65 protein-coding genes and 1 pseudogene (2 of these 66 only partly in view) are annotated in these 53,266 nt (G+C 71.5%); 30 read left to right on the top strand and 36 right to left on the bottom strand.

Going from position 1 to position 53,266, the window contains the following annotated elements; genetic code table 11:
- From AB0N17_RS03805 to AB0N17_RS03795, 3 genes are all read right to left on the bottom strand, one after another.
- A protein-coding gene (locus AB0N17_RS03805; RefSeq protein ID WP_366009468.1) for a GNAT family N-acetyltransferase crosses the window boundary here: on the bottom strand, window positions 1-1,238 show its 5' portion. It extends 193 nt beyond the left edge of the window; 1,238 of the gene's 1,431 nt are visible here — the first part of the coding sequence; it begins with the start codon at window positions 1,236-1,238; its stop codon lies off the left edge, out of view.
- Between the two features lie 234 nt (window positions 1,239-1,472).
- Window positions 1,473-3,056, bottom strand: coding sequence for an alkaline phosphatase D family protein (locus tag AB0N17_RS03800; protein ID WP_366009467.1), 1,584 nt, complete (start codon window positions 3,054-3,056; stop codon window positions 1,473-1,475).
- A 99-nt stretch (window positions 3,057-3,155) separates the two neighbouring features.
- Window positions 3,156-3,713, bottom strand: a complete 558-nt coding sequence (locus AB0N17_RS03795) for a TlpA disulfide reductase family protein (RefSeq protein WP_366009466.1) — start codon at window positions 3,711-3,713, stop codon at window positions 3,156-3,158.
- 565 nt (window positions 3,714-4,278) lie between these two features.
- On the opposite strand from AB0N17_RS03795, the gene AB0N17_RS03790 reads away from it, so the two are divergent.
- Entirely contained in the window at window positions 4,279-4,761 is a 483-nt protein-coding gene (locus tag AB0N17_RS03790) for a DUF3515 domain-containing protein (RefSeq protein WP_366009465.1), read from the top strand.
- Window positions 4,762-5,187: 426 nt separating this feature from the next.
- Here AB0N17_RS03790 and AB0N17_RS03785 read toward each other — a convergent pair whose 3' ends face one another.
- Complete coding sequence (locus AB0N17_RS03785; RefSeq protein ID WP_366009464.1) at window positions 5,188-5,928, bottom strand: hypothetical protein; 741 nt, start codon at window positions 5,926-5,928, stop codon at window positions 5,188-5,190.
- Between the two features lie 251 nt (window positions 5,929-6,179).
- On the opposite strand from AB0N17_RS03785, the gene AB0N17_RS03780 reads away from it, so the two are divergent.
- Complete coding sequence (locus tag AB0N17_RS03780) at window positions 6,180-6,527, top strand: helix-turn-helix transcriptional regulator (RefSeq protein ID WP_366009463.1); 348 nt, start codon at window positions 6,180-6,182, stop codon at window positions 6,525-6,527.
- Window positions 6,528-6,815: 288 nt separating this feature from the next.
- Window positions 6,816-7,214, top strand: coding sequence for a hypothetical protein (locus AB0N17_RS03775; RefSeq protein ID WP_366009462.1), 399 nt, complete (start codon window positions 6,816-6,818; stop codon window positions 7,212-7,214).
- 63 nt (window positions 7,215-7,277) lie between these two features.
- Here AB0N17_RS03775 and AB0N17_RS03770 read toward each other — a convergent pair whose 3' ends face one another.
- Together AB0N17_RS03770 and AB0N17_RS03765 are read right to left on the bottom strand one after the other, a co-directional pair.
- A complete protein-coding gene (locus AB0N17_RS03770; protein WP_366009461.1) occupies window positions 7,278-8,108 on the bottom strand; it encodes an alpha/beta fold hydrolase in 831 nt (276 codons plus the stop codon).
- Window positions 8,109-8,209: 101 nt separating this feature from the next.
- Window positions 8,210-8,863 (bottom strand): NAD(P)-binding domain-containing protein, encoded by a 654-nt coding sequence (locus AB0N17_RS03765; RefSeq protein ID WP_366009460.1) that lies wholly within the window; start codon window positions 8,861-8,863, stop codon window positions 8,210-8,212.
- 121 nt (window positions 8,864-8,984) lie between these two features.
- Here AB0N17_RS03765 and AB0N17_RS03760 point away from each other — a divergent pair, with 121 nt between their 5' ends.
- Entirely contained in the window at window positions 8,985-9,869 is an 885-nt protein-coding gene (locus tag AB0N17_RS03760; RefSeq protein ID WP_366009459.1) for an RNA polymerase sigma-70 factor, read from the top strand.
- Between the two features lie 249 nt (window positions 9,870-10,118).
- Entirely contained in the window at window positions 10,119-10,880 is a 762-nt protein-coding gene (locus AB0N17_RS03755) for a GntR family transcriptional regulator (protein ID WP_366009458.1), read from the top strand.
- A 220-nt stretch (window positions 10,881-11,100) separates the two neighbouring features.
- On the opposite strand, the gene AB0N17_RS03750 is transcribed toward AB0N17_RS03755, so the two are convergent.
- A complete protein-coding gene (locus tag AB0N17_RS03750) occupies window positions 11,101-12,243 on the bottom strand; it encodes an ROK family transcriptional regulator (protein WP_366009457.1) in 1,143 nt (380 codons plus the stop codon).
- 98 nt (window positions 12,244-12,341) lie between these two features.
- Here AB0N17_RS03750 and AB0N17_RS03745 point away from each other — a divergent pair.
- Window positions 12,342-12,993 (top strand): annotated as a pseudogene (locus AB0N17_RS03745) (ABC transporter permease).
- Between the two features lie 41 nt (window positions 12,994-13,034).
- Window positions 13,035-13,478, top strand: coding sequence for a hypothetical protein (locus AB0N17_RS03740; RefSeq protein WP_366009456.1), 444 nt, complete (start codon window positions 13,035-13,037; stop codon window positions 13,476-13,478).
- A gap of 203 nt (window positions 13,479-13,681) precedes the next feature.
- On the opposite strand, the gene AB0N17_RS03735 is transcribed toward AB0N17_RS03740, so the two are convergent.
- From AB0N17_RS03735 to AB0N17_RS03725, 3 genes are all read right to left on the bottom strand, one after another.
- Window positions 13,682-14,935, bottom strand: coding sequence for an MFS transporter (locus AB0N17_RS03735; RefSeq protein WP_366009455.1), 1,254 nt, complete (start codon window positions 14,933-14,935; stop codon window positions 13,682-13,684).
- Window positions 14,936-15,148: 213 nt separating this feature from the next.
- Complete coding sequence (locus AB0N17_RS03730) at window positions 15,149-16,330, bottom strand: twin-arginine translocation signal domain-containing protein (RefSeq protein WP_366009454.1); 1,182 nt, start codon at window positions 16,328-16,330, stop codon at window positions 15,149-15,151.
- 296 nt (window positions 16,331-16,626) lie between these two features.
- Window positions 16,627-17,217, bottom strand: a complete 591-nt coding sequence (locus AB0N17_RS03725) for a cysteine hydrolase family protein (RefSeq protein WP_366009453.1) — start codon at window positions 17,215-17,217, stop codon at window positions 16,627-16,629.
- Window positions 17,218-17,404: 187 nt separating this feature from the next.
- On the opposite strand from AB0N17_RS03725, the gene AB0N17_RS03720 reads away from it, so the two are divergent.
- Window positions 17,405-18,364 (top strand): helix-turn-helix domain-containing protein, encoded by a 960-nt coding sequence (locus tag AB0N17_RS03720; protein WP_366009577.1) that lies wholly within the window; start codon window positions 17,405-17,407, stop codon window positions 18,362-18,364.
- 63 nt (window positions 18,365-18,427) lie between these two features.
- Here AB0N17_RS03720 and mug read toward each other — a convergent pair whose 3' ends face one another.
- The 3 genes from mug to AB0N17_RS03705 form a co-directional block, all read right to left on the bottom strand.
- Window positions 18,428-18,916 carry a G/U mismatch-specific DNA glycosylase gene (mug, locus tag AB0N17_RS03715; RefSeq protein WP_366009452.1) on the bottom strand — a complete coding sequence of 163 codons (489 nt, stop codon included), beginning with the start codon at window positions 18,914-18,916 and terminating at the stop codon, window positions 18,428-18,430.
- Window positions 18,917-18,969: 53 nt separating this feature from the next.
- Window positions 18,970-20,412: an adenylosuccinate lyase gene (purB, locus tag AB0N17_RS03710; protein WP_366009451.1), complete on the bottom strand. Its 1,443-nt coding sequence runs from the start codon at window positions 20,410-20,412 to the stop codon at window positions 18,970-18,972.
- 134 nt (window positions 20,413-20,546) lie between these two features.
- Complete coding sequence (locus AB0N17_RS03705; protein ID WP_366009450.1) at window positions 20,547-20,759, bottom strand: helix-turn-helix domain-containing protein; 213 nt, start codon at window positions 20,757-20,759, stop codon at window positions 20,547-20,549.
- A gap of 228 nt (window positions 20,760-20,987) precedes the next feature.
- Between AB0N17_RS03705 and AB0N17_RS03700 the strand changes: the two genes are divergently transcribed.
- From AB0N17_RS03700 to AB0N17_RS03620, 17 genes are all read left to right on the top strand, one after another.
- Window positions 20,988-21,383, top strand: a complete 396-nt coding sequence (locus AB0N17_RS03700) for a hypothetical protein (RefSeq protein WP_366009449.1) — start codon at window positions 20,988-20,990, stop codon at window positions 21,381-21,383.
- On the top strand, window positions 21,380-21,733 hold the full coding sequence (locus AB0N17_RS03695) for a hypothetical protein (RefSeq protein ID WP_366009448.1): 354 nt from the start codon (window positions 21,380-21,382) through the stop codon (window positions 21,731-21,733). Before AB0N17_RS03700 ends, AB0N17_RS03695 begins: the two co-directional genes overlap by 4 nt.
- Window positions 21,730-22,107, top strand: a complete 378-nt coding sequence (locus tag AB0N17_RS03690) for a hypothetical protein (RefSeq protein ID WP_366009447.1) — start codon at window positions 21,730-21,732, stop codon at window positions 22,105-22,107. Before AB0N17_RS03695 ends, AB0N17_RS03690 begins: the two co-directional genes overlap by 4 nt.
- Window positions 22,104-22,301 (top strand): hypothetical protein, encoded by a 198-nt coding sequence (locus AB0N17_RS03685; protein ID WP_366009446.1) that lies wholly within the window; start codon window positions 22,104-22,106, stop codon window positions 22,299-22,301. Before AB0N17_RS03690 ends, AB0N17_RS03685 begins: the two co-directional genes overlap by 4 nt.
- Window positions 22,298-23,425 (top strand): conjugal transfer protein, encoded by a 1,128-nt coding sequence (locus AB0N17_RS03680; protein ID WP_366009445.1) that lies wholly within the window; start codon window positions 22,298-22,300, stop codon window positions 23,423-23,425. The genes AB0N17_RS03685 and AB0N17_RS03680 overlap by 4 nt, the downstream gene beginning before the upstream one ends.
- On the top strand, window positions 23,425-23,598 hold the full coding sequence (locus AB0N17_RS03675) for a hypothetical protein (protein WP_366009444.1): 174 nt from the start codon (window positions 23,425-23,427) through the stop codon (window positions 23,596-23,598). Before AB0N17_RS03680 ends, AB0N17_RS03675 begins: the two co-directional genes overlap by 1 nt.
- A complete protein-coding gene (locus AB0N17_RS03670) occupies window positions 23,595-24,080 on the top strand; it encodes a hypothetical protein (protein ID WP_366009443.1) in 486 nt (161 codons plus the stop codon). Before AB0N17_RS03675 ends, AB0N17_RS03670 begins: the two co-directional genes overlap by 4 nt.
- A complete protein-coding gene (locus AB0N17_RS03665; RefSeq protein WP_366009442.1) occupies window positions 24,077-24,412 on the top strand; it encodes a hypothetical protein in 336 nt (111 codons plus the stop codon). Before AB0N17_RS03670 ends, AB0N17_RS03665 begins: the two co-directional genes overlap by 4 nt.
- Window positions 24,413-24,495: 83 nt before the next feature.
- Window positions 24,496-24,714, top strand: coding sequence for a hypothetical protein (locus AB0N17_RS03660; protein WP_366009441.1), 219 nt, complete (start codon window positions 24,496-24,498; stop codon window positions 24,712-24,714).
- 81 nt (window positions 24,715-24,795) lie between these two features.
- Window positions 24,796-24,975, top strand: coding sequence for a hypothetical protein (locus AB0N17_RS03655; RefSeq protein ID WP_366009440.1), 180 nt, complete (start codon window positions 24,796-24,798; stop codon window positions 24,973-24,975).
- On the top strand, window positions 24,975-25,157 hold the full coding sequence (locus AB0N17_RS03650) for a hypothetical protein (RefSeq protein ID WP_366009439.1): 183 nt from the start codon (window positions 24,975-24,977) through the stop codon (window positions 25,155-25,157). Before AB0N17_RS03655 ends, AB0N17_RS03650 begins: the two co-directional genes overlap by 1 nt.
- A gap of 84 nt (window positions 25,158-25,241) precedes the next feature.
- Window positions 25,242-27,323, top strand: coding sequence for a cell division protein FtsK (locus tag AB0N17_RS03645; protein ID WP_366009438.1), 2,082 nt, complete (start codon window positions 25,242-25,244; stop codon window positions 27,321-27,323).
- 162 nt (window positions 27,324-27,485) lie between these two features.
- Window positions 27,486-27,698 carry a hypothetical protein gene (locus tag AB0N17_RS03640; protein ID WP_366009437.1) on the top strand — a complete coding sequence of 71 codons (213 nt, stop codon included), beginning with the start codon at window positions 27,486-27,488 and terminating at the stop codon, window positions 27,696-27,698.
- A gap of 87 nt (window positions 27,699-27,785) precedes the next feature.
- Complete coding sequence (locus AB0N17_RS03635; protein ID WP_366009436.1) at window positions 27,786-28,517, top strand: DUF6879 family protein; 732 nt, start codon at window positions 27,786-27,788, stop codon at window positions 28,515-28,517.
- A 10-nt stretch (window positions 28,518-28,527) separates the two neighbouring features.
- On the top strand, window positions 28,528-29,367 hold the full coding sequence (locus AB0N17_RS03630; protein ID WP_366009435.1) for a helix-turn-helix transcriptional regulator: 840 nt from the start codon (window positions 28,528-28,530) through the stop codon (window positions 29,365-29,367).
- Window positions 29,368-29,454: 87 nt separating this feature from the next.
- Window positions 29,455-29,919 carry a hypothetical protein gene (locus tag AB0N17_RS03625; protein ID WP_366009434.1) on the top strand — a complete coding sequence of 155 codons (465 nt, stop codon included), beginning with the start codon at window positions 29,455-29,457 and terminating at the stop codon, window positions 29,917-29,919.
- Window positions 29,916-30,254, top strand: a complete 339-nt coding sequence (locus AB0N17_RS03620; RefSeq protein WP_366009433.1) for a hypothetical protein — start codon at window positions 29,916-29,918, stop codon at window positions 30,252-30,254. The genes AB0N17_RS03625 and AB0N17_RS03620 overlap by 4 nt, the downstream gene beginning before the upstream one ends.
- 329 nt (window positions 30,255-30,583) lie before the next feature.
- On the opposite strand, the gene AB0N17_RS03615 is transcribed toward AB0N17_RS03620, so the two are convergent.
- From AB0N17_RS03615 to AB0N17_RS03605, 3 genes are read right to left on the bottom strand one after another with little or no spacing between them, the layout of a single operon-like run.
- Window positions 30,584-30,868, bottom strand: a complete 285-nt coding sequence (locus tag AB0N17_RS03615) for a hypothetical protein (protein WP_366009432.1) — start codon at window positions 30,866-30,868, stop codon at window positions 30,584-30,586.
- Window positions 30,865-35,205, bottom strand: coding sequence for a hypothetical protein (locus tag AB0N17_RS03610; protein WP_366009430.1), 4,341 nt, complete (start codon window positions 35,203-35,205; stop codon window positions 30,865-30,867). The genes AB0N17_RS03615 and AB0N17_RS03610 overlap by 4 nt, the downstream gene beginning before the upstream one ends.
- The gene (locus tag AB0N17_RS03605; protein WP_366009429.1) at window positions 35,205-35,432 is read right to left on the bottom strand and encodes a helix-turn-helix transcriptional regulator; all 228 of its coding nucleotides are present in this window, start codon (window positions 35,430-35,432) and stop codon (window positions 35,205-35,207) included. The genes AB0N17_RS03610 and AB0N17_RS03605 overlap by 1 nt, the downstream gene beginning before the upstream one ends.
- Before the next feature lie 216 nt (window positions 35,433-35,648).
- Between AB0N17_RS03605 and AB0N17_RS03600 the strand changes: the two genes are divergently transcribed.
- Entirely contained in the window at window positions 35,649-36,158 is a 510-nt protein-coding gene (locus AB0N17_RS03600) for a helix-turn-helix transcriptional regulator (protein ID WP_366009428.1), read from the top strand.
- On the opposite strand, the gene AB0N17_RS03595 is transcribed toward AB0N17_RS03600, so the two are convergent.
- The 13 genes from AB0N17_RS03595 to AB0N17_RS03535 form a co-directional block, all read right to left on the bottom strand.
- A complete protein-coding gene (locus AB0N17_RS03595; protein ID WP_366009427.1) occupies window positions 36,101-37,165 on the bottom strand; it encodes a site-specific integrase in 1,065 nt (354 codons plus the stop codon). The genes AB0N17_RS03600 and AB0N17_RS03595 overlap by 58 nt on opposite strands.
- Before the next feature lie 114 nt (window positions 37,166-37,279).
- A complete protein-coding gene (locus tag AB0N17_RS03590) occupies window positions 37,280-37,654 on the bottom strand; it encodes a hypothetical protein (protein ID WP_366009426.1) in 375 nt (124 codons plus the stop codon).
- Between the two features lie 11 nt (window positions 37,655-37,665).
- Window positions 37,666-37,983, bottom strand: coding sequence for a hypothetical protein (locus AB0N17_RS03585; protein WP_366009425.1), 318 nt, complete (start codon window positions 37,981-37,983; stop codon window positions 37,666-37,668).
- Window positions 37,980-38,357 carry a hypothetical protein gene (locus AB0N17_RS03580; protein WP_366009424.1) on the bottom strand — a complete coding sequence of 126 codons (378 nt, stop codon included), beginning with the start codon at window positions 38,355-38,357 and terminating at the stop codon, window positions 37,980-37,982. The genes AB0N17_RS03585 and AB0N17_RS03580 overlap by 4 nt, the downstream gene beginning before the upstream one ends.
- Before the next feature lie 13 nt (window positions 38,358-38,370).
- The gene (locus AB0N17_RS03575) at window positions 38,371-38,589 is read right to left on the bottom strand and encodes a hypothetical protein (protein WP_366009423.1); all 219 of its coding nucleotides are present in this window, start codon (window positions 38,587-38,589) and stop codon (window positions 38,371-38,373) included.
- Entirely contained in the window at window positions 38,586-38,828 is a 243-nt protein-coding gene (locus tag AB0N17_RS03570) for a hypothetical protein (RefSeq protein WP_366009422.1), read from the bottom strand. Before AB0N17_RS03570 ends, AB0N17_RS03575 begins: the two co-directional genes overlap by 4 nt.
- Window positions 38,829-38,837: 9 nt before the next feature.
- The gene (locus AB0N17_RS03565) at window positions 38,838-39,080 is read right to left on the bottom strand and encodes a hypothetical protein (protein ID WP_366009421.1); all 243 of its coding nucleotides are present in this window, start codon (window positions 39,078-39,080) and stop codon (window positions 38,838-38,840) included.
- Window positions 39,064-39,414, bottom strand: coding sequence for a hypothetical protein (locus tag AB0N17_RS03560; RefSeq protein WP_366009420.1), 351 nt, complete (start codon window positions 39,412-39,414; stop codon window positions 39,064-39,066). Before AB0N17_RS03560 ends, AB0N17_RS03565 begins: the two co-directional genes overlap by 17 nt.
- A gap of 6 nt (window positions 39,415-39,420) precedes the next feature.
- The gene (locus tag AB0N17_RS03555; RefSeq protein WP_366009419.1) at window positions 39,421-41,484 is read right to left on the bottom strand and encodes an AAA family ATPase; all 2,064 of its coding nucleotides are present in this window, start codon (window positions 41,482-41,484) and stop codon (window positions 39,421-39,423) included.
- Complete coding sequence (locus AB0N17_RS03550; protein ID WP_366009418.1) at window positions 41,481-41,672, bottom strand: hypothetical protein; 192 nt, start codon at window positions 41,670-41,672, stop codon at window positions 41,481-41,483. The genes AB0N17_RS03555 and AB0N17_RS03550 overlap by 4 nt, the downstream gene beginning before the upstream one ends.
- A gap of 170 nt (window positions 41,673-41,842) precedes the next feature.
- Window positions 41,843-42,238, bottom strand: coding sequence for a hypothetical protein (locus tag AB0N17_RS03545; RefSeq protein ID WP_366009417.1), 396 nt, complete (start codon window positions 42,236-42,238; stop codon window positions 41,843-41,845).
- Between the two features lie 123 nt (window positions 42,239-42,361).
- Window positions 42,362-42,586 carry a DNA-binding protein gene (locus tag AB0N17_RS03540; protein WP_366009416.1) on the bottom strand — a complete coding sequence of 75 codons (225 nt, stop codon included), beginning with the start codon at window positions 42,584-42,586 and terminating at the stop codon, window positions 42,362-42,364.
- Entirely contained in the window at window positions 42,583-42,786 is a 204-nt protein-coding gene (locus AB0N17_RS03535; protein ID WP_366009415.1) for an excisionase family DNA-binding protein, read from the bottom strand. The genes AB0N17_RS03540 and AB0N17_RS03535 overlap by 4 nt, the downstream gene beginning before the upstream one ends.
- A gap of 148 nt (window positions 42,787-42,934) precedes the next feature.
- Here AB0N17_RS03535 and AB0N17_RS03530 point away from each other — a divergent pair, with 148 nt between their 5' ends.
- Window positions 42,935-43,510: a hypothetical protein gene (locus tag AB0N17_RS03530; RefSeq protein WP_366009414.1), complete on the top strand. Its 576-nt coding sequence runs from the start codon at window positions 42,935-42,937 to the stop codon at window positions 43,508-43,510.
- 33 nt (window positions 43,511-43,543) lie between these two features.
- Window positions 43,544-44,731: a tyrosine-type recombinase/integrase gene (locus tag AB0N17_RS03525; protein ID WP_366009413.1), complete on the top strand. Its 1,188-nt coding sequence runs from the start codon at window positions 43,544-43,546 to the stop codon at window positions 44,729-44,731.
- Between the two features lie 313 nt (window positions 44,732-45,044).
- On the opposite strand, the gene AB0N17_RS03520 is transcribed toward AB0N17_RS03525, so the two are convergent.
- From AB0N17_RS03520 to AB0N17_RS03495, 6 genes are all read right to left on the bottom strand, one after another.
- The gene (locus tag AB0N17_RS03520; RefSeq protein WP_366009412.1) at window positions 45,045-45,833 is read right to left on the bottom strand and encodes an SGNH/GDSL hydrolase family protein; all 789 of its coding nucleotides are present in this window, start codon (window positions 45,831-45,833) and stop codon (window positions 45,045-45,047) included.
- 62 nt (window positions 45,834-45,895) lie between these two features.
- Window positions 45,896-46,915, bottom strand: a complete 1,020-nt coding sequence (locus tag AB0N17_RS03515) for a hemolysin family protein (protein ID WP_366009411.1) — start codon at window positions 46,913-46,915, stop codon at window positions 45,896-45,898.
- Window positions 46,912-48,255, bottom strand: a complete 1,344-nt coding sequence (locus AB0N17_RS03510; RefSeq protein WP_366009410.1) for a hemolysin family protein — start codon at window positions 48,253-48,255, stop codon at window positions 46,912-46,914. The genes AB0N17_RS03515 and AB0N17_RS03510 overlap by 4 nt, the downstream gene beginning before the upstream one ends.
- 155 nt (window positions 48,256-48,410) lie before the next feature.
- On the bottom strand, window positions 48,411-48,836 hold the full coding sequence (locus tag AB0N17_RS03505; RefSeq protein ID WP_366009576.1) for a GNAT family N-acetyltransferase: 426 nt from the start codon (window positions 48,834-48,836) through the stop codon (window positions 48,411-48,413).
- Window positions 48,837-48,959: 123 nt separating this feature from the next.
- Complete coding sequence (locus AB0N17_RS03500; RefSeq protein ID WP_366009409.1) at window positions 48,960-51,530, bottom strand: ABC transporter permease; 2,571 nt, start codon at window positions 51,528-51,530, stop codon at window positions 48,960-48,962.
- A 4-nt stretch (window positions 51,531-51,534) separates the two neighbouring features.
- Window positions 51,535-52,398, bottom strand: coding sequence for an ABC transporter ATP-binding protein (locus AB0N17_RS03495; RefSeq protein WP_366009408.1), 864 nt, complete (start codon window positions 52,396-52,398; stop codon window positions 51,535-51,537).
- A gap of 117 nt (window positions 52,399-52,515) precedes the next feature.
- On the opposite strand from AB0N17_RS03495, the gene AB0N17_RS03490 reads away from it, so the two are divergent.
- Window positions 52,516-52,767, top strand: a complete 252-nt coding sequence (locus AB0N17_RS03490; RefSeq protein WP_366009407.1) for a toxin-antitoxin system HicB family antitoxin — start codon at window positions 52,516-52,518, stop codon at window positions 52,765-52,767.
- Window positions 52,768-52,771: 4 nt separating this feature from the next.
- On the top strand, window positions 52,772-53,146 hold the full coding sequence (locus AB0N17_RS03485) for a fic family toxin-antitoxin system, toxin component (protein ID WP_366009406.1): 375 nt from the start codon (window positions 52,772-52,774) through the stop codon (window positions 53,144-53,146).
- Window positions 53,147-53,251: 105 nt separating this feature from the next.
- Here AB0N17_RS03485 and AB0N17_RS03480 read toward each other — a convergent pair whose 3' ends face one another.
- A protein-coding gene (locus tag AB0N17_RS03480) for a class I SAM-dependent methyltransferase (RefSeq protein ID WP_366009405.1) crosses the window boundary here: on the bottom strand, window positions 53,252-53,266 show its 3' end. It continues 678 nt past the right edge of the window; 15 of the gene's 693 nt are visible here — the last part of the coding sequence; its start codon lies beyond the right edge, outside the window; it ends in the stop codon at window positions 53,252-53,254.

The raw sequence follows: 53,266 nt of genomic DNA, 5'->3' as shown, positions 1-53,266 counted from the left end.
CTGTCGCAGCGGGCGTCCACCGCCATCGCCACCAGCCGGCCGAGCAGCTCGGCGCCGATGCCCCGCCGCTGCCAGTCGTCCTCGACCAGCAGCGCCACCTCCGTCTCGTCGCCGTCCCACAGCAGATGGCCGAGCCCGACGATGCGGCCGGAGGTGGTCTGGACGGCCAGGGTGCGGCCGAAGCGCGGGCTGAGCAGGTGGGTCAGATAGCGGTCCGCGTCGCCGACCGGACCGTGGTAGCGCATGCCGAGGGTGCGCGGCGAGCAGCGCTCGTGCATCTCCTTCGCCGCCGCGAGATCGCCGGTGTCGGCCCGGCGCACGGTGATGTCGTTGCCCTCGGGCAGCGTCAGCACGTCGCTGCCGTGCGGGATCCGCGGGCCCAGCCGGCTGTCCAGCTCCACCAGGGCCCGGGCCCGGGCGAACTCGGTCGGGGTGAACGGCAGATACGGCCGCTCCACGGTGAGCACACCGCCCTCCGGGGCGGGCAGCCGCATCACGGTGTCCTCCAGCACGCCCTCGACCGGCACCGGCTTCGGTCCCGGGCCCCCGCCGACCGGCGTGCCGGGCAGCGAGCGGATCGTGCAGCGGCCCAGCAACTGGCGCAGGGCCAGCGGGAGTTCGGCGGCGTCCAGCGCGGTGCGCGCCGCCAGGCCGAGCACCCGGGTGGGGGCGTCGACCAGGTCGTGCGCGTCCGCCCGCTCGATCCAGGTGGACGCGCCCCCGGCCAGGGAGACCGCCCGGACGAGGTCGGCGGCGGGCAGCGCGGCCGGCGCCCGCAGCAGGAACTCGTCCACGGTGCCGTCGGCCAGCGGGTGCGCCTGGAGGCTGAGGATGTCGACCTGCCGTGCGGCCAGCGCCGAGCACAGCGCGGCCAGCGAGCCGGGCTCGTCCTTCACCGTGGTCCGCATCCGCCACAACGTGCCGGTGCCGGCCACCTCGCCGGCGCCGGGTTCCTCGGCGGGCCCGGCCGGCCGCGTCCCGGCGGCCGGCCGGGCGCCGGTATCGTCGGCCGGCGGTGCGTGACCGTGGCGCCGTGCCCACCAGGTGTGGAAGCCGGCCGTCGCGGCGAGCGCGATCGCCGAGATCACGAGCAGGGCGGGGCCGCCCGGCCCGTGCCCGATCAGGTTCGCCACACCGTCCGCCACGGCGACGGCGGTGAAGACGGCGGCGAGTTCGACGACGTCCCGCCGCCAGTGGTGCACGGGCCGTCCGTGCCGGGTCCGGGTCACGTCAGACATGTCTGGAGTCATGCAGCCACTGTGAAGGAAGGGTGTTGCGTGATCACGAACGCTTTGTGACCGATGGGTAAAGCATGCTCCGTCCTATTTGCTGCACTTTCTATGGCCGGGTGGGGACGGAGGGGCGGCGGCGCCGGAACGGCGACCGGGCGGCGGCCGGAGCCGCGCGTCGGGGGATGACGCCGACGCGCGGCAGGGTTCCGAGGGTACGGCAGCGGGCGCTCCTGTCGACGGCTACTGGCCGACGCGGCCCGGCTGGAGCGTCCGGGTGAACAGCACCGTGCCGTCGTACTCCCGCAGCCGGACCGTCAGTTCGCCGCTGTCGCCGTCGATGTCGACCTCGCCGAAGAACTGGTAGCCCTCGGCCGGCGAGACGTTGGAGGTGACCGGCGCCTTCACGAACACCCGGTCCGGGCCGAACGTGCCGTCCAGTGCGCTAGCCGGGAAGGCACCGGCGTTGAGCGGTCCGGAGACGAACTCCCAGAACGGCTCGAAGTCCTTGAACGCGGCCCGCGAGGGGTCGTAGTGCTGGGCGGAGGTGTGGTGCACGTCGGCCGTCAGCCACACCGTGCCGGTGATCCGCCGGTGCTTGATGAAGCGGAGCAGCTCGGCGATCTGCAGCTCACGTCCGAGCGGGGCACCGGGATCGCCCTGGGCGACCGCCTCGAAGTTCGCCTTTCCCTCGACGGGGTCGGGCACGACGAGGCCGAGCGGCATGTCGTTGGCGATGACCTTCCACACCGCGCGGGACTTCGCCAGCTCCCGCTTGAGCCATTCGAGCTGCTCGCGGCCGAGGATGCCCTGCGGGTCCACGGTCTGGTCGTCGGGGGAGTTCGGGTTGCGGTACGTGCGCATGTCGAGCACGAACACGTCCAGCAGCGGGCCGTGGTGGACGGTGCGGTAGATCCGGCCGTCCGGACGGCCGCTGACGGTGGAGACCGGGAAGTACTCGGAGAACGCCTGCCGGGAGCGCAGCGCCAGGTCGTCGAGTCTCGTGCCGGCCGGGTACGGGGTGCCGGTGCCGATGACCTCGCCCGGGTACCAGTTGTTGCGGACCTCGTGGTCGTCCCACTGGATGATGTTCGGCACCTGGGCGTTGAAGCGGCGCAGCGCCGAATCCATCAGGTTGTAGCGGAAGTTGCCCCGGTAGTCGGCCAGTGTGGTCGCGACGTGCGACTTCTCCTCGGTGGTGACGTTCCGGTAGATGCCGCCGCCGGGCAGCGCGGCGGTGGCCGCGATCGGACCGTCGGCGTAGATGTTGTCGCCGCTGCAGAGGAAGAAGTCCGGGTCGGTCTTGGCCATCGCGTCGAAGATGCGGTAGCCGCCGATGGACTCGTTGATGCCCCAGCCCTGTCCGGCCAGGTCGCCCGACCACACGAACCGCACGCCCTGGCGCCTGCGGGCGGGCGCCGTACGGAAGGTGCCGGCCACCGGCTCGCCGGTGCGGCGCGGGTCGTCCGGGTCGGCGAGCAGCACCCGGTAGTGGATCTGCTCGCCGGACGGCAGGCCGTGCAGCCGGGTGGTGCCGGTGAAGTCCGTGCCGGAGCCCAGCAGCGGGCCGTGCCACCTGCGCGGGTTGCGGAACGACTCGGTGGCCGCCGTCTCCACGATCATCCGGGCCGGCCGGTCCGAACGCACCCACACCAGGCCGGAGTCGGCGCTCACGTCGCCGGCCTGCACGCCCCAGCCCGCCTGGGGCCGCCCCGAGCGGGCGAACGCCGGGGCCGCGCCGAGCCCCACGGGCAGGGTCAGGGCCGCCGACGCGACGAGGGAGCCGCGCAGAACGCTGCGGCGGGCGGGGAACGGACGATGTGACATGGCTGCGCCTCCAGGAACGGGATCCCGCCAGTGTGCAGAGCCACACCTACGGGGGTGCCGCGGCGCGCACGGAAACCCGGGGTGAACAACGGGCCTTCGTCAGGCCCTTTCCCGCAGCAGCGGAGTGGTGATCTTCTTCAGATCGGGTTCGCTGGCAGCGCCGATGACGGTGGCGGCGATGTGACCGGTTCGGTCGATGAACACACTGTAAGGAAGGCCGCTCTGGCTGACGGTGCCCCGCGGCATTCTCAGGGCCTGACGGCCCTTGGCGTCCATGAGCGTGGGGTATCCGAGGCGATGGTCCTTGATGAACGCCGCGGCGTCGGCCGTGTTGTCGCCGCCGTTGAGGCCGACGACCTGGAGCCCCCGCGCGGCGAGGGTCTTCTGCGCGTGCGCGAGCGTGGGCGCTTCGGAGCGGCAGGGGCCGCAGTAGGTGGCCCAGGCGTTCAGCACGATCACGTGGCCCTTGTAGTCGGCCAGGTGCAGTCGGCGGCCGTCGGTGGTGGGACCGGTGAGGTCGGGCATCGTGGGCCGCTTACCCCTGGGCCAGGTCTGTGCGCCGTCGGAGGTGGTCGTCGCGTCCGTGACGGCCGCCGGTGCCGTGCAGGCTGTCAGGGCGGCACACAAGACCGCGAGGGCGGCTCTTCTGATCAGCATGAGAGACGAGTATGGCAGCCGGGGGTGGAACGTGTGACGGCCGACCTGGGCGAAGCAGAACACCACCTCAGGTGGCGGCCGTCCCGTTCTCCGCCGGCGGGGACTACTTCTTGAGGCCCCATTCCTGCTTGATCCGCGACGGGTTCGACTCGCCCGACTTCATCAGCGTCAGCTGCTGGCCGGACTTCGAGGTGTTCGTTCTTGATGGTGCCGGCGCCACCTGCCGTGCTGTGCTTCAGCGTCCATGTCTGGTACGAGGAGCGCATGTTGCATCCGGCCAGGACGGCAGCGGCCTTGTCCCTGGATCCCACCGAGATGCACACGTCCTTGCCCGGCTTCGTGCCCCACACCTTGACCAGGTGGGTGTTGGCGTACGGGTCGCTCTTGGCCGGGGCGGCCATCTACGGGGCCACCGCCGTTCCCAGCAGAGCCACCGAAGCGCCCGCCATCACCAGGGCCTTCACCGAACGGTTCATGTCCTTACTCCTTTTCGCATCGGGCGGTCCCACGGTGGGATCACACCCCCGGACCGTGCCGGCCAAGTCCTGCCGTACCGTTCGGTTCTGTGACGAACCGAACCCGACGCACCTGGATCCCTCTCGCCGGCGCACTGGCCGTCTGCGCGCTCGGCGTGGCCTTCGCCGTCGTCCCGTCGGCCGAGCGCCCACGGCCCGCCCCGTTCGCCCACGACCCGGCCTGCGCCCGTGTGGCCGGACAACTGCCCCACAAGATGGGGAAGCTGGGCCTGCACCTGCCGGTCACCGACGGCATCGCGGTGTGGGGCGACAACAGCGTCGTCGTCCGCTGCGGCATCCCCATGCCGGACAAGACCTCCGACCCGTGTGTCACCGTCGACGGTGTCGACTGGGTGTGGCGCTACCGGCAGAACAAAGAAGGCCGCAGCCTGCTGGTCACCTATGGCCGCAGCCCGGCCCTCGAACTGTCCCTGGACCGCGCGGCGCCCTCCGACACCGCTCTGACCACCCTGACCCGGGCCGCTTCCGAACTCCCCAGGCAGCGCAAGTGCCTGGACAGCCAAGGCCGGTAACTTCCGCACATCGGCGAACGTACGCGCGAATACGGGGCGGGCGCGACGTCCGCTGGGGAGCTGTCCCAAGGGGCGTTGCCCCAAGAGGCGTTGCCCCAAGAGGCGTTGCCCCAAAGGGCATTGCCTCAAAGGGCGTTGCTCCAAAGGGAGCGGCCCGTTTCCGTCAGGGGGGCACACGGGGCACTGTGCACCGACCCGATGTGCTCGCGGCGCCCCGGCCGGCTGCCGGGCCGGCCACGCACGCCGTGCCGCCCCGCGCGGTGAACAGCCGCGCGGCGCCGGAACAGCGCCGCGCGGACAAGCCGGTCCGGGGTGGCGCGGTGCGCTCTGCCACGGCCGCTGCGGGCGCCTTGACGCCGCCGGTGGGCGTGGCAGAGCGCAGCCACGCCCACCGGGGTCGCGGTCGGCGGGCAGCCCCGCTCCGGGCTATTCGTTGGACAAGGAAGCCTCGAAGGTCCGGGTGGCCTTGGTGATCGCAGCGGCGGCGTCCTGGTCCTTGACGAGCTTCTTCTTGCCGAACGCCTGCACCTGAGGCTTGGCCGTCCACGTGACCGACCCGCGGGTGATGACGCCCTTCGACGCCGCTCGCGTCGGACCTGCGGTGATGGAGACGGCCGCGTTCACGTTCTGAAGCTTCGCGATGGCGACGGCCTTCTTCGACTTGTCCTGGCCCTTGGTGGCGCCCTTGACCGTGATCGTCTCGGTGGTCACGGGGATACCGAAGACGCGCTCGGAGACGGAGAAGCGCACCGTCAGCGTCCCGGCCTTGTCCTTGGCCACGTGGGCGGTGACATCGGTGACGAACACGACGTCCTTGTTGTATGGGTCCACGACATGCAGGGGAAGCTCGAAGTTGCCCTTGACCTGCTTCAGGAACGCCGCGTAGACCTTCCGGTCCTCCAGGTGGCGCAGGAACTGCGCCTGCCGCGCCGGCGTCAGCTTCGCGAACGCCACGGCGGTCTCACGGCCGCCCTTCTTCCAGTTCTTCTTCAGGTACGCCTTGTAGGAGGCGACGGTGAGGTGGGCGGGCTGCTGAACCGAGGACTGCGTCACGGCGGCCGGTCCGGGGCCCGCGGCCGCGTTCGCGACGGCCGGGGCGAGGACGGCGAGCCCGGCGACGGCGGCGACGCCGGCGGCGGTCATGCGGCTCATAGTGCGGTTGCTCAAGGTGTTCCCCTCGTTGCTCCTGCTCGGTCGTCAACAACCCTAGGGATGCGGATGGTTGTGCGAACTTGTCTCCTGGGGCATTGCCTCGTCGGACACCTCACTTTCGGGCAATGCCCTTATGGGACGCGGAAGTCGCGCCTCCGACTTGGCCTGAACATCGGATGAGTGAGCGGGTAGGTTGGCCGGTGGTCGCCGCAGCAACCAGGCCACGGGGGTCTGCTGGGAAACGCGGCGTCCAGAAAGGGACCGGAATGACCGAACGGTCCGACGTGGCTGATGCCACCTGCTCCTATCGGCGAACCGGACACAACCCCGAACCCGGCGTCTGGCGGCTGGGGGCCCTGACCGACCGAGAAAGGGAGGTTCTCCTCCTGCTGGGAACGGGCGCGGGCAACCGCGAACTGTCCAGGGAACTGGGGATCGCCGAGCGCACGGTGAAGGCACACATCGCGAACATCGTGGCCAAGCTGGGACAGCAGACGCGGACACAGGCCGCGATCATCTCCGCTCTGGCCCACGACGCGCTGTGCACCGACGCTTCGTGCTCCCAGCATCTCGGCCTGGTCCCGGGCCGGCTGCGCGAGCAGACCGTCGCGTAGGAACGCCGGGCCCGCCCGCCCCACGGGCGGGCCCGCGCCGGGTGTGGACCTCCCTCTTGGGTCATGCCCCATCGGACACCTCCCCAACGGACGTGGTGGGCACCTCGGTTCGCGTCTACGTTCGAACCGCGCCAAAGCGATCACACGGGGAGAAACTCATGCGTAGGACAGTCGGATCACTGCTGCTCACCGCCGTCGCGGCGGGAACCGTGACCGGGCTCACCCTGGCGTAGCGCCCTCGCCTGCGCCGCCTGGGTCACTCTGATCTCATGGCTCACCGGCACCGTGGTGCTGACCGCAGCGTCGCTGGCCTTCGGCGACGATCTCGGGCCCACCGGCCCGGAGCCGCTCACGTGGTGCAGGGACCAGGTCGTCTTCCTGGTCGCCTGCACCACGCTGCTCACCCTGGGCCGCCGCCTGCTCTCCCCGCTGCCACGCTGGAGGACCGTCCTCGTCGACGGCACCCTCTACGTGCTGGCCCTCGGCATCGCCGGCGCCGCCCCCTACGGTGGCGTCGGCCCGGGAGAACTCCTGGACGCCGCGGCCCTGTACGCCTTCTTCGGTCTGCTCACACTCCAACTGCCCACCGCCTGGTGCCTGTCGGCCTGGCGCTCGGGCAAGCTAGACGCCGTCCTCAAGAAGCGCTACACACTCGACGCCGAAGATCAGGCGGGGCGGCCCGTCTGAACGCCACCCCTCCGACGGGTCCGGCCTGCGCAAGGCCCCCGCTCCGGCCATGGTGAGGCCGGCTCAGCGGCTGCCGTCCAGGATGACCCGGGCGACCAGGGCCGGGTCGTCGTTCATCGGGCAGTGGCCGCAGCCGGGGAGGCGGACCAGCCGGGCGTGCGGGATCAGCTGCTTGGCGCGGACGCCCTGGCGGCGGACGAGCAGCCGGTCCCGGGAACCCCAGGCCACCGTGACCGGCAGGCCCGGCAGCGTGTCGGTGAACTGCACGGCGGCGCCCGCCCGCAGGGTCGCGTCGAACCCGGTCGCGCCCACCAGCGCCAGTGTCTCGGCGACCACGGCCTCGGGAGCACGGCGTGCGGGACGGGCGTAGATCGTGCTCGTCAGCGCCGTACGGCCGGCCGCGGACCGGGACAGCCGCTCGACCAGCGGCAGCGGCAGGCGCTGGGCTATGCCCCGCATCGCCAGCAGCACCGCGAAGGCGTACCGCCGCTCCGCCTGCGTCCAGAAACCGGCCGGGGAGAGCGCAGTGACGGACCGTACGCGCTTCTCCCGGCCCAGTTCCAGGGCGAGCAGACCGCCGAGCGAGTTTCCCGCCACGTGCGGGCGGTCCAGCTCCAGCGCCTCGAACAGGGCACCCAGTACGGAGTTGGTGGAGGCCAGGTCGTAGGCGAGGCCGTCCGGCAGGCCCGGGGAGGCGCCGAAGCCCGGCAGATCGACGGTGATCACGTCGCGCTCGGTGGCGAGGATGTCCACGACCGGGTCCCAGGCCTGCCGGTGGTGGCCGATGCCGTGCAGCAGGACCAGCGGTTCACCGCGCCCCACGCGCGCATAGGACACGGTCACGTCCTGCGGGCCGTGCGGGGCGGGGACGGTGAAGGAGGCGGTGGCGGACATGGGTGCTCCTCGTGGGGTGCTGACGGACGCCGTAGACAGCTTGTCAGCAATTACTACCCGCGGGTAGCCCCCGGAGCGGTACGTCCCGTGCGCGACGGTGGCTACCTCGCCCGTCGCACCTCGATGTTGAAGTCCGGGCTGCCGAACTTGCGGAACAGGGTGAGCCACAGCGGGAGATACATCTCCACCGTGCGAGCCGCCCGGATGCCGCCCAGGTCCAGCACCCGCTCGGCCGGCCACCCGAGCTCCCCGAGCAGCGCCGTCACCTGCTCCCTGGCCGCCGCGTCGTCGCCGCACACGAACAGGTGGTGCTCACCCGGCACCCGCCCCGGATCGACCATCACCTGGCAGTTGACGGTGTTCAGCGTCTTCACCACACGCGCGCGCGGGAACGCCCGCTGGATCTGCTCGCCCATGCTGTCCGACTCCGCGGGGTCCAGCCGCGGCACCCCGTCCTCGAACGACAGCGGATTGCAGACGTCCACCAGGATCTTGCCGTCGAGATGCTCCGCGCCGGCCGCCCGCAGGGCGTCGAGCGCCACCCGCCCGCCCACCGCGTTGACGACCACCTCACCGGCCTCGGCCGCCTCCGCGAACGTCCCCGCGCGGGCCCGGGCCGCCGCCGCGGTGGCCCACTCCCGTGCCACCGGATTGTCCTTGGTGCGCGACCCCAGGGTCACCTCGTGCCCCAGCTCCACCAGCCTGCCCCCCAGCGAGCGGCCCACCTCGCCCGTGCCCAGCACCCCGTACCGCATCGGTTCCTCCAGGTCACCGGCCGCCGCCCGCCGACGGTCCGGGATCAGTGTGATCCGGACCGGCCGTGGACGGGCTCATTACGGGTGGACACCCGGCAGGCGTGTCGGATGGGATGGGCGGGTGACCGCCGACCTCGCCACCGACGTCTTCGAAGAACACCGTCCCCTGCTCATGGGGGTCGCCTACCGCATGCTCGGCCGCGTCGCCGACGCCGAGGACGTGGTCCAGGACGCCTGGCTGCGCTGGTCCGGCGCCGACCGCGCGGAGGTCCGCGAACCGCGCGCCTACCTCGTGCGCGTCACCACCCGGCTGGCCATCGACCGGCTCCGCCAGGTACAGGCGCGCGCCGAGGCGTACGTCGGGCCGTGGCTGCCGGAGCCGTACCTCACCGAGTTCGGCGAGACGGCCCCGGACACCGCCGACCGCGCCGTGCTCGCCGACACGGTCTCCCTCGCCGTCCTGGTCGTCCTGGAGTCGCTGTCGCCGCTGGAACGGGCGGTGTTCGTGCTCAGGGAGGCGTTCGGCTACCCGTTCGCCGAGATCGCCGCGCTGCTCGACCGCGCGGAGCCCGCGGTACGGCAACTCGCCGGGCGGGCACGGCGGCACGTGGCGGAGCGGCGGCCGCGCTACGAGGTCGACCCCGCCCGGCGACGGGAACTGACCGAACGTTTCCTCGCCGCTGCGGCCCACGGCGACCTGGACGGGCTCATGTCGCTGCTCGCCCCGGACGTCCGCCTGGTCGGCGACAGCGGCGGCAAGGCCAAGGCGCCGGTGCGGATCCTGCACACCGCCGACAAGGTCGCCCGCTTCCTGGCCGGTGTCGGGCCCTCCGCCCTTCCCGTGATGTCCTTCCTCCCCCTGGAGGCCAACGGCGGTCCGGCGGCCCTCGGCCTCGTCGGCGACAAGCCCGACACCCTGCTCCAACTGGACATCGCGGACGGCCGGATCGTGGCCGTGTACCTCGTCCGCAACCCGGACAAGCTGCGCCACCTCGCCGACCGCTGATCCGCACGTCCTCGCGAGCCCCCGCCGTACGACGCCGTGCGACGGGGGCTTCGCCGTGATGTCACCCGCACGGCCGCGTACGAACGCCTCGTGAACGCTCCGGGGCGGGGCGCCCGTGCGCCGCCCATGGGAACGAGGATTGGTCTTGACCAAGGGTGACGGCCGCCCTATGGTCGCAGAGAAGTGCAACAACCTTTAATAAACAAGGGCGCTAAAAACCGCCGGACCACGGCTCTTGCGGAGGACAGGGTGGGGACCACGCAGCTGGAATCGGTGCCGGAACCGAAGTACTGGCATCTCAAGACCGTGCTCAGTGAGGCACTCGACTCCGAGTTCTCCGTGGGCGAGATCCTGCCCAACGAGCGCGACCTCGCCGCCCGCTTCGGCGTGGCCCGCGCCACGCTCCGCCAGGCCCTCGAACAGCTCGAGCTGGAGGGCCGGCTGCAGCGCCGCCGCGGTGTCGGTACGACGGTGGCGCCTCCGCGCGTGGGCGTGGCCGTCGGCACCGCACAGCACGTCTGGCCGGGGGCCGCCGACGACGCCTGGCAGCCCGTCGACTGCGAGCGTGCCGTGCCGCCCGCGGCCGTCGCCGCCGCGCTGGAGACCGGCGCCGACGAGCCCGTGCACACCGTGCGCCGCTCCCGTACCTCCCACGGTCAGCTCGTCGCCACCGAGCTGCTCCACATCCCCGCGGTCTCGGTGCCCGAACTCAGCGCGATCGACGCGCCGTCCGGTCCGGCACGCGCGCGTGCGGTACTGCGCGAGCTGCAGCGGCTGGAGCTGGAGGGCCAGGACCGTGCCGTCGAGCTGGGCTCGGCCCGCGCGGACGACGCACGGGAACTGGACCGGCTCCCGGGCGCACCGGTGCTGGTGGTCACCACCCGCTTCTTCGCCCAGGGCCGTACCGCCGCCCTCTCGGTGGCGACCTACCGGGCCGACACCTGCCGGCTGACCTTCGGCGACTCGGCGGGAGTGGAAATACACCACGACCCGGAACGCCGGGCTTCCTGACGACGCGGCCCCGAGCGGACCGGCCGAGCCGGGACGGCGGGGGCGCCCGCCCGGCCGGGCCTCCTGCATCGCCGGTGCCCCCGTATTCCAGGCGGGGCCTTGCGACCTGGGGGCGCGGGGCTGTGTCGCGGGTGCGGGTGCGCCGCGTGGGCGTGATCAACCACGACGTCGCCGCACCCGCACGACGTCCCGCGCACGGCCCGGCACGGTACGGCACAGCTCAGCGTCGCGTCACCGCGAACAGTTGCTCCTCGACGTGGTCCAGGGCCAGCCGCAGCGCCCCCGTGGCCACGGCCGCCTCGCCCAGCACCGACAGCGTGACCCGCGGCGGGCGCAGACAGTAGCGGGCCAGCTCGCGGCGCAGGGGCTCCAGCACGCCGTCGAGACCGGCCGCCCAGCCGCCGATCACGACCAGCTCCGGATCGAGCGCCAGCACCAGCGCGGCCACGTCGTGGACGAGCCGCTGGATGAACCGCTCGACGGCCGCCCGCGCCCGCTGGTCGCCCTCCCGGGCCAGCGCGAACACCTCGGCGACCGCCTGCTCGTCCAGCGGGTGCAGCGGCTGGTCGGTGGTGGACAGCAGCGTCTCCGGGGTCACCTCCCGGCCCAGCAGATGCAGCGCGCCGATCTCCCCGGCCGCCCCGCCGTAGCCGCGGTGCAGCCGCCCGCCGATCAGCGAACCCGCCCCCGGGCTCAGCCCGGCCAGCACGAACACCACGTCGTCGGTCTCGGCCGCCGCCCCCTTCCAGTGCTCGGCGACGACCGCCGCGTTGGCGTCGTTCTCCACCAGCACCGGGCACTTGAAGGACCGGCTCAGCCGCTCGCCGAGGCTCAGGCCCGTCCACTGCGGCAGCGCCGTGCCCAGCCGCACCGTGCCGTCGGCCTCCACGATCCCCGGGGTGCCCACGCCCACCGCCCGCAGCGAGCCCCGCGCGACCCCCGCCCGCCGCAGCAATTCGGCGACCGCGCCGCGCAGCCGGTCCAGCCGCTCGTCCGCCGGGGCCGTCTCGTCGACCTCCTTGGCCTGCGCGCCCAGCACCCGCCCGTCCAGGTCCGACAGCAGCGCGGCGACCCGGTGCGCGCCGATCTCCAGACCCAGCAGATGCCCGGCCTCGGCCCGGAAGCGGAACCGGCGCGCGGGCCGCCCCTGACGGCGTGCCGTGCCCTCCTCGGCCGCCTTCTCGACCACGAGCCCGGCCTCGATGAGCCCCTCCACGACCCCCTCGACGGTGGGCCGGGACAGCCCGGTGACCCGGGTGATCTCGGTGAGCGTCGCGCAGTCCGTGGCGCGCAGCGCGTGCAGCACCACCGCGGAATTGATCCTTCGCAGCAGCGAGGGATCGCCGCCGGTCAGCTGCCCCACCGTCCGTCCTCCCAGCTCGCGGGCGTGTTGGCCGGATCGTACTCGGCCCGGCGCACCCCGGCGAGTGCCGGGCCCCGCCCGCGCCCACCGCCCGCCAACTGGGCGCCCTCGCCGCGGTCCTCGTGGCCACGACCGCGTTCTCGGCGCTCGCGGCCACCGAGGCCGACGGCTCCGACCCGCTGTTCTCGGTGTTCTTCGGCATCGGCTTCGGGCAGGTGGCCGCTGTCGCCTTCGGTACGGCGGCCATGTCGTCCGAGTTCCGGGGGGGGGGCACTGCGGCTGACGCTGTCGGCGGTGCCCGACCGGCCGCGCTGGTTCGCGGCCAAGGCGACGGCGATCGCCCTGCCGATGCTGGCCGTCGGGCTGCTCACCGGGCTGGTCACCCTGGCGGTCGGAAAGTCGGTCCTCGGCACCGGCGGCCCGGGCTGGAGCGAGGGCCTGCGCGGCGCCGTCGGCTGCGCGCTGCACCTGACGCTGATGGCGCTGTTCGCGGCCGGGCTCGCGGCCGTGCTGCGCAGCGGGGTCGCGACCCTGTCGGTGCTGATCCCGTTCCTGCTGATCGTCTCGTTCGGCATCGGCGACCTCTCGGGCGGCGTCGCCGACTTCCTGCCCGACCGGGCCGGCCAAGTCGCCCTGCACAGCGCCTGGGACGGTGCCCTCGGCCCGTGGAGCGGACTCGCGGTGACCGCGCTGTGGTCGGCGGTGGCCGTACTGGCCGGGGCCTGGCGCCTGCGGCACAGGGACGCCTGACGACCGGCCAGGTGTCAGTGCCGCCCGCTTTACTGGATCACATGGACATCGCGAAGTGCCTGTCGGTCGTCGACCTGCTGTGTGCCCGGGAGTTCCCCACGGCGCACGGCCGGACGGACCACGGCGAGAGCGGGCCCGGCTATCACATGGCCGCCTTACGGACGAGCGGCGACTTCTGGGAGGGCGACGGCACGGAGTGGGAGGAGACGGCGGCACAGTACGAGGCCGACCGGGACGGTCTCACGGAGCGGCTCACCGACCGGTGGGGGCCACCGCAGCGCTTCAGCCTGCGCAGCGTCCTCGTGCGGACGATGGAGGGCGAGGAGATCGAGGAGCCCTGGGCCGGGCTGAGCGAGCACGTGCCGGACGTCCACCTGTGGCGGGCCTGCGCATCGGACCGGTGGGTCGCCCTCGGTGTGTCCCACGGGTACGAGGAACTGCCGTTCCGTCTCCTCGGCATAGTGACCGAGGTCGACCCGCCGTGAGACCGGCAGGGCCGGCGCGGCCTTCCACGGGCGGGGGCGTGCCGGTGCCCCGCCGGGGCCCCGCGTGGACGGGGACACGGCCGGCAGACGAGTGCGCCCGTCCGGCCGAGGCGCCGGCGGCCCGGCCCCGGACAGGGGCGGGGCCGTGGTCGTCGGCGCGGCCGGGCCGCGGCGCGGAGCGGACGGGGGCACCACCGGCGGCCTCAGCCGACCGCGGCCTTCTCGTGGACCGGTTCCGCCGCGGCCGGCGCGGGGGCCGCGACGAAGCCGGGCCGCGAGGAGATCAGTCCGGCCGCCGTCTCCGGAACCACGAGGGCGAGGAGCAGCAGGAGCGGGATCTGCCAGGTGCCGGTCAGGGCGTGGAGAAGGCCGAGCAGCCCCGGGCCGACTCCGGCGAGGAGGTAGCCGACGGTCTGTGCCATGCCCGAAAGGCGCGCCGCCACGGCCGGGTTGGGCGAGCGCAGGGCGAGAACGGTCATGGCGAGCGGGAAGGCGCTGCCGGTGGCCAGGCCGAGCACGCACACCCACAGCCAGCCCGCGGAGGGCGCGGTGAGGATGCCGACCAGTCCGACGACCTTGACGGCGGTGACGGCGAGCATCATCGGCCGCTGGCTCGGCAGCCGCGCGGCGATGACCGGGACCGCGAAGCCCAGCGGGATGCCGATGGTCAGCAGGACGGACACCATGGCCCCCGCGGTGGCCTGCGAAGCGCCGTGGGACCGCATGATCTCGGGCAGCCACGCCACCAGGGCGTAGAACATGAGCGAGACGGCACCGAGGAACACGGCGACGGACCAGGCCAGCGGGGAGCGCAGCAAGGACTCCGGCGTGCCATCGTACCCGCTGGGCGCGGTGTGACGGCCTGCCGGGGCCCGCCCGGAGCGGGTGCGCTGCCGTACGGCCAGCGGCGCCCACAGCACCGCCCCGGCCGCCGCGGGGAGCGACCACACGGCCAGCGCGGCACGCCACCCCGCCGCGTGGTCGAGCGGCACGGCGAGCCCGGCCGCCACGGCTCCGCTGCAGGCCGTCAACGTCATCGCCAGACCGGTGAGCGGGCCCACACGGTCGGCGAAGTGCTGCTTGATCACGGCGGGCAGGAGCACGTTGCCGATGGCGATGCCCGCCCCGGCGAGCACGGTCCCGGTGAACAGGCAGGCGGAGGTGGGGAACAGGCGCAGGGCGACGCCGGTGCTGATGAGCAGCAGGGCGCCGGTGATCGCGGACTCCGTGCCGACCCTGCGGGCGATCACCGGGGCCAGGGCGGCGAAGGCGCCCAGGCACAGCACCGGCAGCGTGGTGAGGACCGAGACGGCGGTGTCGGTGAGGTGGACGGCGTGCTGGAGGTCGTCGAGGACGGGGCTGATCCCGGTGATCGCCGCCCGTAGGTTCACGGTCAGGATGACGAGCCCGGCGAGCGCCCATGTCCGGGCGGTCCGGGATGCGGTGGTCGAAGGCATGGGTGTGGTCCCCCCGTTGATGCGGTGCGCCCCGGATGAGGTGAGGTGGTTGGGGCTGCCCGGCGCGATGGAGACGGCGCCTTCCCGGGGACGTCCGGCCCGGGGCGGGGCGGACAGGGGGAAGGCGCCGTCTCGAGGCCCGTACGCCCAGGCCGTCCCCAGGGCGTACGGGGGTTCACCGCCGATGCGGGTGCGGTCGTCTCCTGGCGCGGGTCAGGCGCGGACGGCCGGGGTCGTGGCGGAGCGGTTGTGGAACGGGCACACCAACTGGTTGACCTGGCCCTTGGTGACCGACGACGCGGTGTTCGCGCCGGTGCCGTCCTCGCCGAGGAGCTTGAGGATCTCGGTGGACAGCAGGTCGGGGCGGCCCTTCAACGCGTCCGCGGTGGACTGGTCGGTGGAGAACACCATCTCGGCGGCGATGTTGTCCATGACGATGCGGGCCAGGTTGTCCAGGCCGACCGCGACCGGGTCGCTCACGATCTGCGCGGTCATCAGGTCGATCAGGTGACTGTCGGTCTTCGACTGGTCCATGAAGTTCTTGAGGATGATCGAGTTCTGGTTCAGCTCGAACGTGGTCCAGAGGCTGAACACCAGCACGTACAGGTTGGACCAGGCGGGGTCTCCGACCCGCTGGCGCCAGCGGGTCATCAGCGCGCTGACGCCGTCGATCTGGTAGCGGCTGCTGTAGTACATGTTGGTGCGGATGCTCGGGTAGACGTCGGCGGAGAACGCCTCGAACGCGTCCATCGAGAACTCGCCGCGCTTGACGGTGTCGGCGATGAACGCCTGGCCGCGGTCGATGATGTAGCCGCAGGAGGTGGTCAGGTCCGCCGGCAGCCTGGCGTCGGTGAGGGTCTTGCGGGCGGTGTCCAGGGTCTTGGAGAAGTCCTGGAGCGGGGTGACCCAGCCGGTGTTCTTCGGCCCGTTGTAGGCGACCATCTCCAGGTCGTGCGGATCCGTGTACGGAACCTGCGCCGGGACGATGTACTTCGGGTCCAGCGACGGGGCGCAGATGCTGTAGATGCCGAGCGGGGTGTGGGCGATGGACTTGGCCATCTCGAATATCTCGTCGACCGGCTTCACGGTCTCGACGACCGTGCCGTTCTGCACCAGGTAGTAGGTGCCGCCGACCATGTCGTTGTTCACGATGATGATCGGGTCGAGGTGCTTGGTCAGGTTGCCGCGCATGGCGTCGTAGTTGGTGCGCATGCCGGTGTCGACCGCGCGGATGTTGTCCCGGGCCAGCTTCTTGCGGGCGGCCTGCGTGGTGGAGGCGTCCGGCGCGGTGGGAGCGGTGTCGGCCGCGAAGGAGGCCGGGACGGTGGTGCCGGTGAGGATGGCGCCGGCGCCGACCGCGCCGGCGGTGCCGATGAAGTTGCGTCGCGTGGTCATTTCCCCTGTGCTTCCTGGGTCCTGTGGTGGTGAGGGACGGGTGCACGCCGGGCTGCCTGGCTGGTTGGGGCCGGGCGGGGCAGGGGACGCGTGCGGCGTGGGGGGAAGTCGGGGGTGGGCGGCCGCCGGGGCGGCCGACTGTCCGCCGTGGGGTGGCGGGCAGGGCGGTGCGGACCGCTGCCGGGCGGGGGTGCGTCGGGGTGACGCACCCCTTGGGGTGGGAGCGCCCGGGCAGCGGCGTGCCGAAGGTGGTGCTGGTGCTTGTACTGCCGGTGGTGCCGGTGGTGCCGGGACGGTCAGCCGAGGTCGGAGGCCGTCGCGACGACGACCCCGTAGAGGTCGTCGATCGTGGCGAGCGCACCGTGGTGCAGCTGCTCGGCCGGCACTTCGGCGACGGCGGTCTTCAGGGTACGGGTGGCGGAGGCGTCGGCCACGACGGTGGGGCGGTTGCCGCGCAGGAACGCGCCCTGCGCCGTGAACGCCACGCACATGTGCGTCATGAACCCGGCCAGGACCAGGTCCTTGTGCCCGGCGGCGTCGACCAGATCACCGAGGTCGGTGCCGTGGAACGCGTTCGGGACACTCTTGACCACGGTGGCCTCGCCCTCGATCGGGGCGACGGCGGAGTGGATCCGGCCGATCTCGGCGCGGATGTCGTAGGGGGTCCCCTCACCTCCGTCGTTGACGACGTGGATGACCGTGGCGCCGGCCGCGCGCGCCTTGGCGATAAGGGTGGCGCCGGCGTCGAGCGCGGCCTGCCAGCCCTCCAGCTCCATCACGCCCTGCGTGTAGGTGTTCTGGTAGTCGATCAGGACCACCGTGGAGTCGGCGAGGGAGGCCGGGGTGTTGTCGAACTCGTTCAGCTCACGGAGCGTGATGGACGGCATGGCTGTGCTCTCTCCCCTGGGAAGGCGACGAAGTAGGAGGTTTAAATCGCCGTCGTGTGCGGCGAGTTACCTGTCTCACCGTAGGGTCTGGCTGATTCCCGGCTGGGTCGGATAGTTTGCAGATTCCGACATCATCCGGACCGGAGGGGGGAATTCCGGCGTGCTGGGATCAAGGCTTGTCGTGATCATGCTGTTCGACGGGGTGGATCTGCTCGACGTCACCGGACCTCCCGAAGTCTTCGCGCTTCTGGGGCGTGACCTGCGACGGGACCCCGGATACCGGGTGCTGCTGGCGGCCGAGACCGCCGACCCCGTCACCACGGGGGCCGGGGTCAAGGTGGTGCCCGACGTGACGTTCTCCGACATCGCCGACCGGCGCACCGACACCCTGATCGTGCCCGGAAGCGTCACCATCGACAGGGACCACCGCGTACACCCTGTGATCGACCCGGCCGTGGTCGCCTGGGTGCGGAAGTTGGCCTACCGTTCACGCCGCGTTACATCCGTGTGTGTGGGCGCGCATCTGCTGGCCGAGGCGGGACTCCTCGACGGCAAGCGCGCCACGACGCACTGGTCGACCGCCCGGCAACTGGCCGCCCGCTACCCGGCCGTGGACGTCGACCCCGACCCGATCTTCATCCGCGAAGGCAACGTGTGGACCGGAGCCGGCATCACCGCCTGCCTCGACCTCGCCCTGGCCCTGGTCGCCGAGGACTTCGGCGAGGCGGCCGCCATGGGAGTCGCCCGCCAGCTCGTGATGTACCTCAAGAGACCGAGCGGGCAGAGCCAGTTCAGCGTGCCGGTCGAACCCGCCTACACCACGCGTCGCATGGACGACCTGCGGCACTACGTCACCGCCAACCTGCGCCGGAGGATCACCGTCGCCGAACTCGCCGCGTACGCCCACATCAGCGACCGCCAGCTCACCCGGATCTTCCAGGAGGAGACCGGTATGACCCCGGCGGTGTACATCGACCACGCCCGCGTCGAGCGGGCCCGCAACCGCTTGGAGGAGAGCGAGGAGACCCTGGACCGGATCGCCGACGCCTGCGGATTCGGCAGCGTGGCCACCCTGATCCGCGCCTTCCGGCGCCGGCTGGGTATCACTCCCAGCGAGTACCGGCGCCGCTTCCGCCCCTCGGCCTAGGGCCCGTCCGACAATTCCCGTCTGCCGCGCGACGCCATGCACGCACGGGAAAAGCCCGGCCGGCTAGGCCGAGGCGGCCTCCCGCAGCCGGGCGAACTCCTCCGCCATGGTCGCCGCCGTCCAGTGCGCGTTCAGCCCGCTGGGGTTGGGCAGCACCCACACCCGGCTGTCCCCGACGGTCCGCCGCTGCGGCCCCACCTTCGCGGTGCGGTCGGCGAAGGCGGCCCGGTAGGCGGTCACGCCGACCACCGCCAGCCACCCGGGCCGCAGCCGCGTCACCTTCTCGGTCAGCAGCCGTCCGCCCTCGACGTACTCCTCGGCGGTCAGCTCGTCCGCCCGCGCGGTCGCCCGCGCCACGACGTTGGTGATGCCCAGCCCGTACGACAGCAGCTCCCGCTGCTCGGCCGGCTTCAACAGTCTCGGGGTGAAGCCGGACAGGTGCAGCACCGGCCAGAAGCGATTCCCCGGGCGGGCGAAGTGATGGCCCGTCGCCGCCGTCATCAGCCCCGGGTTGATGCCGCAGAACAGCACCCGGAGGCCGTCCGCGACCACGTCCTGGACGAGACGGTCGCGGGCGGCCTCCAGGTCCGCCTTCGTCAGAGGGGTCAGAGGATCGCTCCGGGGGTGTAGCCGGCCGCCTCCGGGTGCTGCTTGGCGATCTCCTCGATCCGGCCGACGACCACGCCGACCTGGTCGGCGGCGGCGCCGGTGAAGGACAGCTTGTCGGCCATCAGGGCCGCCAGCTCGTCACGGCCGAGGGGCAGGCGCTCGTCGGCGGCGAGCTTGTCGAGCAGATCGTTGCGCTCGGCGCCCTGCTCACGCATCGCGAGCGCGGTGGCGACGGCGTTCTCCTTGATCGCCTCGTGCGCGACCTCACGGCCGACACCGGCGCGGACGGCGCCCATGAGCACCTTGGTGGTGGCCAGGAACGGCAGGTAGCGGTCCAGCTCGCGGGCGACGACGGCCGGGAAGGCGCCGAACTCGTCGAGGACCGTCAGGAAGGTCTCCAGCAGGCCGTCCAGCGCGAAGAACGCGTCCGGCAGCGCGACCCGGCGCACCACCGAGCAGGACACGTCGCCCTCGTTCCACTGGTCGCCCGCCAGCTCACCGGTCATCGAGGCGTAGCCGCGCAGGATGACCATGAGGCCGTTGACGCGCTCGCAGGAGCGGGTGTTCATCTTGTGCGGCATCGCCGAGGAGCCGACCTGGCCCGGCTTGAAGCCCTCGGTGACCAGCTCGTGCCCGGCCATCAGCCGGATCGTCTTGGCCAGCGAGGACGGCGCCGCCGCCAGCTGCACCAGCGCGGTGACGACCTCGTAGTCCAGGGAGCGCGGGTAGACCTGGCCGACCGAGGTGAAGGCCTGCGAGAAGCCGAGGTGCCGCGCGATGCGGTTCTCCAGGTCGGCCAGCTTGGCCGCGTCACCGCCGAGCAGGTCCAGCATGTCCTGCGCGGTGCCCACCGGGCCCTTGATGCCGCGCAGCGGGTAGCGGCCCAGCAGCTCCTCGATGCGGCCGTACGCCACGAGCAGCTCGTCGGCCGCGGTCGCGAACCGCTTGCCGAGGGTCGTGGCCTGCGCGGCCACGTTGTGCGAGCGCCCGGCCATGACCAGCTCGGCGTACTCGCCGGACAGCTTGCCCAGACGCGCCAGCACGGCCACCGTACGGTCGCGCACCAGCTCCAGCGACAGCCGGATCTGCAGCTGCTCCACGTTCTCGGTGAGGTCGCGGGAGGTCATGCCCTTGTGCACGTGCTCGTGCCCGGCGAGGTCGTTGAACTCCTCGATCCGCGCCTTCACGTCGTGCCGGGTGACCTTCTCGCGCTCGGCGATCGAGGCCAGGGCGACGGTGTCCAGGACACGCTCGTAGTCGGCGATCGCCGCGTCCGGCACCTCGATGCCGAGGTCCTTCTGGGCCCGCAGCACGGCGAGCCAGAGCTGCCGCTCCAGCTTCACCTTCTGCTCGGGGGACCAGAGCGTGGCGAGCTCGGCGGAGGCGTAGCGTCCGGCGAGGACGTTCGGGATGCGGGGCTTGGCGGGCGCAGAAGTCACGTGTCCAGAGTTTACAGTCCGTCCATACAGGGTCCGTACCGTCCAGGGACCGTAGGAAACTACAGGTCAATGGGCCGTCGGGCGGGTCTGCGCGCGTCGGCTTGTGAGACGAGTGTGAGACGCCGGCCGCCCTGTCAGTGCAAGTCCGTGCGGGCGCCTTGGCCAGGTCGCTCGAAGCCGATGATCGTGGCGGGCTTCCATACGGGGGAGCGCCCGAAGACTGCGTCTTCCTGTGGCAGCTCGCCGCGCTTCCGTGAGCGGTACGTGCGGATGGTCTGGGGGCTCACACCCCAGTACGCGGCGACGTCCGCGACGGTCCAGTACTCGGCCTTCGGGTCTGCTGGCATGCCGCGACTCCTTGTCGTCGTGAGGTGGACAAAGTCTATGCGCCTTCACGGGCCGACTCCCTCCGCAACTTCGCTCCAATGATATTGACAAGGTTCCCGCTCGTCCCGTAACTTTGTCAATGTCAGATGGACGAGGTAAACGCCCGTTCAACACGACGGCCCCGAACCGGTGACGCAACCACCGGCCGGGGCCTCACGGACCGCCTGACCTGAGACAGGAGACCCGCTGTGACGAACTCTCTCATCCGCCGCGAGCGCCGCGCCAACCGCCGTTCGCTCCGTGCCGAGCTCCGCCGCCGCTCCGCCGCGCAGCGCCTGGCCGCCTCGTGCCGGCGCCGGCCCCGCTCCCTCGCCACCGTGGCGATCGCGGCCGGCGTCGCCAAGGACACCGCGACCGGCTGCGCGAACGGCCTCCGTTCCGTGGCGAAGCGCATCGGCGTCACCCCGGCCGCCACCGCCCGGACCCGCCGCACCGTCGCCGGTGGCCGCGCCCACCGCACCCACGCCGTCGGCCGCTACAGCCTCGGCCAGGTCGCCCGCCTGATCGCCGCCTACCGGCCGCGCAAGGCCGAGTACGTCGCCGCCGTCGCCCTGATCGCCGCGTTCGCCGGCGGTGCCCGATGACCGAGCTCACCACGGCGTCCACCGTCACGGTGGGCGCCCTGCCCCCGGCCGTCGTCAACCTGCTCTCGGCCGTCCTCGAAGCGATCGACCTGCCCTACCCCGCCAGCATGGGATGGCAGGAGGAGCACGACCGGCTCCTGAACGAGCGGGTCATGTACGCCAAGCTGGCGCTGCGCAGCGCCCTCGACGACTGCTCGCTCGGCCTGGACTGGGACGCCGACTACCTGCGGGAGAGGCTGGCCCAGCACCCGGTGCAGGGCTACGTCACCAGCGAGCAGGCGCAGGCCGCGCTCGCCGAGGGGAAGTCCTGGACCGAGGCCGTCGCCCTCCCCGCCGAGGCTGGCCAGTGACGGCGCCTCGCACCATCACGGTGCGCACCCTCGACCACGGCCCGCTCGAACTGCGCTGCCCCACCTGGTGCACCGGTGAGCACGAGGACGACGTCCACCGCGCGGACATCAGCCACCTTGGCCCCGACCAGCCGCTGACCCTGCCCACCAGGAGCGGCCCGGTCACCAACCTGGTCACCGCGCTGGAAGTCCGCCCCTACGCCTTCGACGGGTTCCTGCGGATGCCGTTCGTCAACGTCGGTATCGGCGCGGACTGGTACCCCACCGGGCTGCCCGGGCTGGAGGCCATGGCCGACACCCTCGCTGAGCAGGCCGAGCAGCTGCGCGAGCAGGCCCGCCGCCTGGCCGTCCTCCTGCAGGAGGCACGCCGGTGACTTCCCGCTGGCCGATCCGCCGGCCGACCGAGGCCGCCGCCATCCGCGCGGCAGACATGTTCACCCGGCCCCTCCCGCCCGTGCCCGCCCTGATGGCCGCGCTACTCGAAGCGAACCAGCGCCGCGACCGCGAAGGCCTCTGCCTCGCCGCGCACCTCGTCGTGCGCGCCGCCGCCCCGGAGGTGGGCGAATGAACAGCACCATCACCCGCAAAGAACTGAGCAAGGGCCAGACGGCCGTACTCACCGCCGCCGCGGTCGTCATGGCCGCCGTCGGAGGCTTCGGCGCCTGGGGCACCTACAGCAACGTCATGGGCCAGTTCCACCGGGGCGGCACCGCGGCCGGTGTCGTCGCCGCCGGTGAAGGCCTCGCCCTGATCCTCGCCCTGACCATGCTGGGGCTGACCATGCTGGGGCAGTCCGCCCCCGCCCCGGTCCGCGCCGGCCTGTGGCTGGCCCCCGCCGCCGCAAGCCTGACCGGCCTGTCCATCGCCGACAGCCGCACCGAGGCCCTGGTGTACGCCGTCACCCCGCTGGCCATGTCCGGCGCCGCCGAGGGCCTCGGGCTGATCGCCCGCCGCATCGTGGTGTACCGCACCGGCCGCGACGCCGAGGTGGACCGCCGCAACGCCCACGTCGTCCAGCAGCTGGCGTACCAGCAGGCACTCGCCGCCGGGCACCCCGACGAATCCGTACAGCAGGACGCCGAGCGCAAGGCGTGGAAGCTGATCGGCCGGGTCGGCGTCGGTGACCCCGGCCTCGCCGAGGGCCTGGTCGACGTCTCCCGCACGAAGCTGACCGCCGGGGCCGGACACGCCCTCGACCGGATGCTCGCCCTCCCGCCCGGTGATGCGCCGGCCGCCCGGCCCGCGCCGCGGTCGGCGTCCGCGACCGACGCGGTACGGCAGCACTTCGCCGACATGGACCCGGTCGACGCGGTACGGCTCGCGGCTGATGCGCGACCTGATGCGGGCCCGGTCGAACTCGCCTCGATCCTCGGTACGTACGGCGTGACCGTCGACCCCGTCGCGGTCGCCCTGGTCCTCGGCGAGCAGGCCCCCGAGTACACGGTCGAACGACCTGATGCGGCTGTTGCGCCGCAGGTCGCGGCGTTGCCCGCGCTGAGCGTGCAGGACGCCGTCGAGGAGGCCGCAACAGCCCTTGGGCCGGACGCAACAGCACGCGAGATCGCCGAGCACCTGAAGCAGACCAGGCGTCTGGTCCTGCCTGAGAACCACATCCGCGCGGCCCTGTCGAGGGCCGCGAAGAAGACCGAGCCCGAGGCCCCGGCCAAGCCGATGGAAGGCGGATACGTCTGATGCGCGCCATCCTGCTCGGCGCTCTGCTCGCCGCCCTGCTCCTCGCGTTCGGCCACACCGTCGCCCTGCTCGCCGCGGCCGCCGTCGCCTATGTCACCGCTCAGCCGATCGCTCTCGGGTTCGCCCTGGGAGCCCTGAGCCGCCCTGCTCTCACCCGAAGGGTCTCGTCGTGATCGCCATCGTCCGTACCCGAACCCTGCGAGCCCTGCGCGCCGGCATCGCCGAAGCCGAGGCAGCGACCGCCGCCGCGCGCATCGAGGCCAGGACCGCCACCGACTCCGCGATCCGGGCTGAGAACGCCCTGGAGGACCTGCGCAGCACGCACGCCAGCAGTACCGCCGAAGCCGCCCGTGCCCAGGGCGAGCTGGAGGCCCTGCGGGCACAGGTCCTCCTCGACACCGAGGACCGGGCCGCTCTGCGCATGCTGCTGCGCACGGCCCGGAAGTCAGCCGGTCCGCAGCAGGTGTTCGTGCTGCTGCACTACGGCCGGTTCCACAGCGTCCACGGGACCCGCGAGGACGCGGAGAAGGCCGCCGAACGCGACGGGGCGCACCCCGACGGGTGGCTCACGCAGGGCGCCCCCGGTACGCAGCGTCCAGAGGCTGAGGTGACGTGGCGTATCCAGCCGATGCCGATTGCGGGGGCTGCCCGATGAGCGAGCTCACCCCGCTCGACAAGGCGGAGGCCGCCGCGAAGGAGGCGGCGACGGACACGGTCGCCGTGCAGCTGGCGCTGGCCGCCGTCGAGCTCGCCAAGGCTGCCACCGCCCAGCAGCCCGCCCACTCGCCCGCCTGCAGCCACCAGCACAAGCCCGGCCGCAGCACTGGCGAATGGCTGGCCATCGGGTGCGCCGTCTGCGTGGGCGGCGTCGGGATCGCGTTCGCGTCGATCGCCATCGCCATCGGCGGGATCTCCGTCGCCATCCTCGCGGTCGTCCTGCGCAGCTTGTGGCGGGACTACCAGCGCGACGTCCAGAAGGGCCGCTGACCTGCCCCTCCGTCCTGCGCGGTCCGGTGGCCGTGCAGGGCGGTGGGGCCGGACAGTCCGGCCCGCAACCTCAGGAGGAACCCATGTCCGGAGCCCGTCACTTCTTCGCCCGCGGCACCGTGCCCGACAAGCAGCTGAAGGCCGAGGTCAAGGCCGACATCAAGTCCGCCCGCGGCGCCCAGCGCGACCTCGCCGCCACCGGCCAGCACGGCGCCGCGGACCGGATGGGCGCCGCCGTCGACGAGCACCTCGACGAGCTCAACGCCGTGAACAACGGCACCTGGACGCCGAAGCACGCCTGACCGGCTGCCCGCCGGGCCCGTCTCGCACGGGCCCGGTCGAGGGGAGCCGGGACAGCCCCGGCCCGAACCGAGGAGGAACCCATGAAGAAGCTGGTGGGCAAGAACCACGAGCACCCCGACGGCCACCTGATGGGCCGCAAGGTCCAGCACGACGGCGAGGAGTACACCGTCGTCGGCCTGCAGAGCGGCACGGCCGTCATCTCCAAGCCCGACGGCTTCAAGCGGCACAAGCCCATCCACGAGCTGAGGAACAACGGCTGATGGCGCTCACCGACAAGGATCCACACAACATCAGCGAGATCGCCCGCACCGTCGCCCTCGGCTACCGGATCGTGCGCCGCCAGCAGAAGGGCAAGGGCACCGCCCGGCTTGAGAAGCGCGTCGAGGCCATCCGCGAGAAGGCGCAGGCCCGAGAGGACAACCGCGGCAAGGGCCGCCAGTAGCTCACCCCCGGGGCGGCCGTCCACGGCCAAGCGACCGGCCGCCCCGGGCCTCCGTACCCCAGCAAGAGGCAGGAAGCCACCAGCATGACGGACATCCTCGTACCCGCCAACGCCGAGGCCGCCGAGGCCCCGCCCGTCGAAGCGGACGCGCCGGCCCCGCCGCCGGTACCCGTCGACAACCCCAAGCTCCCCGACCCCGGCGTGACCACCGAGAAGCGCCGCCCGATCATCGCCCCGTGGCTGCGTTCCCGCCGTGACCTGCTCGCCACGGTCGAGCGCGCGGCCGGGCACGCCTGGTACGCCACCGCCTATCACGGCCTGCGCACCCCCTGGTACGCGCTGCAGCTGGGCATGATGGCGCCGCGCGGCACCGCGCGCCTGGTCGCCTCCGCGAACAGGTGGGTGTGGGACCGCGAGGCTGCCCCGCTGCGGGACTACGCCGTCCGTACCGAGGACGTCGAGGAGTACATGCGGCTGTCCCGGCTGCGGGCCGGACGCGTCCGCCTGCGCGGCCTGGTCACCGTCGTGGCCTGCGTGTTCGGCCTCGGCTTCGCCCTGTGGCTGTACGTCATGGCACCCGAGTTCCTGTACGTGTTCGCGGCCGGCGGGGTGCTGACCCTCGGCTACTTCGGCCAGCAGCCCGACGCCCCGGTCATCGGCCCCGCCGTGATGCGCACCGAGCTGCAGAAGCTGACCGGGACGATCGTGCTGCGCGCCCTCGAATCGATCGGCAACCCGCGCATCACCGCCGCCATCAAGAAGGGCGGCGACATGAACGGGATGCGCTTCACCAGCGAGATCACCCGCGACGGCCCCGGCTACCGCGCCGACCTCGACCTGCCCTACGGCGTCGTGCCCGAGGACGTCATGGAGGAACGCCAGGCCCTCGCCTCCGGCCTGCGCCGCAAGCTGGGCTGCGTCTGGCCCTCCGGCGACCCGACCGAGCACGAGGGCCGGCTGATCCTGTGGGTGGGCGACAAGCCCATGAACGAGACCACCAAGCCGGCCTGGCCGCTTCTGAAGGACGGGCAGGTGGACCTGTTCCAGCCGGTCGTGTTCGGCAACGACCAGCGGATGAGGGACATGTTCGTCACCCTCATGTTCGCGTCCGTCGTGGTCGGCTCCATCCCCCGCATGGGCAAAACGTTTCTCCTGCGCCTGCTGCTGCTCATCGCCGCCCTCGACCCGCGGGCCGAGCTGTACGCGTTCGACTTCAAGGGCACCGGCGACCTGCGCCCCTTGGAGCCGGTCTGCCACCGCTACCGCGCCGGCGAGGACGACGAGGACGTGCTGTACGTCCTGCACTCCATGCGGGAGCTGCGCGAGGAACTGCGGCGCCGCGCCAAGGTGATCCGCAACCTGCCCAGCCACCGCTGCCCGGAGAACAAGGTGACCCCGGCCCTGGCCAGTGACCGCAGCCTCGGCCTGCATCCGATCGTGGTCGGCTTCGACGAGTGCCAAGTCCCGTTTGAGCATGAGAAGTACGGGGCTGAGCTGGAGTCCATCTGCACCGACATCGCCAAGCGCGGCCCGGCGCTGGGCATCGTCGGCATGTTTGCCACGCAGCGGCCCGACGCCAAGAGCCTCCCGCCCGGCATCTCCAACAACGCCGTGCTCCGCTTCTGCCTGAAGGTCATGAGCCACACCGCCAACGACATGGTCCTCGGCACCGGCGCCTACAAGGCCGGCGTCCGCGCCACGATGTTCACCCGCTCCGACCGGGGCATCTGCTGGATGTCCGGCGAGGGCGACGACCCCGTCATCGCCGCGTCCGCGTTTGTCGACGCACCGGGCGCCGAGAAGGTCGTCGCACGGGCCCGCCAGCTGCGCGAGGACTACGGCAACATCACCGGTCACGCCCTCGGCCAGGGCCCCGCCGACACGGCCAGCAGCGACCTGCTCGGCGACATCCTGAAGGTGGTGCCCGCTGACGAGGAGCAGGTGTGGAACGAGCGCGTGGCGGTCCGCCTCGCCGAGCTCCGGCCCGACGTGTACGCCGGGTGGAAGGCGGAGAACGTCACGTCCGCGCTCAAGCCGTGGGGCGTGAAGGCGGACCAGGTGTGGGGCACCACCGACGACGGTGAGGGCAAGAACCGGCGCGGCATCAAGCGGGCCGAGGTGGTCGCCGCGATCACTCGCCGTGACGCCGACAGGGCCGCCGCATAGCCCTCCCATGGCCGCTAGACCTAGCACCCCGCCCTGCTAGGTCTAGCACCCCCGCTAGCACCAAAACACGCCCCTGGCCTGCTCCCTAGCGTCTAGCAGCAGGGGCCCCGGAAACGGGAAACACCCGTGAATCGAAGGGGAGAGACACCCATGTGGCTTGCTATGGCCGCGCTCATTCTCTGGCTCGGCTACTACGCAGTGTTGTGCGCCGTGAAGCCGTTCGCGCCGTGCCGCAAGTGCGGCGGCCTCGGGCAGGTCGAGCGGTTCAAGAAGCCGCGGATGTGCCCGCGCTGCCACGGCAAGCAGCTCCGGCTGCGCGTCGGCCGGCGCGCCCACAACGCATGGCGCCGCACCCACGAGGCGGGCAACCGCTGACCTCGGGGGCCGCCGGTGCCCTCTGTCGTCCTCCAGATCCGCCGGGCTACGGTGCCCGGCAGCCAACCCACCGAAGGAGATCACGCCATGACCAGGCGCCTGTGGAAAGTCGGCACCAACAGCGGCAACAACGGTTGCCCCACCCTCTACACCACCCCGTCCGGCGACTACGTCGTCCAGGGCGACCGCGTCACCGACCCCGGCGAACTCGGCCAGCTCGCCAACCTCACTGAGGACGAGGGCGCGGTCGTCGTCCCCCGCGAGTTGCTCGCGAACTTCGGTCCCCGCGAGGCTGTCCACGTGCCTCAGATGATCAGCTTCGAAGAGTTCGACGGCATGTTCACCACGCTGCGCCACTCCGCGTGGCGACTGGAGACGCGCCGCCGCTACGCCTGGGACGAGCAGCAGGACACCTACCGGCAGTTCCTCGCCGCCGGCCGCGTCGACTGGGACCTCGACGACCCCTGGTGCCGCGAGCGCCGCGAGCAGACGGCCCTCGGCAAGCGGTTCGAGCGGGTGCGGATCCTCGACGAGCCGCCCACCGAGGGCCAGCGCTACCTGCTCGACAACGCCCGCCGTAACGAGGCCGTCGGCGAGACGATCCGCGTCCTGGCCCGCAGCGCGGCTGACGAGCTGAAGCTACCGCGTGAGGACTTCTGGCTGTTCGACGCGCGCGTCGTCGCCCTGCTCCACTTCGACAACGCCGACGAGATGACCGGCATCGAGCTGATCACCGACCCCGTGCAAGTGCTCCGCTACGCCCAGGCCCGCGAGGCTGCTTGGCACCACGCCGTGCCATTCGACCAGTTCAGCGGGTAACTTCCCTGCTGTGGCAACGGACTTCCAGCAGGCCCGCGAGGCGCTAGGCCGCCGGCTCCGTGAGCTGCGCGGCCAGCGCACACAGCGCGACCTGGCGGCCCTGCTGGAGTGGCCACAAGCCAAGATCTCGAAGCTGGAGACCGGCCGGCAGACCGCCACCCCAGAAGACCTCACCGCCTGGGCTACGGCCACCGGCCACCCGGCGACCGCAGAAGAACTCACCGCCCGTCTGCAGGGCCTGGAGACCCACACCCGATCGTGGCGCCGCCAACTGCGCGCCGGCCATCGGCCCGTGCAGGACGTCCTCACCATCGAGTACGAACGCTCAACCGAGCTGCGGGCGTGGGAGGGGGCGATGGTCGTCGGCATGCTGCAGACACCGGAGTACGCCCGCCACGTCTTCACCCGCTACGCCGAACTCCATCAGGCCCCGCGCGACATCGAGGACGCTGTGAGGGCCCGCATCGCCCGTCAGGCGCTGCTGTACGAGCCCGGCCGGGTCTTCCGCATCCTGCTGTGGGAAGCGGCCCTGTACGCCTGCGTAGCGCCCCGCGACGTCATCGCCGGGCAGATCGACCGGCTCGCCTCCGTCATCGGCCTGGACACCGTGCAGCTGGGCATCGTGCCCTTCGGGGCGCAGCTCGCCGTCCCGCCGGCCAATGCGTTCTGGCTGTACGACGACCGCCTCGCCATCGTCGAGGACTGGCACGCTGAGTTGTGGCTGGACGACACCGAGACCGTCGGCCTGTACCGCCGCGTGTGGGACACGCTCGCTGCGGCGGCCGTGTACGGCACGCAGGCCCGCCGGCTTCTCGCGCGGGCCCGCGCGCAGGCCACCGACCTCACGTGAGCATCACGGCGAATCGCGTCAGCCACCGGGCGAATATTCGCGAATCACACCACGCCCTGATTCGCACTTGTCCCTAACGTCCTGGTCATGGCCCACCCGATGCGCTCCGCCGCGCAGTACGAGGCCGGGGATACGTGGCTCGCTGACTGCAGCGACGACCCGGCTACCGTCCACACAGCATGGGAGCAGGAGACCCTCGCACCCATCGCCTCCGGGACCCACTGGCTCGTCGCCGAATCCAGCCTCACCCGGGGATGGCCGGCCGCCTCCCGGATCCGGAACTCGCCGCACGGCCCCGTCCTCGCCGACCCCGACGCCAACCGGATGTTCTGGCTGATCGCGCCGAACGCGGCCGAGGAACTCTCCGACGTCCGGCACCTGACCGTGCACCCGGCGGGCTGGCTACTGCCGTGCCCTCCGACCGGCTGGCAGGTGGACGGCCTGTTCTGGCTGTGGCGCCCGGACGGCAAAGGCCACCTGAACGACCCCGCGCTCATCGCAGCCGCGTTCGGCCCCGGCGGCTACCGCACCGAAGCGGAGGCCCCCGCATGACGACCGCCGAGACCAGAGCCCTGGTCGACATCCCCGCCGAACTCCTGCCACTCATCCTGCTGCCGCCCCTGGAAGTCCTGCCTGACGCCAGGGCGCGCGGCGCCGAGTGCGTGTGGGGCGGCGAGCCGCTGTCCACCGCCACGGCCATTGACCTCGGCGAGCGCGAGACCGACGGCGGCCACTGGTTCCCCCGCGCCTGCCGGCCCTGCACCCGCCGCGCCGTCCTCGTCGCGCGCAACGACCACCCCGGCCGGTGCGAGCAGTGCACCGACGACACCAATCTCTGTGAGACCCGCCGCGCCCTGCACGCCCTCGCCCTGGAGCTCCGCCGATGATCTGCGCACGCTGCACCGAGCCGATCCGCCCCGGCGAGAAGACCGAGGAAATCCAGAACCACGGCGCGAGCGCTGCCGGCGGATCCGTCGTCGTACACGCGCGGCTCTGCCAACGCGCTCCCCAGCAGACGGCGCCGACGCGCCGCTGAACTCCCGTGCCCGGCATGCCGACGTGCCGGGTGCGGGCCAGACTCCAGCGGGACCTATCTGACGGCGAAGACGAGGGTCAGGGCGCTGGAGAGTGGCCGCCCCGTCGCCCCTGTCGGGGGCGGCCACACCACCTCGTCCGCCCGTCCTCAGCGCCCCCCAGCGGACGAGGACGGGCGGGCTCATTCGCCCCCGTACTCGCGGCGCAGCTCATCGAGGCTGCCCAGCAGGCCCGGCTCGGCGTCGAGGACCTCGGCGAGCAGCTCGGCACCTACGCGGCGCGGCAGGCGCTTCTCGGCCCACTGGTGGCCCGCCGGACACGCCATGTATGACGGCTCGTCGCTGCGGTCGTCGAGGTCCATGGCGAGGATCAGGCGCGCCCTGGTGCCGCATGCTGGGCAGGCGATGCCGGCCTCGGCGATGACCCAATCAGGGAGCGGCCATCGCAGGACTGCCGGGGTGCTCATCGGGCGCGCTCCCGGTCGAACTTGCGCAGCTCTTCCTTCATCGCCGCCCGCAGCTGCCGTGCGGCTTCCTTGGCCGCCGAAGGCTTGGAGAAGTCGAAGCTGCCGGAGAGATTGATCGTCTCGATGGTGATGCTGCCGCCGCTGCGCAGCATGCTCTGGAACGCTGCGCGCTCCTCGGCGGTGAGGACGGCTTCTGGCTTGCCGGTTTTGTTGACTGCGAGGGTCGCGCCGGGCTGGAGCAGCCCGCCCGAGTCGTACTTCGTGGCCGGCGCGAAGCCCCACCGGCTGGTGAACATCGGGTCTCCGGCGCCGCGGGCGGTCTTGCCGTAGTGGACGCCGGCGCCGCCGGACGACTCGACGTTCACCCCGGCCAGCGTGCCGGCCGTGTGGCCCACGCCGGCGTTTGTGATGCCGATCTCGAAGGGCGACTTCAGGTTCCGGACCCAGCCGGACGGGCCGCTGTTCCCGACGAACGCGCCGGTCGCCCAGCGGCGGTGCGGGTGCTCGCCCCGGATCACGGACTCGATCGCGGACATGAACCCCGAGCAGTCCCACGAGGGGTTGCCGTTACCGGCCCACTGGTAGGGCAGGCCACCCTGGGACTTGGCCCACGTCAGCGCGCGCTGCACGGCCGGGCCGCCCTTGGCCTTCTTGTCCTGGTTGCCGAACCAACCGAGCATACCGTCGACGCCCTTGTTGACGAGGCCGCGCATCAGGTTCCCGATGCCCGAGCCGGGGATCGCGTTGATGAGCGGCCGGACGAGGGAGCTGAGGGCCTTCTGCGCCGCGCTCTTGAGGCCGCCGACGACGACGTCCTTCACCCAGTCGTAGGCGCCGCCGAGGACGTTGCCGATGCCGGAGGTGATGCTGCCGACGATGCCGCCGGAGGCGAAGTGCTGCTGTCCGGCCTGCTCCCTGCGTCGTTCCTGCTGCTGGCTGGGGTTGCCGCCGGTGCGGGTGGGGTGGTCCTGGCCGAGCATGGCGTCGATGCCTCGGTGGCCGCCGAGTTGGGCGACCTGCTGTTTGGACAGGATCCGCTCGCCCGGTGTCAGCATCGCCGGTACCGTGTCCGTGTTTCCTTGGCCGGGGACGACGCCACCGCGGTTGAAGCCGAGGGAGATGGTCGGCAGGGTGATCTTTGAGCTGATCTTTCCGGCGATGCTGTTCCACATCTTGCGGATGCCGTTGTTGTAGACCGTGCCCACGACGAACTTCACCGGTGCGGAGATCTTCGATTTGACGCCGTTCCAGATGACGCCGAGCCCGTCGCGGAGCGCCGTGAACGCGGACTTCATGCCGTTCTTGAAGCTGGTGATCTTGCTGTTGATCGTGGAGAAGATCCCGGAGATCGTGTTCTTCGCGCCGTTCCACAGCCCGGACCACGTGCTCGTGATCGCCGTCTTCAACCCGGACACGCTGGATTTGATCCAGCTCCACGCCCCGGACACCGAACTCTTCAGCCCGCCCCAGAAGCTGTCCCACTTCGAGCGGACGCCGTTCCACAGGTCTTTCCAGAGCCCCACGACCCAGTTCTTCAGGGTCGTGAAGATCTCCTTGGTCTTTGACCACAGCGACTTGAACCAGCCGACGATCGCGTTGACCAGGTCGGGGATGATCGAGTGGCCGACCAGGATGTCGTACAGCCTCTCGAACGGCTGAACGATGTACGTGTTAATCATGTCCCACGTGCCCTGGAAGAACCCCTTCACCGCGTTCCACACGCCCATCACCACGTCGCGGAACGTCTCACTGTGCTTCCACGCGTACATCAGGCCGGCCGCGAGACCCGTCAGGGCAAGCACCACGAGGCCGATGGGACTCGCGTCCATAACCGTCGTCAGAATCGTCTGCACCACGGTGACGGCCATGGTCGCCAACTCCCACAGCTTCATCGCGGTGACGATCGCCAGGATGCCCGCCGCGATCGACCCGACCAGCGTCGAGTGATCTCCGAGGAACTTGAAGAACGACGTGAGCGGGCCAGCCACTGTGTCGGCAATCCCAGCGATCATCGACACGAATGGTGCCGCGATCGGCGCCAGGTTCTCCAGCGCCGCACCAACAACGGTGATGAGGTCCGATGCGATCCTGTGCAGCCCCCCAAAGATCTCGCCGAGTGCCTCCTGCATTGCTGGCAGGCCGGTGACGCGGCGGAGCTCCCCGAAGGCGTCGGTGAGGGTGCTGAGCGCGTCCAGACCGCCCAACTTCGCGGCGTCCATGATGTTGCCGAGCGTGCCGAAGATGTTGCCGACCATCCGGCCGAACTGCTTGGCCAGGTCGATGGCGTGGTCGATGGCCTTCTCGAGCGCACCGGACTTGAACGCGTTGCTGATCTTCTTTGAGATCTTGTCGGACGCGCCGGCCGCCGCGGTCGTCAGCCGCTTGAACGCCGGGCTGGCCGCGATGCCGATCTGCGTGAGGGCGGTGATGAACTGGCCGGGCACCTTGGCGAGGGGTGCCATGCCCTTGTTGAGGCCGTCGAACAGCTGCCGCAGCATGCCCGTCTTGCCCAGCTCGGTCACGGCGCTCATGGCGTTCTTCGCCATGGTGTTCAGTACGCCTGCCGTGCCGACCAGTCCGTCGTGCAGTGAGGGCAGCGCGGCCTTCGCCATCTGCGTGAAACTCTGGCCGAGGCCCTGGAATAGGCGCTGCTGGACATCGAGCTTCAAGGCGCGCCACGCGCCCGCCTGTGCGACGACGGCCTGCACGAACTCGCGGGCATTGGGCGCGAGCTTGGCCATGGCGTTGGCGGTCTTGTTCGTGGCCTGCGCGCCGGCCTCTTGTGCCTCGGCTACGTTCCGCGCGGCGTCGGCCACGGCCTGGTTCGCGTCGGCGATCTGTCGGGCACCGTCGGCCGCGGCCTTGGTCGCGGCGGCACGGGCGTCGGCCAGGTCACGCTCCGCCTTGGCGATCCGGTCCAGGCCGTCCTGCGCCGTGCGGGCCTGGTCGGTCTCGGCGTCCTTCAGATTCTTGGTCTTGTCCGCGACCTCCTGGTTCGCGTCACGGACCTTGTCCTTGGCGTCCTTGACCGTCTTGGAACCCTCGACGCCGGCCGCGTTGGCGTCGGCAGTCTGCTTCTGCAGCCGCTCGGTCTCGGTCTGCTGCTCCTTCAAGGCCTGGACCGCTTGGTCGTACTGCAGCTGCGCTTTCGCCAGCTCCTCAGCGGTGGCCTTCGCGCCCTTGGCTTTGACCGCGTTCAGGTTGGCCTCGGCGTCCTGCAGGTCCAGCACCTTCTGCCGCTGGTCCAGCTGAGAGTCGGCCAGCCTGTTGTTCAAGTCCTCGAGTTCCTGCGCCGCTTGCTTCCGCGCCGCGGTGAGATCGAGCTGCGCCTGCCGTGCGGCGCGCTGCGCGTCGGCCAAGTCCCGCTCGGCCTGCTCCACCTGCTCGGCCGCGCGCCGGTTGGCGTCGGCGACCTCCTGCACCGTCGACTTCAGGGAGCGCTGGGCGTCCTCGATCTGCCGGGCCGCCTGGACGCGGGCCTCGGCCGCGCGTACCTCGGCGTCCTTGACTCCCTGCTGGGCGCGAGCCAGCGACCGCTGTGCGTCCTCCACGCGGCGCGTAGCCGATGCTGCCGCGTGCGCCGACGAGGTGGCCGGCGCGAAGGCCTGCTTGAACGCGGCGCCTATCCCGCTGGTGCCGATCTTGATGGCGGCGAAGGCGCTGCCCAACGACAGCATCGCCGGTGCGGCGATCAGGGCCGCCGGGCCCATGGCGGCGATGGACTCACCCAGGGAGACGAGAGTCGGCATGGCCGCGAGGGCGGCCGTGGTGAGGGCGACAACCTTGCTCGACAGCAGCCCCATGGAGCTGCCGGAGCTCCCCAGACTCCCGAGGGCGCCGAGGGCGGACCGGTCGACGTCGACGCGGACGTGGGCCGTGCGGCTGCGGGTGAGGAGCGCCAGGTCGTCGGCAGCGGCGCGGGTGTCGGCGTCCGCGGTGATGCGGGTGGTGCGGGCCCTGGTGAGCAGGGCGAGGTCATCGGCTGCGGCCCGTGTGTCGAGGTCGGCAATGATGCGGACCGTGCGGTCGCGTGTGAGGGTGACGAGCTGCTCCTCGGCGAGCTGGCGGGCGGCGTCCTCCAGCTTCGGCAGGATGTTGACGGTTCGGTCTCGCAGGTTCAGCGAGCTGAGCGCCGTCCCTTCGAGATTGACCCTGACCTTCATGGAGCGGTCGCGTACGAACCGGTCAAGGGCCGTCTTCGCGTCCTTGTCGTCGAGGTTGAGCCGGACGCCTACCTCGTTGCGCTTGGACTTCAGCCGGTCCATGGCGCGGTTGTAGGCGGACTCGTCGGCCGTGACCTCGACGTATCCCTCGGCTATGCGAAATGAGCCGGCCATCAGACCGTCACCGCCTGCACGCCATCGTCGGCCAGCAGGTCAGTGAGCGAGGCGCCGACGACGTCGGCCAAACGGTCGGCTACCTCGATCGGCGGCTGTGCGGCGCCGCGTTCGTACGCGTGCACGGCGTAGCGGCTGCGCCCGACGCTGGCAGCGACCTGGCGGACGGACAGGCCGGCGGTTCGGCGGGCGGTGCGGAGTTGGTGGCCGGAGAAGCGGCGGGCCATGGCGGGCTCCCGGATGCGGAGGGCTGGCGGTTGGGAGGGCCAGGCCGTGGCTCGGATCGCGGGTGAGCATCGCGCTCAGGCATCGCGCCTTCGGATCGTCGACCTGTGACGTCGCTGGATACGCCGTCCAGTTGAACGATACTCCACATGACCTTTGATTCGAAGGCGTAGAGAGTCTCTTGCCTTTGATTCCTCACCGCATGGATGCTGGGCGACATGGCATCCCCACCTTCACCACGCTGGGCCCCGCTGCCGGTCGGGTTCGGCGTCATGCTCCGCAACGCCCGCGTCGACGCCGGCCTCTCCCGTGACGCCCTCGCTACCGCCGTCCATGCCTCGCCCGGGCGCCTGCGGGCACTTGAGGCGGAGCAGCGCCCACCGTCCACCGCGCTGGCCGTGCGGCTCGCCGACACGCTGCAGCTGGACCCATGGCAGGCCGCCGTACTGCTGGCCGTCACGGTCGACGAGGAGCAGCTGCGCACCCGGCGCGGCACCCGGCACGTCCGGCGCCGCGGCATCTCTGTGCCTACGGATGTCCGTGCCCGGATCAGCGCCGAGCGGGCAGCAGGACGGAGCTGGCACGCCATTGCGGCCGGCCTCAACACGGACGGGGTGCCGCCCATGGTTCGCGGCGCCTGGTGGGGCACCTCCGTTCGGAACCTCTTCGCTCAGAGTCCCGTGCCCGCCACGGGGTTATCCTCCCAGCGGTCGGAGTCCTCGAGGTAGCCGAGCAGCGCGCGGGAGCCATCGGCCCATCCGCCGTGGCGGCCGATCCGCACTAGGTCGTGCCCGGCCTTCCTGGCGGCCGTGGCAAAGCCGCGGCGCAGGCTGTGCCCGGACCACTGACCCTCGAGGCCCGCAGCCTCGGCGGCCCGCTCGACTACCTGCGCGGCGGCCTGCGCAGTGAGACGACCGACCGGGTCCCCGATCGGTACGCCGTGGCGGAGCATGGGCGGGGCGATACGGCCGTGCCGGTCGATACGGACGAACAGCGGCCCATCCTCGCGGCCTGCTTCCGCCATCGCCTCACGGAGCGCCCGGACAGCCCGGACCGGGCAGGTGGCCAGGTTGCTGCCGTAGGGCACGGCGGTGTCGCTGAACTGCTTCACCTTGCGCCGGTACACCGAGGCCTCGATGCCGTGGGCGGTCTCGGGCACGTCCGCCAGGTCGAGGGCGACCAGCTCGGAGACGCGGGCCGCGGTGGCGAAGCCGAGAAGCAGCAGCGCGGCATCCCGCCGGCCGATGAGCGTGCCGCGGTCGAGGGTGTCGAGCATGGCACGCAGCGCGGACGGCACGGCAGGCTGCGCCTTGCGGGGCTTGGCGGCCGGGTCCTTGGCGCGGGCGAGCCGGTCGCGGTAGCCGCGCAGGACGACGCGGGCGCCTTTGGTGCTGGGCGGGGTGACGTTCGCGGCGGAGTGCGCGGTGCGGATGGCGGCGACCGCGCGCTCGATGCTGCTGGGCGAGTACGGGCGGCCGGTCCGCGGGCGGGGTGTGGTCGTGAGCGCGGTGACGTACTCGACCACGGTCTCAGGGGTGGCGGGCAGCGGGGTGTGCCCGGTGGCGGCGCACCATGCGGTGAACTCGGCCCAGTCGTTGGAGTAGGCGCGGCGCGTGGAGTCGGCGGTGCCGGCGTCGAGGGCTTCGCGAGCGGCGGCGGACAGGGCCGGGGTGGCGTTGGAGACGGCATCTGACGGACCGTTGCCCGGTACAGCGATCTCGTAACTCTGGCTCATAAGAAGGAATGTTATCGGGAGTCAGAACCGTGGCGGCCCGGAATCGCCGAACCGTTGCCCGAACATGGCTGTGCCCGGCCGCCGACGACGACCGGGCACAGGGTACGGGCAGGGTCAGGCGATGAAGCCCTGCGCCTCCCGCTCCGCCCGCTTGTAGGCGGACTGGACGCTGTTGCGGTGAGCTGCCCGGGCAGACCGGCGCTCCGGGTTCTCCGTCAGGCTGGCCGCCTGCTCCTCGACCTCCTCCGGCTCCTCGTCGTCCTCGTCCTGGTCGCCCGGCACCCACCGGCCGCGCGCCGCCATCTCGTTCAGCCGGGCCCGCTCGCGCAGCTCCTCGTCCCGCTTGTAGCCCGGCAGGATCCGCGCGGCGTACAGCTCGGCCGTCGACTGTCCCGCCGCCGGCCTCTCCTCCTCGCCGCGCTGCTGCTCGCGGATCCGCTGTGCATGGGCGGCCGCGGACTGGGTGACCGGACGGTTCACGTTGGACATGCTGTTCTCCCTCAGTAGTGGTTCAGGTCGCCGCGGATCGCGGCTTCCTCTTGAGCGACACGGGCCTTGACCTCGGCCAGCGCCTCAGCCACCTCCCGCCGGTACCGGGCCGCCTCCGCGGGCGTCGCCTGCCGGTGCTCGTCCAGCGGCGGCGCCGGCATCCCCACCCGGCGTCGCGCCTCGACCGCCATGCGGTAGATCTCCGGCAGCTCCACCGTGCCCAGCTCGCACGCCGGGCCGTGGTGCACGCACACCGGCGCCTGTTCCGTCGGCTCGCCCAACGCGCGCGCCACACGGTCCAGGCGGGCCCGGAAGCTGCGCGCGCTCATGCCGCCCGCCCCGATTCGACGAGGGCCGTCTCCAGTGCGGCCAGCCGCTCCTCGAGCTCGAACTGCTCGGAGATGGCTGGCAGCGCGGACAGCAGCACCGCGGCCGCGCGGATCCGCAGCGCCGTGGACGGATCCTGCAGCGCCGCGTGCAGCGTGGCGATCGCGTCCCGTGCTGCGCCGCCGAGCGCGGCCCTGGCCTCGGCGAGCAGCTCCCTCTGCGCGGCCTTCACCTCGGCCTCGAAGGCGGGGTCTTCGCGCCACCTTCGGACGGTTCGTCCCGATACGCCGACACCCTCGCCGGCCTTGTCACTGCTCGCCCCTTGGGCCAGCAGCAGGACGGCCTGGCTTTTTGCGTCCAGGTCAGAAACGGTCATGGGCGGTCACTCCTTACAGGGCGCCAAAGACGACGTCGGGGGTTTCGAGTAGGGCGTCGGCCATGACGCGCGCGTGCTCGACGTCGGCCTGGGTCGGCGTGACGTACAGGACGAAGAGTCCGTCGAGTTCGTCGATGGGGTAGCCGGCTCGGATGTGGGCGAGGCATCGGGAGATGTAGCCGACGGGGCCGAAGACTTCGGCCTCGGTGAGGTCGTTGGCGGCCTGGGTCACTGCTCCGCTCCGGGGTCGTAGTTGGGGCGGTAGACGATGCAGCGGTCGAACTCCGTGAAGCCCTCGGCGGACAGCGGGAGTGGGGGTGTGCCGGGGCCGCCGTCGACGAATGGCAGGAGCTCGGGGTGTCCGTCGGTGTCAGTGTTGGCCAGCCAGGCGATGACGGGCTCGAGGGTGGTTTTACCCTCGGCGGTTTCCTGGACGTACCAGCCGGGGGCTGCGGGGATGATCTCGGGCATGGGGGCTCCTCAGCGCCGGAACGTGTCAGGGATGTGGCTGGCAAGGGCGCGGACCACGTCCGGGGTGGATGAGAGCGCCCCTGCCAAGACCGGGCAGGTGTCGTCGTGGCGGACAGCGACGTGCACGATGCCGTTGTCGTCGGTCGTGTGGCTGGTCTCGGAGCTGCAGTGGCCGCACTGGTAGGCCGCGGCGAGGGCGCCGGCGTTGAGCGCGCCGATCAACCAGTCGGTTCGGTCAGGGGTGCCGGTCATCGGGGTCTCCTTGCGCGATGCGTTCGGTCTGCCTGCTGGGGACGGCGGCTGGCCAGCCCCCTGGCCGCCTCTGCGGGCGGTTGCGTTCGTTGCGGAACCAGGCCGCGATCAGTGCCGCCTGTTCCCAGCCGAGCCGGGTGTAGAGCGGCTCGATCTCCTTGTGCAGTGGGTGGCTGCCGGTCCAGCCGTAGACGTGGCCTCGGAGGGCTGTGGCCACATCTACGGCTCCGGTCCAGGTGAGTTGCCGGGTGAGGTCTCGAGCGAAGTGCTGGTAGGTGTACGCGTCCTCGGTGCGCAGTCGTTCGGCTTGGGTGATCCAGTGCTTGACGTCCATCGCGGTTCAGCACCCGACGTGTCGGTCGTTGCCGCGGGATGCCCAGTCGGCGTCGAGTCGCGTGTGGCAGACGACGCACACCGGCCCCTCTTGTACCGCCGGTTCCCTCCTTAGAGAGGAGGAGGGAACCACCGCTCGCGGGGTGCCTGGTTCCCTGTGGTTCCCGACCGGCGCGGAACCGGTCTGACCTGCGGTTCCTCCCTGTGTGGTTCCGCCCTCGGGAACCATTTCGCCTTCAAGATCCGGGAACCGCTCTGGGAACCGGTCTTGGCCACGGGTGCGCCGGATGTTCGCGACCTCTTGCAACTTCTCGTCGCGGACCTGGAAGGCAAGCTTCTGGCACTCGGTCCGCAGCCTGCGCCGGCCGTACTCGTTGGGCACATTCGCCTTGTCGAGCTGCTGGACGATCCACTCGACGGACCCCTCAGGCGCCGGCTGCTCACCTGGCGGGACAACGTCCAGCGACTCAAGCACCAGCGATGTCACAGGTCGGCCGTCGGGCTTGTACTCACCGTCGATGGAGAGCTTCTTGAGCCCGAACAGGAACTCGTCGCTCTGGTCCTCGTCCTTCTGCTTGCCGGACTTCACCGTGAGGACGTAGTTCGAGAGCTTGTCGCCCTTCTTCGACACGTGGAGCTCGGACTGCAGGGCGCCCTTCACTGCGGAGGCGCCGCGGCCGTGCTCGCCGACATGGCCGGTGTGGTGGACGATGACGACGCACGCACTCGTCGCTGTGCGCAGCTGGTCAAGGCGGTCGACGACCTTGCCCATTTCCGTGTTGGAGTTCTCCTCGACGCCGACCGTGACGCGGGCCTGCGTGTCGACGACGACCAGGACCGGGCCGATCTCTTGAAGCGCTGCGATCAGCACGTCCCACTCTGGGCTCATCGCCTGGACGGGTCGGGGCAGGAAGAGGACGTTGTCCATGCGCATGCCGTACTGCTGCTCCCAGGCGCGCACCCGCTTACGGATGCCCTGCTCGCCCTCGGCCACCAGGTAGACGACCGTGCCCTGCTTCACGTACTGGCCGTGCCATTTCACGCCGGTGCCGATGCAGCCGCACATGTCGAGCAGGACGAACGACTTGAAGGAGCCGGAGGGTCCGACGGCGCGGCACAGGGTGTTGACCTGCAGGAGATCGCCGAGGAGCGGTTCAAGCGGGGTGATCTTGTCGAGGTCGTTGGTGTCGAGGAACTCCCCGAGCATCGCCTTCACGCGCGCCTGGAAGTACTCCTCAGACGACATCGTCTCGGGGTCCAGCGGGGGCTCATCGACGTCGTCCTCAACCGGCTGGACGTCCTGGTTGTCGAGGGGCACCAGATCGGCGAGGCCGTGCCCTGCCGCCAGGTGATCGGCGAGATCTGCCTTCTCCCGGTTGACCAGGCCACGGACAACTCTGACGGAAGCGGCCTTGCCGTCGAGATCCCTGCGGGCAGCCTCCGCATGTGCCCGACCGGCCGCGTCGTTGTCGGCGACGATGACGACGTGCGCACCCTTGAGCGCGTCGCCGTACTCCGGCCGCCACTTGGGCCTCTGGCCATCCTTGGCGGCGCCTTCGAAGTTGCACGTCGCCGTCACGCCTGCTCGCTCGGCGGCAGCGACATCCTTCTCACCCTCGCAGAGGTAGATCGTCCGCCCCTCGGCGATCGCTTTCAACACAGCAGGAAGCCGGTACAGGACACGGCGAGGCGGGTGGCTGCCGCCGAACACGTCCTTGTACTGCCGCCGGCCGCCTGTGAGCGGCTTGTAGATGCGGAAGGTCTTAGGCTCGCCGCGCTCCTTGACGAACATCACGGCGCCGCGCTCATCGGTGTACTCGTACTTGGCGACCCACGATGTCTTGCCGGGGTCGGTCTTGGGGCGGAGCTGGCTCCAGCTGGTGCCGATAGCGGCGAGGACATCATTCGTGTCGCACCCGGCCTGGCAGAACAGCAGCGGTTTGCCGTCCCGTTCGGTGACCGAGAGGGATGCCACACGGTCATCGTGGGCGGGGCATTGCCAGCCTGACGTGCCGCTGCGGCGGCTCCCATGAGCGTTTAGCCCCTCGATGATCTGGTCGTACTCGCTCACTCGGCGTCGTCCTTGCATGCGTTGGCGAAGCGGGCACGGAACTCCCAGAGTTGCCAGCCGGCGGCGGCGAGCCTGCGGAGTTCGGCACGTGCTTCGTCGAGAGAGAGGCTGTACCGCTGGGAGATCAGGAGGGCCCAGCGGTGATCGCTGCGGATGGTTCGGCCTCGCCTCTGGCGGGTTTCGAGCATGGTTCGCAGTCCGTTCGCGAGGTGCTCGGCCGGTGCGGGTTGACTTCATCTCTCCCTGGTGGGAGCGGCCTCGCGGGGTGGGCAGGGGTGGTGCTTTGCTCAGGGGCGTTGTGCCGCGACCCCGCCCGGCGACGAGCGCGGGCGGGGTGCACGGCGGCAGGGGCGGGTCGTCACCCGCGGGCCTCGTGATCGGCGAACACTCGCACCGCCAGGGCGTCGACCTCGTCCAGGAAGCGGCGCAGCTCGGCGGTCTTCGCGTGGACCGACGCGGCGTCGGCGAACTCGGCGTTGCGGATGTAGACGATCGCGGCCTGGTCCTCGCCGGACAGCGCCACCATGCCGGCGGTGAGGACCGGGGTGGTGCCGTCGTCCTCGGTCACCTTGCGGTTGTGGGCGCAGTGGTCGTAGTGGCCCGGGGCGGTCTCCGTGCAGTCCCTGAAGACGGGGCAGGCGCCGGGTGCGGCCGCGTTCTCGGGGTGCTCGCTGCTGGGCTCGGGGATGTAGGGCAGGGCGCGGCCGGTCGGCTTGTTGTCGACGGGCGGGACGCTGAGGCGGTGTGCCATCATCTGAGGAGTCCGTTTCTCTGGGGGCCCGGCAGGCTGTGGAAGGTCGACGCCGGGCCTTCGGTGTGTGGAGCGGTAGGCCCCTTCCTCGTCGGCATCGCTAGTGCCGGCGCGGGAAGGGTCGTTTCATGCGCCTTCGAGGAGGCGGACGAGCGAGGCCGTAACCACGCGGTGGCGGGCGCCGAAGCTGAGGATCTTCACGGGCGCCTCGCCGCGTTTGATCAGCTCGTACAGCTGGCTGCGGCTGCAGCCGAGTGCCAGCGCGGCGCGCGGCACTTCGACCGTGGCCGGCCACTTGCGCACCTCATCGAGCGTTGGGCAGTTCTGCGTCTTGACCGGACCGGCGCTCACGAGGCAACTCGCGTGTTCTGGTCCGCCCGAAGTCGCTCGACGTAGGCCTTCAACGCATCGAGAGGGATGCGGCGAGAGCGGCCGATGCGTACGGACTCCAGCTCTCCCGTGGCCATGAGCTCGAAGATCTTCGACCGCCCCAGGTCCATACGATCTGCAGCGCGCTCCGGAGACAGAAGGAGCTGAGTGTCTTCTGACATGGGTTCCCCTTGATCCGAAGAGCCGCGAAACTTACGCGGTCTCAAGGAGCAGCAAACCACGCAAGAGCTGCGCGCGCAAGTATGAGAACTTACGCGCTGGACCGTGGTGGACTTGTGCGGACACCCGCGCGTCTCTACGGTGAGCCCTATGTATGTCCAAGAAACCGGAGCCTCTGGCTGGCTAGAGGTCTCCGTCCCTGACGTCGTCCCCCGCATCCTGATCAAGGCGGTTGAGAAGGACGGGCGCTGGGTCGTCGGGAACCTCGTCGTGGTCAGCGACGCCCTGGACTCAGCCACGCTGAAGTCCATCCCCATCGCCCGCATCGAGTCCCTGCTCAACACACGGACGGTCGGGGCTGCGCTGACCGCCAGGCGGTCGGGAGTGGCCGGCCCGGACTGGCTGCCGTCGCATGAGGCGGAGTTCGGGCAACTGGACGATGCTCTTGCCAGGTACCTTGCCAACTCGAAACGGCCGGACTCCTCTCCGTCCGCATCCGGCGTGACTTCGCAGCGCGAGCCGCTCTCACGCCCGGACGGGAGTGACCCGGATTCGTTCTACCGCCAAGTAGCCGAGACCTATAACGACGCCGTACGCGAGACCTCGGCCCCGGCGAAGGTGCTTGCAGAAGAGGCTGGTGTGCCAACCACAACAGTCCACCGATGGATCTTCGAGGCTCGACGCAGAGGGTTTCTGCCGCCGGCTCGGAAGGGGCGAGCGGGCTAGCTAGCCCCACCTTGGATATCGGAAGGGGAGGGCATGGCCGAGATCAAGAAGGTCACCCTGAAGAACGGCGCGGTCCGCTATCGCACCGTGGTCGACGCCGGCCGCGATGACAGCGGCAAGCGGATCCAGATCACCATCACGAAGGACACGAAGAAAGAAGTCCTCGCCGAGCGCAGCCGCATCGAGCACCAGCGCTCGGCAGGAACCCTGGTCGCCCCGAGCAGGATCACGCTGGGGGAGTGGCTAGACGAGTGGCTTGAGTTCAAGCGGCGCGACGTCGAGGAGACGACGATCCGCACCTACCGGCTCGCCCTGGTCCACGTCTACGACCGCATCGGCCACATCCGCCTGCAAGAACTCACCGAGGACCAGGTGAAGGACTGCATCGACGACGTCGTCGCCAACGGCCGCCGCAAGGGAGGAGAGGCCGGCACCCGCCTCGCCGTGTCAACCGCCGAGGGCGTCCTCACTCGGCTGAAGGAAGCGCTCGGCCGAGCCGTGGTGCGCAAGCTCATTGCGACCAGCCCGGCGCAGTACGTACGGATCAGCCTCGCAGACAAGAAGACCGACAAGCGTGAGCGTCCCAAGGGCCGCCCGTGGACTGTCCCGGAGGTGCAGCGGTTCATCGGGGGCATCGAGCGGGACCGCCTGTACGCCCCGCTACTGCTGTCCCTGATGGGCTTGCGGCCCGCCGAGGTGGTGGGCCTGCGCTGGACGGACATCGACCTGAAGCTCGCCACGCTCGAGATGACGAACACGCGCACCATGATCGGCAACGTGAAGGTGCTGGAGAAGGACGCCAAGACCGCGGCCGGCGAACGCGTACTACCGCTGCCCTCAAAGGCGCTGGACGCGCTGAAGAAGTTCAAGGCGCTGCAGGCCCGCGAGAAGCTGGCTGCGGGGGAGGGCTACACCGACTCGCCTTACGTGGTCGTCGACCAGCTCGGCATTGCGCGGAACACCCGGCACCTGCGCGAGCACGCCTACCGGCTCATGCGTGAGCTGGAGATGAGGCAGGTGCGGCTGTACGACGCGCGGCACTCCTGCCTGACGTACCTCGCCAACGCTGGAGTGCCTGACCACATCCTCGCGGCGTGGGCTGGGCACACGAACGCCGGTTTCACGAAGCGGAAGTACGTGCGCCCGGACGTCGAGGATCTGCGGGCCGCGGCCACCGCGTGGGACAGCTTCCATGGGGGAGATCAGAAAGCGCCCGTGTGAGAAATTGTGAGACAACAGCCCCTGGCGTCCACTTGCTACGACCGGTGACCAGCCCAGATAGAGACGGACGTAGAACAGTGTCCAGAGTCTACTGGCGATTCGTGCAGGCCAGCGCCACGCCCCCGTTGGGCGGAAGCTACGAGAGCCACGTCACCGCCCCGCTGCCGGCCGGCTCGCGCGGATCCGGGCGCTCGGGCAGGTACGCCCGGTCCCTCACCATGACCGCGGTCCGGGGGGCGCCTGTTCCCGGCGGGCGCCGAACTCGTGGAGCCGGCCGCGGACGCCGGTCACCCGCGTCCTCAGGGCCGCGGGGCTACGCCTGCCCCTCGTACGGCAGCAGCTCCGGCCGCTTCGGCGGGCGGCCGTCGCCCGAGGAGCGGCCGGTCAGGCGGCGGCCTATCCACGGCAGCAGGTGCTGCCGGGCGAAGCGGGCGTCCGCGGCCCGGCGCGTCAGCCAGCCCGGCGGCAGCGTGGCCGGCATCGGCACGTGCCACGCGGCGTCCTCCGCCTCGTACCCGAGCGTCTGCCACACCGCCTCGGCGACCCGGCGGTGCCCCTCCGCCGTCAGGTGCAGCCGGTCCACGTCCCACAGCCGCGGGTCGCTCAGCGAGGGTGCGCCGTACAGGTCGACCACCAGCGCGCCGTGCTTCCCGGCCAGCTCGTCGATGTGGGCGAACAGCTCCTCCATGCGCGGCCGGAACCGCTCCAGCACCGGGCCCTGCCGGCCGGGGCTGCGCATCAGCACCAGCCGCTCGCAGGCCGGGGCGAGCCGCTCCACCGCCTCGGTCAGCAGCCCGCGCACCCGGCCCATGTCGCACTTGGGCCGCAGGGTGTCGTTCAGGCCGCCGACCAGCGTGATCACGTCGGCCTTCATGGCCGCCGCCACGTCCACCTGCTCGTCGACGATCTGCCCGATCAGCTTGCCGCGCACGGCGAGGTTGGCGTACCGGAAGTCCGGGGCGCGGGTGGCCATCCGCGCGGCGAGCAGGTCGGCCCAGCCCCGGTAGGAGCCGTCGGGCAGCAGGTCCGACATGCCCTCGGTGAAGGAGTCGCCGACCGCGACCAGGCTGGTGTACGGGGGAGGTGTGGGATTCGTCTGCATGGCGTGAGAGATGGTATCCCGGCTCCATACCCGCCGGTCGGTCGCCCCGGTGCCGCCCGTCGTCACCCCTGGGCCGGCTGTCCGAACAGCTGCCGCAGCACGTCCTCCATCGTCACCAGCCCGGCCAGCCGGCCGTCGTCGCCGAGCACGGCCGCCAGGTGCGTACGGCTGCGGCGCATCGCGGTCAGCACGTCGTCCAGCGGCGTCTTCTCCCGCACGCGCGCGATGGACCGCATGTCCCGCAGCCGGAACGGCACGTCCCGCGGCGAGGCGTCCAACGCGTCCTTGACATGCAGATAGCCCACGATCCGGCGGCCCTCGTCGACCACCGGGAAGCGGGAGAAGCCCGACTCGGCCGACAGCCGCTCCAGCTGCTCCGGGGTGACGCCCACGCGCGCGTACACGACCCGCTCCAGGGGCACCACCACGTCCCGCACCGGCCGGCTGCCCAGCTCCAGCGCGTCGTGCAGCCGTTCCTGGGCCCGGTCGTCGATCAGGCCCGCTTCGCTGGCGTCCTTCACGATCTCGGCGAGCTCGGTGTCCGTGAAGGTCGCCGCGACCTCGTCCCTGGCCTCCACCCGGAGCAGCTTCAGCAGCCCGTTCGCGAAGGCGTTGACCGTGAAGATCACCGGGCGCAGCGCCCGGGACAGCGCGACCAGCGGCGGGCCGAGCAGCAGCGCGCTGCGCACCGGCTCGGCGAGCGCGATGTTCTTCGGGACCATCTCGCCCAGCAGCATGTGCAGATAGGTCGCCAGGGTCAGCGCGATCACGAACGACACCGCGTGGCCCGCGCCCACGGGCACCCCGAGCGCGTGGAACGCCGGCTCCAGCAGATGCGCGATCGCCGGCTCGGCGACCACGCCGAGGACCAGGGTGCACAGCGTGATGCCGAGCTGGGCGGCGGCCAGCAGCGCGGACACGTGCTCCAGGCCCCACAGCACGCTCCTGGCGCGCCGGTCGCCCTCCTGGGCGAGCGGCTCCACCTGCGAGCGGCGTACGGAGATCAGCGCGAACTCGGCGCCCACGAAGAAGGCGTTGACGACGAGGGTCGCGAGACCGATCAGCAGCTGTACGGCGGTCATCGGGCACGCTCCGGCGTCTCGTCGGTCCGCTCGTCGTCCAGCGGCGCGTGCAGCAGCACGCGGGCCGCCCGGCGGCCCGTGGCGTCCACCACGTCCAGCCGCCAGCCGGCGACCTCGACGCGGTCACCGATCGCGGGTATCCGGCCCAGCTCGGTGGCGACCAGGCCCGCCAGCGTCTCGTACGGCCCGTCGGGCACCCGCAGGCCCACCCGGGCGAGCTGGTCGGTGCGGGCGGCGCCGTCCGCCGAGTACAGGGCCCGGCCGTCGGCGTCCGCCCCGGCGGGGGCGAGGTCGGGCGTCTCGTGCGGGTCGTGCTCGTCGCGCACCTCGCCGACGACCTCCTCGACGATGTCCTCCAGGGTCGCCACGCCCGCCGTGCCGCCGTACTCGTCGATGACGACGGCCATGGTGCGCCGGCCGCCGAGGCGGTCCAGCAGCCGGTCGACGGTCAGGGACTCGGGCACCAGCAGCGGCTCGCGCATGATCTGGGCGACCGTGCGGTGGCGGCGCTGGTCGGCGGGGACGGCGAGGACGTCCTTGATGTGGGCGGTGCCGACGACCGAGTCCAGGCTGCCCCGGTAGACCGGGAACCGGGACAGGCCGGTGGCCCGGGTCGCGTTCGCCACGTCCGCGCAGGTCGCCTGGGTGTCGAGGGCGATGACCTGCACGCGCGGGGTCATCACGTTCTCCGCGGTCAGGTCGGCCAGGTTCAGCGTGCGCACGAACAGCTCGGCGGTGTCGGCCTCCAGCGCGCCCTGTTTGGCGGAGTGCCGGGCGAGGGCGGCCAGTTCCTGCGGGCCGCGCGCGGAGGCCAGCTCCTCGGCGGGCTCGATGCCGAAGCGGCGCACGACACGGTTGGCCGTGTTGTTCAGGTGGGTGATGAAGGGCCTGAAGGCCGCGCTGAACAAGCGCTGCGGGTTGCCCACCCGCCGGGCCACGGCCAGCGGTGAGGAGATCGCCCAGTTCTTCGGCACCAGCTCGCCGACGACCATCAGGAACACCGTCGACAGGGCCGTACCGAGCACCAGCGCAACGGAGCTCGCCGCGTCGGCCGACAGGCCCGTCGCCCGGAACGGACCGGCGAGCAGCCGGGCGATCGACGGTTCGGCGAGCATGCCGACCACCAGGTTGGTCACCGTGATGCCGAGCTGGGCGCCGGAGAGCTGGAAGGTCAGGCTCCGTACGGCCTTCAGGGCGCCGGCGGCACCGCGCTCCCCGCGCTCGGCGGCCCGCTCCAGCTCGCCGCGGTCCACCGTGGTCAGCGAGAACTCGGCCGCCACGAAGGCGCCACAGGCGATCGACAGCAGGATCGCCACCAGAAGGAGCAGCACTTCGGTCATCGGGTCACCCCCGTCCTCCCATGATCGGGCAGGGCCGGACGGAACGCGCGGTGTCGCGGACTGGGAGGCTCGCCCATGGGCGGACGCTCACAACCTTTCATAGAGAGCCGAGTGCTCCCTTAATGGTAAAGGATGGGCAAAGTAACGCGCGAAGGTCAGCCGGTGAGCGGCTTCACCCAGCGCCGCCATTGCTCCTGCGGGCCGTATCCGGCCGCGCCCCAGGCCCGGTGCGCGGTCTCGTTGCGGACCAGCACCATCGCATCCGCGCGCCGCCCGCCGAGCCGTACGAACCGCTCCTCGGCGGCGGCCAGCAGTACCGAGGCGACGCCCTGCCGCCGCCGCTCCGGATGCACCGCGAGCCGGTACAGATGGCACCGCCAGCCGTCGAAGCCGGCGATCACCGTGCCGAGCAGGTCGCCCGCCGACTCGGCGAGCAGCAGCGCCCCGGGGTCGCGGTCGAGCAGCCGCGCCACCCCGGCGCGGTCGTCGCTGATGCTGGTGCCCTCGGCGGCCGTCCGCCAGAAGGCGAGGACGGCGTCGAGGTCGTCGTGGACGGCGGGCCGTATGGAGAGGCCGGTCAGGTCGGTCGGTCCGGTCAGGTCGGTCGGTCCGGTCAGGTCGGTCATGCGGTCATCGGATCACGAACGGCGGCCCTGGACCCGGCATTCCGTGATGCGGACGCCCCTCATGCCGGCCCGCCGCCGTCACTCGTGCGCGATCGCCGCCAGCACGTTCATCCGCGACGCCCGCAGCGCCGGCAGCAGGGCCGCCACGACGCCCACCACCGCCGAGCCGATCACGACCGCGACGATCGTGCCCCAGGGGATCGCGAGCGCCGTCAGCCCGCGCAGGGTCAGCACCCGCTGCATGCACACGCCCCACACCAGCCCCAGCCCCAGTCCCAGGACCGCGCCGAACACGGCGATCACCACCGACTCCAGACGGATCATCCGGCGCAGCTGCCGCCGCCCCAGCCCGATCGCGCGCAGCAGCCCGATCTCCCGGGTGCGCTCCACCACCGACAGCGCGAGCGTGTTGACCACGCCGAGCACCGCGATGACGATCGCCAGCCCCAGCAGCGCGTACACCAGGTAGAGCAGGACGGCGATCTGATCGTGGACCAGCTCCTTGTAGTCGGTCTGGTTGCGCACCTGGACCTGCGGGTACGGGCCGAGCGCCCGCTCCAGCCGGGGCCGCAGGTCAGCGGGCCCGGTGCCGGGGGCCGCGTTGACGTAGAGCACCGAGTCCTGGGCGCCCGGCACGTACCGGTCGAGGGTGGCGAGGCCGAAGTACAGGCCGCCCTGTGCGCCGAAACCCTGTGCCGTGTCCTGGTCGGTGAGGGCCCCGACGGTCAGCTCGGCGCGCCGTCCGCCCGGGAACTCGACCGGCAGGACGCTGCCGACCCGTACGCCGTGGTCCGCGGCGAAGCCGGCGTCCATGGCGAGGTGACCGTCCGCCAGCGCGTCCGCCGAACCCCCCTGCGCGTAAGTGAGGTGCACGACGTCGTCGAGCCCCGGGCCGTACGCGACGGCGGACGTCTCGGTCCGCTTTCCGTCCGGCAGCCGCACGGCGACCGGGGTGAGCCGCCGGCGTACGACGAGCCCGACGCCCCGCGTCGCGGCCACGGTGTCGCGCACCTGCCGGATGAACGGGGTGAAGTTCGCGTTCTGCACGGTGAAGTCGGCGCCGAGGCTCTTGTCGATCTGCCGGTCGAACGACGCGGACATCGAGGCGCTCGCCACCGACATCCCGCCGACCAGCGCCAGGCCCACCATGAGCGCGGCGGCCGTGGCACCAGTACGGCGCGGATTGCGCAGGGCGTTGCGCTGGCTCATCCGGCCGACCGAGCCGAACAGCGCGGGGAAGGCCGCGCCCAGGACCCGGATCACCGGCCGTACCAGCAGCGGTCCGGCGACCACGGTGGCGATCAGCGTCAGCACCACGCCGAGCCCCAGCAGCCCGGCGGCCTGCGCGGTCTTCGTGGCCGCCGCGCATCCGGCCAGCGCCGCCGCGCCGGCCACGCCGAGCACCGCACCGACGATCGCCCGCACCTTCAGCGGCTTGCCCACACCGGCGACCTCGGCGTCGGCGAGCGCCGCCATCGGCGAGACGGCCGCCGCGCGCCGGGCGGGCAGATAGGCGGCGACGAAGGTGACGCCGACGCCGACGCCGTACGCCGCGACGGGCGTGCCCCAGCCGATGACCATCTCCGTGGCCTTCAGGTTCATCCCGAACGCGCTCATCAGCCGGATCAGGGCCAGCGCCAGCCCGATCCCGGCGGCCAGGCCGAGCGTCGAACCGGCGAGCCCCAGCAGCAGCGCCTCGGTGAGCACCGAGCGCCGCACCTGCCGCCGGTCCGCGCCGAGGGCGCGCAGCAGGCCCAGCTCACGGGTGCGCTGGGCGCTCAGCATGGAGAACGTGTTGACGATGAGGAACACGCCGACGAGCAGCGCGATCCCGGCGAAGCCCAGCATCACGTACTTGACCACGTCCAGGAACGTGCCGAGGCTCGCCGCCGCGGACTCGGCCTGCTCGCCGGCGGTCTTCAGGTCGTAGGCGCCGGTGCCGATCGTCCGGCCGACGTGCCGCTTGAGCTGTTCGTCGGACACCCCAGCGGCCGCGTCCACCGTGATGCCGGTGGCCTTCGCGGCCGACCCGAGCAGTTCGCGGCCCGCCACCGCCGGGTCCAGGTAGACCAGTGCGGCGCCGGGGTTGGTGGTGGTGAAGGTGGCGATGCCGACGACCCGCACCCGGAACGAGCCCGGCTGCGCCTGCACGGTCAGCGTGTCGCCGATCCGTACGTGCCTCTTGCCGGCCGTGTCGGCGTCCAGCAGGGCCTCGCCCGCACCGTGCGGCGCGTGACCGGAGGTCAGCTTCACCGGGCTGCGGGGGGTGACGTACCAGGCCATCGTGATGGTCGGGGCGCCGGTGGTCGGGCCGACGGACCGGTCGCGGGCGTCGACCACGACGGCGTTCTGCACCGACACCTCGGCGCGGGCCGCCGCGACCCCGTCCGCCTTCGCCACCCGGTCCCGCAGCGCGGCGGGCAGGGTCTGCACCGAACCGCTCAGGCGTGCCGCGCTCAGGTCCAGCTGCTTGGGCCGGACCGTCACGTCGGCGGCGGTGGAGGCGAACAGCCGGTCGAAGGTACGGGTGACGGTGTCGGAGAAGATCAGGCTGCCCGCGACGAACGCCACGGACAGGACCACGGCCAGCGCGGACAGGGCGAGCCGCCCCTTGTGCGCGAGAAAGCTCCTCAGGGTCGCCTTGAGCACCGGCTCAGCCCTCCCGGACGGTGGTGTCGTCGTCGGCCCGGCCGGGTCGGGTGGCGTCGTCGTCGCCGGGCCGGCCCGGTCCGGGGGTCCGGGGGGCCGTGCCGGTGAAGAGGCGCATGCGTTCCAGCACCGCCTCCGCCGTCGGCTGTGCCCTCTCGTCCACGATCCGCCCGTCGGCGAGGAAGAGCACGAGGTCGGAGTGGGCGGCGGCGCCCGGGTCGTGCGTGACCATGACGACGGTCTGCCCGAGGTCGTCCACCGCGCCGCGCAGGAAGCCCAGGACCTCCAGACCGGCGCGCGAATCCAGGTTGCCGGTCGGCTCGTCGGCGAAGATCAGCTCCGGCCGGGACGCCAGCGCCCGCGCGCACGCCACCCGCTGCTGCTGGCCGCCGGACAGCTGGGCCGGCCGGTGCGTCAGACGCCCGCGCAGCCCGAGCCGGTCGATGACCTCGTCCAGCCACTGCGGGTCGGGCTTGCGGCCCGCGATGTCCATCGGCAGCGTGATGTTCTCGGCGGCCGTCAGCGTCGGGATCAGGTTGAACGACTGGAACATGAACCCGACCCGGTCCCGCCGGAGCCGGGTCAGCTCCCGGTCCTTCAGTCCGGTGATCTCGGTGTCGCCCAGCCACACCTGACCCGCCGACACGGTGTCGAGCCCCGCCAGGCAGTGCATGAGCGTGGACTTCCCGGAGCCCGAGGGGCCCATCACGGCGGTGAAGCGGCCGGACGCGATGTCCACGTCCACCGAGTCGAGGGCGATGACGGCCGTCTCACCGGAGCCGTAGGCCTTGGTCAGCCCGCGGGCGCGGGCCGCGATCCCGCTGTCCGGCGCGCGGCCCGGCGTGTCCTGCGCAGCTGGTGTGGACAAGGCCGCCTCCCGGTCGCTCGAACCGTTCGTCCGGGGCGAGCGTAAGGGACGGCACGACCCGGCGCACCGCTTCGGTGCGCCCTTGCCTTGCTAGCGCCTCGGCGCTAGCGTCGAAGCATGGCGAAGACCCAGCTGAACGTGCGCGTGGACGAGGGCACCGCCCGCGCGGCCCGCGAACGCGCCCTGGCCCGCGGCATCAGCGTCAACCGCTACATCGAGGAACTGGTCAGACAGGACACTGGGGAGGCCGGCCGTACGTTCGTCGATGCGGCGGCCGACTTCATGAAGCAGTACGAGTCGGTGTTCGCCGAGGAGTTCACCGAGACCCGCGGCACGGGTGCCGGCACCGGCACCGAGGACGGCCGCTGATCCCTTGAACGAGCTCAGCATCGACCTCGCCTGGCTCCTCATGCTCGCCGAACAGAAGACGCCCGGGGACCCGCAGGTCATCGACTGGGGCGCACTGGTCGCCGCCGTCGCCCGGCACCGCGCCGAGATATTCGGCGTGCCCGTGTACGACACCCCCTACGCGCGCGCCGCATCGATGCTCCAACTGCTCATCCACCTGCCGGCGCTGGAGCGCGCCAACGCGCTGTTCGCCTCGGCGGTCGCCTACGCCTACCTCGTCGCCAGCGGCGTGAAGGTCGTCACCACACCCGAGCAGGTGCGGGACCTCGCCCGGCTGGTCAAGGACGGCGAGGCGAGCGTCGACGACATCGCGCGCGAACTGCGCCGCTGGAGCCTCTGACCGGCGCGCGTCCGATCCGCGTACGTCCGATCCGCCTACGTCCGATCCGCGTACGTCCGGTCAACGTGCGTCCGATCCGCGTACGTCCGGTCAACGTGCGTCCGGTCAGCGCGCGTCCGG

Origin of the sequence: Streptomyces sp. NPDC051133 (assembly GCF_040682635.1) — a bacterium.
Lineage (GTDB): Bacteria > Actinomycetota > Actinomycetes > Streptomycetales > Streptomycetaceae > Streptomyces.
This window is presented reverse-complemented; position numbering and strand designations above follow the sequence as displayed.

Bases quoted from the DNA above. Each gene is read 5' to 3' on its own strand.
- AB0N17_RS03655 (WP_366009440.1), top strand. From the start codon at position 24,796: ATGAAGAAGCTGGTGGGCAAGAACCACGAGCACCCCGACGGCCACCTG.
- AB0N17_RS03570 (WP_366009422.1), bottom strand. From the start codon at position 38,828: ATGCCCGAGATCATCCCCGCAGCCCCCGGCTGGTACGTCCAGGAAACC.
- AB0N17_RS03665 (WP_366009442.1), top strand. From the start codon at position 24,077: ATGAGCGAGCTCACCCCGCTCGACAAGGCGGAGGCCGCCGCGAAGGAG.
- AB0N17_RS03705 (WP_366009450.1), bottom strand. From the start codon at position 20,759: ATGCCAGCAGACCCGAAGGCCGAGTACTGGACCGTCGCGGACGTCGCC.
- AB0N17_RS03610 (WP_366009430.1), bottom strand. From the start codon at position 35,205: ATGGCCGGCTCATTTCGCATAGCCGAGGGATACGTCGAGGTCACGGCC.
- AB0N17_RS03800 (WP_366009467.1), bottom strand. From the start codon at position 3,056: ATGTCACATCGTCCGTTCCCCGCCCGCCGCAGCGTTCTGCGCGGCTCC.
- AB0N17_RS03675 (WP_366009444.1), top strand. From the start codon at position 23,425: ATGCGCGCCATCCTGCTCGGCGCTCTGCTCGCCGCCCTGCTCCTCGCG.
- AB0N17_RS03520 (WP_366009412.1), bottom strand. From the start codon at position 45,833: ATGCAGACGAATCCCACACCTCCCCCGTACACCAGCCTGGTCGCGGTC.
- AB0N17_RS03695 (WP_366009448.1), top strand. From the start codon at position 21,380: ATGACCGAGCTCACCACGGCGTCCACCGTCACGGTGGGCGCCCTGCCC.
- AB0N17_RS03770 (WP_366009461.1), bottom strand. From the start codon at position 8,108: ATGTCCGCCACCGCCTCCTTCACCGTCCCCGCCCCGCACGGCCCGCAG.
- AB0N17_RS03625 (WP_366009434.1), top strand. From the start codon at position 29,455: ATGGCCCACCCGATGCGCTCCGCCGCGCAGTACGAGGCCGGGGATACG.
- AB0N17_RS03730 (WP_366009454.1), bottom strand. From the start codon at position 16,330: ATGACCACGCGACGCAACTTCATCGGCACCGCCGGCGCGGTCGGCGCC.
- AB0N17_RS03515 (WP_366009411.1), bottom strand. From the start codon at position 46,915: ATGACCGCCGTACAGCTGCTGATCGGTCTCGCGACCCTCGTCGTCAAC.
- AB0N17_RS03530 (WP_366009414.1), top strand. From the start codon at position 42,935: ATGTATGTCCAAGAAACCGGAGCCTCTGGCTGGCTAGAGGTCTCCGTC.
- AB0N17_RS03550 (WP_366009418.1), bottom strand. From the start codon at position 41,672: ATGCTCGAAACCCGCCAGAGGCGAGGCCGAACCATCCGCAGCGATCAC.
- AB0N17_RS03525 (WP_366009413.1), top strand. From the start codon at position 43,544: ATGGCCGAGATCAAGAAGGTCACCCTGAAGAACGGCGCGGTCCGCTAT.
- AB0N17_RS03720 (WP_366009577.1), top strand. From the start codon at position 17,405: ATGCTGTTCGACGGGGTGGATCTGCTCGACGTCACCGGACCTCCCGAA.
- AB0N17_RS03490 (WP_366009407.1), top strand. From the start codon at position 52,516: ATGGCGAAGACCCAGCTGAACGTGCGCGTGGACGAGGGCACCGCCCGC.
- AB0N17_RS03780 (WP_366009463.1), top strand. From the start codon at position 6,180: ATGACCGAACGGTCCGACGTGGCTGATGCCACCTGCTCCTATCGGCGA.
- AB0N17_RS03510 (WP_366009410.1), bottom strand. From the start codon at position 48,255: ATGACCGAAGTGCTGCTCCTTCTGGTGGCGATCCTGCTGTCGATCGCC.
- AB0N17_RS03645 (WP_366009438.1), top strand. From the start codon at position 25,242: ATGACGGACATCCTCGTACCCGCCAACGCCGAGGCCGCCGAGGCCCCG.
- AB0N17_RS03620 (WP_366009433.1), top strand. From the start codon at position 29,916: ATGACGACCGCCGAGACCAGAGCCCTGGTCGACATCCCCGCCGAACTC.
- AB0N17_RS03565 (WP_366009421.1), bottom strand. From the start codon at position 39,080: ATGACCGGCACCCCTGACCGAACCGACTGGTTGATCGGCGCGCTCAAC.
- AB0N17_RS03580 (WP_366009424.1), bottom strand. From the start codon at position 38,357: ATGACCGTTTCTGACCTGGACGCAAAAAGCCAGGCCGTCCTGCTGCTG.
- AB0N17_RS03660 (WP_366009441.1), top strand. From the start codon at position 24,496: ATGTCCGGAGCCCGTCACTTCTTCGCCCGCGGCACCGTGCCCGACAAG.
- AB0N17_RS03545 (WP_366009417.1), bottom strand. From the start codon at position 42,238: ATGATGGCACACCGCCTCAGCGTCCCGCCCGTCGACAACAAGCCGACC.
- AB0N17_RS03680 (WP_366009445.1), top strand. From the start codon at position 22,298: ATGAACAGCACCATCACCCGCAAAGAACTGAGCAAGGGCCAGACGGCC.
- AB0N17_RS03585 (WP_366009425.1), bottom strand. From the start codon at position 37,983: ATGAGCGCGCGCAGCTTCCGGGCCCGCCTGGACCGTGTGGCGCGCGCG.
- AB0N17_RS03765 (WP_366009460.1), bottom strand. From the start codon at position 8,863: ATGCGGTACGGGGTGCTGGGCACGGGCGAGGTGGGCCGCTCGCTGGGG.
- AB0N17_RS03590 (WP_366009426.1), bottom strand. From the start codon at position 37,654: ATGTCCAACGTGAACCGTCCGGTCACCCAGTCCGCGGCCGCCCATGCA.
- AB0N17_RS03640 (WP_366009437.1), top strand. From the start codon at position 27,486: ATGGCCGCGCTCATTCTCTGGCTCGGCTACTACGCAGTGTTGTGCGCC.
- AB0N17_RS03600 (WP_366009428.1), top strand. From the start codon at position 35,649: ATGGCATCCCCACCTTCACCACGCTGGGCCCCGCTGCCGGTCGGGTTC.
- AB0N17_RS03615 (WP_366009432.1), bottom strand. From the start codon at position 30,868: ATGAGCACCCCGGCAGTCCTGCGATGGCCGCTCCCTGATTGGGTCATC.
- AB0N17_RS03650 (WP_366009439.1), top strand. From the start codon at position 24,975: ATGGCGCTCACCGACAAGGATCCACACAACATCAGCGAGATCGCCCGC.
- AB0N17_RS03595 (WP_366009427.1), bottom strand. From the start codon at position 37,165: ATGAGCCAGAGTTACGAGATCGCTGTACCGGGCAACGGTCCGTCAGAT.
- AB0N17_RS03740 (WP_366009456.1), top strand. From the start codon at position 13,035: ATGGACATCGCGAAGTGCCTGTCGGTCGTCGACCTGCTGTGTGCCCGG.
- AB0N17_RS03605 (WP_366009429.1), bottom strand. From the start codon at position 35,432: ATGGCCCGCCGCTTCTCCGGCCACCAACTCCGCACCGCCCGCCGAACC.
- AB0N17_RS03560 (WP_366009420.1), bottom strand. From the start codon at position 39,414: ATGGACGTCAAGCACTGGATCACCCAAGCCGAACGACTGCGCACCGAG.
- AB0N17_RS03735 (WP_366009455.1), bottom strand. From the start codon at position 14,935: ATGCCTTCGACCACCGCATCCCGGACCGCCCGGACATGGGCGCTCGCC.
- AB0N17_RS03535 (WP_366009415.1), bottom strand. From the start codon at position 42,786: ATGTCAGAAGACACTCAGCTCCTTCTGTCTCCGGAGCGCGCTGCAGAT.
- AB0N17_RS03795 (WP_366009466.1), bottom strand. From the start codon at position 3,713: ATGCTGATCAGAAGAGCCGCCCTCGCGGTCTTGTGTGCCGCCCTGACA.
- AB0N17_RS03725 (WP_366009453.1), bottom strand. From the start codon at position 17,217: ATGCCGTCCATCACGCTCCGTGAGCTGAACGAGTTCGACAACACCCCG.
- AB0N17_RS03635 (WP_366009436.1), top strand. From the start codon at position 27,786: ATGACCAGGCGCCTGTGGAAAGTCGGCACCAACAGCGGCAACAACGGT.